The organism is Cytobacillus horneckiae (assembly GCF_002835735.1).
In the GTDB taxonomy this organism is placed as follows: Bacteria; Bacillota; Bacilli; order Bacillales; family Cytobacillaceae; genus Cytobacillus; species Cytobacillus horneckiae.
The window spans coordinates 1-43,857 of the sequence record NZ_PISD01000061.1; the positions used below are offsets into that span (position 1 = coordinate 1).

Here is a 43,857-nt window from a genome sequence, read left to right on the forward strand (position 1 = left end):
AAGATTGAATATCTAAAATTTCATCCCCCTTTTAACAACCAATTAAATTTAGGTGTTACTCATGATATAAAAGGAAAAAGGTGGAACACTGATATTTGGGAAGGTATCTTCAGTAGGTTCCTCCCAAAAATTAAAAAATTTTTTAAACTGTTGAGGGTAAAAAACAATTTATGAATCATTAATTATTGACACAGATAATTTAGTTGAAGAATTTTTAGGTAGAACATTAGAGCTTATAAAAGAAAACCAGTTGGTTTCACTTTCACCATTAATGACCACTTGAAATACTAATTTTATTCAGCAATACATTATACAATATATTGGCTATAAATTTCCTTTTTAAAATTATGAATAAAACTCTTATACTCTACCAATTATCCCATAATTTATCTATTATCCCTATTTCTTTTAAGATACTTACAAACATATTATCTTTTTCCGCTTTTAAAGCTTTTTCGGTACATGCTGAATGTGGTTTATAATTTAATTTTTGTGCAGATTCTAAAGTAGAATCTGCAAGGAAGTTCGTAGGGTTAGATTCTTCAAAGCATGTAGGTGCAATATAAGATTGATAAGTATGTTCTAAAATAATTCTAGTATCGGGAGATGGTAAAGTATCCCTTGGAATATTTAAAGTTATAAAAATTAACAGAATAACTGAAAAGGGAAAGAAAATAAAAAATAAGGTGCGCTTTCTTATCATAGTATCAATCCTCTATACTTAATAATTTTATATCTGATACCATTTCCTCTAAAGGAAATTCAAGCCATTATATTCCTTTACGACATATCCTTCTTTATCTATTAAATAAAAGGATGAACCATGTATAACTTGATTACTAGCATCGTCTTTTTTTACACTAGTCTTAAAATTCTTTAATGCATAATCTTCAATCGTTTGTTGGGATTTATCCAGTTAATAGATTCTAATTGTTTGAATCCAATTTATAATTTCTAGCATATTCCTTTTAAACTTCAGAAGTATCTATATCTGGATTGGCACTGAATGAAACAAATTCTATATCTAGTCCTTCTTCTTTCATTTACGTTGAATTTTTGCCATTTAGTCATCATAAGTAGACAAACACAGTGGTACAGTTTGTAAATACAAAACCTGCTTCCCATATCTCCCCCTTTAGATTCTGTAAACCAAAATCTTTCACATCTTTATTTATAAAATCAATTCATCTAATTTCCATTCTTAAGAATTCTTAATACCCTTGAGTTACAGGGAATACCGTTGGCACAAGGTTTTATTTCTGCTAGTACTGGTATTTTTTGAATCAAGTAATGATAGAATGAATACACGATCCTATTGAAGCCATTGGTAGTAAAAACTTCTTAATAGATGAATCACCTTAAAATGTGACAATTCCGAGGATAATTATCAAAGGATACATGAGAATACGTTTATACGAGCATAGTTCACAAGGTATAAAGCTACGTATTTTGCTAAAGTAAAGACTCTCAAGGGTTTTGTTCCAATTTCATTCATCTAACTAAATATTATTATTTATGGTTGAATTAGTTTCATGTAATTTATTATATCCTCTTCAGACATAGTACCTGTTATTACTTTAACTATTAAACCATCCTTATCAATTAAGAACGTAGTTGGAATAGGGGTAATGTCATAAGCTTCTGTCACTTCTCGGTTTCTATCTTTTAATATACTAAAAGTAAGTTCATGCTTGCTTTTAAAAGTATTGATGGCCAAATCACTTTCCCCAATATTGACTGCAAAAGTTTCTACACCTAATTCTTTAAATACTCTATATTGATTTTCCATATAGGGCATTTCTTTTTCACACGGTTTACACCATGTTCCCCAAAAGTTAAGAAAAACTCCCTTCCCTCTATAATCAGATAGTTGGATTTCATTCCCAACCATATCCTCTAGAATAAAGTCTGGTGCTTGATCTCCTGCCTGAACACGCACATTTTCTGTGAATAAATTTTGATAAAGCGTATAGGCAATTGCTGCAGTCATTATAAGTAATAAGCTAGAACGGATTAACAACCTAGTTTTCTTATTTTTCATAGGAATACCCCCATTTAAAGTTTTTTAGTTAGGCTTAGTATGGATTTTCTTAGAGAAAAGGAAAAATGGTAACATTCAAAAAAATACTCAATCAAAATATAAAATGTTACGAATATTAATTCTGTATAAATCATTATTCCAATAAAAAATGATTTGTTTATAACAAGAGGAGATATATAAGGATTAGTAATTTATAGCATCACCCACAAAATTTTCAATACTAAACATTAGAGCCCAAACATTAACTTGATATTAGTAGCTGCTAATTATTCTGTCAATTATGTTACCAAAAATGTACAAAAATATATCTTTCTACAACACACTTTCTTAATATTTATAATAGAACTATCGTTATAGTTAAGGTACATACATACTACTGAACTATTAATTCTTGCAAGTTCCACTCTTTTTAAATCAACGTTATGTCTCTTCAATATGATTCAGTACGTTTATCTAATATCATAATAGATAGGAAGAAGTATTTTGAGGAAAAAATCTAAAGGGTTTACACTTCATTATTTTGAAGAATATACAAAAGAAGAAAAAGTTTATCATATTTATAAAACAGACTTTAATAAAGCAGAAAGACAAGCTTTACAAAAGTTATCTGAAATCAGAAGAATCGACTTCAAAAAAAGATATAATCACCTTAAAAAGTAATAAATCCGGTACAGTTTATCATGCTAAATGGATTAAACCTAGTCCCATAATGGATAAGAAGAAAAAGTTTCAACTTGAGAAATTTGTTTATAAGACAATGAACAAGAAAAGTAAAAATAAGAAAGTGGACATATTCGGAATAGAGATATATCTTCTCGCTATATTAACTTTTATGGTAGGAGTAATTTTGACAACATTCACTGAGTGTATCCCCCTTGAATTATCACCTTACTTAGATGGTTCATTTTTATTTATGCTATTAATTTTCACACTGATCAAAGATTTTTTATATGAGAAAATTCATATAAATATTAAAAATGAAAGGATAATAGGTGTTCATATATTATTATTTAAAGGTTTCTTAGCCTTTGGTAACTTCACTACAATCTTTTCGTTTTTTTTATTCAGTACAGAATCTATAAGAATAAAAACGAATTGAAAAATAGAGATAAGTTCCATAATAGAATTGATTAATTATTGTCAGATGAAAAATTGAATCATTTTATTAATGTATAATTTATTATATTCATAATTATAAAAATACAAGGAAAATATTCTTGTCTTTTTTTGTTTAAAAATAGTTTATAAAAGTATACTTTAAAAACACTTTAACACTGAGATAGAAATATAGATTTAAAGCACTTTTATTTTTCCTTAAAGGTTATGTTTTTTATTTTTTAAACGTTTAGTCATCATTTATACCTTTACAAACAAAAACACATACATTATAATTAAATTAACGGAATTCAGTTACTTAATAGACTGAAGAAAAATGGGGGAAGTAAAATGGCTTTAGAATTTACAACTGTATCTTGGAGTATAAAACAAATGCTAAGAATGATCGAACGAGAAACAATTACTTTTGATTATCCAATTCAGAGAGCTGAAGGACAATGGAAGGGCAATCAAAGTTCTCTACTCATGGATTCATTATCAAGAAATTATCCAATCCCTGCACTTTACTTCGTGGGAGACAAAGAGGAAATTTTGGTGGAAAAGAAAGGGAAACAAGTTCCGGAAAAAATTGTAATTCGTAGCTGCTTAGATGGAAAGCAGCGGTTGACTAATATACGAAGTTTTATTATTGGGGAATTTTCTTTAGATACCAACTTAAAAGATGTGAAGGTAGATGGTATAGACTATGAACTTGCTGGCAAAACGTTTGATGAACTGGATGAAGTTATACAAGACTTAATCCTCTCAAGAACATTACTTACATACACCATCGATGGAGAATTAGTAACAGATGAAGAAATCGAGGATTTACTATATCGCCTGAACAACGGAACACCTATGACCCTTCAACAAAAATCCAAGGCTTTAATGGGTATTGAATGGGCGAGTACTATAAATAAATTAGGAAATCATCCATTTATTCATGAGCTTGCAGCATTCTCTAAAACCCAATTACGAACTGAAGGACATATTACAGCATTGGTTCAAACTATGATGATGCTAGATAAGGGATTTGAATATAAAAATGTAACTCAATCAGTTATCTCAGAATATATGCAGTCCTTTAGAACTGATTCAGAAAGCAAAATGGAATTATTAGAAAAAGTTAGAGGGGCGATGGATTACTTAACAAATGTGTTAACTAGAAAAGAAAGTACCCTTTTAAGAAAAATTCATTTTCCGATGGTTTTGATGACTGCTATAGATGCTCAGGAACAAAATATTGAGCATGATCAATTTGCAGAATGGATGATGTATTTTAAGGAAGCTATAAAACCTCAACAAGAGCAAACAATTATAGAAGAATACGATGTACCAACCAATTACCGTGAATTTATGGGTTCAGGCTCCACAGATAAATCTAAGGCAATTGGTAGATTAAATGAAATGAAAAGACACATGAAGGAATATGTAAAAATTTACTTCGGAGTCAAACAGAGTTAATTAATTCTATAATAATAGAAGAAAGTAGTACTGATTTACAAAAGGAGTTTTAAAATGAGTAATATTTATGGATATATTAGAGTTTCAACGAAAGATCAAAATGAAGCTAGGCAATTCACGAAAATGATTAATAAGGGTGTAGAAGCAAGGAAGATATTTGTAGATAAACTTTCTGGAAAAGATTTCAACCGTCCTCAGTATCAGTTATTAAAGAAGGTAATTAGTGTAGGAGATTTATTATATATTGATGCCCTTGATAGATTGGGAAGAAATTACGATGCAGTTATTAGTGAATGGAAAACCATCACTAGAGATATAGGAGCTGATATTGTCATCTTAGAAAATGAATCCTTATTTGATAGCAGAAAATTTAAGGAAATGGGTGACATGGGAAAATTAATGGAAGACCAATTCTTATCGCTTTTATCTTATGTAGCAGATCAGGAGCGAAAGAAAATAAAACAACGGCAACGAGAAGGAATAGAAAATGCCAAAAGAGCAGGCAAACACTTAGGCAGACCTTCACAATCATACGACTTATTAAATAATGAACAAAAAAACCTTCTTAATTTAAATTATGCTATTTGGAAAGAACGCAAGTTAAAATCTGTTGAGTTTATGGATTTGTTAAAACTGAAAAAGAACACTTTTTATAAAATTATCAAAGAATATGAAAACATTCATATAAAGAATGACATTAGAAGGGAGTAATCGATGTCAAATAATAATGAAGTAATAATAAAAAAAATAAAAGGTCTTTTAGCAATAGCTAATGATAATAAAAACGATGAAGAATCACAAACAGCTTTTTTAATGGCACAAAAGCTTATGATTAAAAATGATATTTCAATCTCTGAAATTGATACAAATATAGAACATAAAGATATCCAGGACGGACAGATAACTTCATATAAAAAGTTATATTGGTGGGAACATGAATTAGCTAACATAATGTCTAAAAATTTCAAGGTGAAAAGTTATATAAATAGCAAGTATCTACAAAACTCTATTCATAAGAAGAGAGCTATTATGTTCTTGGGTTACGAGAGTGATGTTGTTTTGGCCAAGGAAATGTACTTATTAGCATATGAAGCTTTAACGTTTTATGCTAATGAATTTGTGAATAGTTATTATGAGAATCACGCCTACTTGAGAGAAAGAAGAATAACAGAAAATATCAAAAGCTCATATATGAGAGGTTTCTTGTCTGGTCTTAAACAAAAATTTGTTGAGCAATTAATACAGATGCGTGAAGAGTTTGGATTAATGGTGCTTGTTCCAAAGGAAGTTGAAGAAACTTATGGAAGTATCGTTACAGGAGGAAGTCTTACTTATAAACTGCCACCTATTGAAGAAATAGCAGCCTATGAAAAGGGCTTTTATGACGGAAATAAAATAGATTACACAAAAAAGACAATAGACAATGTAATTTAGCAATATTATTTGAATCGTATTGATAGAAAATTAATAAAAAGATATAAGCGAAAAGTTTAATTAAGGGGGGATAGCCATGTCAGTAAAAGTTACATTTCTTGAAGGTAAGGATTCTAAAACTATGGGCATGGGTTCTTACACAAAAATGTTTGATTCTATTATTAATAATAACAATAAACTCTTAATAGTTGACCCTAAATTAGAATTAGAAGAATCTAAATAAAGCAAAAGATATTCCCTTAGGAGGAAATAAAAATATGGATTTATTAATAATAGGTGCATTACTTTTAGTAATTATGATTGTTTGGGGGATGCTTTATAAGATAATTAAGGAGCAAGATGAACTAGAAGACTATGGAAGCAAAGAGAAAGAGGGTTTTTAAAATAAGGTAGCCATGATTAACTTTACTGAAAAGGAATTACAGCGTTTCACACTAAAATTAAGGGGAGTTTCCCAGAAATTAAACAAGCATTGTGTTAAACACTAAAATACGACTTTTTTCAAAACGGTTCAACTTAATTTCAAATACACAGAAGGAGAACAATATGTTAAAAGATGTAATACAAGTTATTATTAGCTTTTTTAATAATCAAAATACAGTAGAGATACTATGTTTATCAAGTATCTTGTACATTATATATCTACTAATTTTTATTGCTTATTATCGTGATTTAAAAACATATCACCCGTGGCAGATGGGTTATTATGTATTTGAAATCCCGATATCATTACCTATATTTATATTTTCATGGCTAATTTATGATAAATTACCTCAAGGTTATACATTATTTGTTGAAACATATAATTCGATAATCATTTTTTTATCAATTCCATTAATTCTTATAGGTATTTTTAATGTAGTATTTTTGATAGTTGGTTGTTTTTGCATGTTAAGAGAAGAGATTTATTTATATAGAAAATTCAAGCATATAAAAGATTAAAGTGAAAGGGAATAATATAAGTTTCGTTTAAAGAAACACAAGAATAAAAACGTTAATTAAGGAGGAGATAAAGATGAGCTTAATCATTAAGTCCGAAGTGCGCTCCGCCAGAAAAACATATGATTGTGATGATTGCGGAAAACCCATCTTGAATAAGAAAAAATACCGTTATTTCTTTGGTTCTCCAGACAAATTCGATAAACCTTACAGCTTAAGGATTTGTAAAAGTTGCGACCCGTATCAGGAAGACTATTAAACGTTTTAAGCAACAAGTTTCATAGTTGATGAATTTAGTTACATTAGAAAGGGCTATTCGGAATAACGTGTTGAAATAACCTTTTCGAATCTGACAATATAAACTTTATAAATCGGATCTTAGTGTTGTAACTTTAAAATCAGATGCAAAATCCATAAAAAAATGGAGGGGAAAATGAAATGAAATGGTTAGTACAAGAGTTTTTAAACAACTCTTCAAATATCATCCGAATATTAAATGCGTTAGAGAAATGCTCCGTTGACTATTTATTGGTCAGAGTAAATCAAGATAACTCTCTATCTGTTATTGATAAAGAAAATAAAATACCGTTAGATAACTCTGAAGAAGCGATACAAGAATTTATTTTGAATGAACAAATCATGGTCTATGGCTCTAAGGCTTTTGCAAAGATAGCACAAGATATGGAGTTGGAACCTGGTTCATTTATGAATGATAAATTTGAATTTGAAGTCTTTCAAAGAGAGTTAGGAAATGAACTTTTAAATAATGAAATCATTTATGGTGAACTTTCGACTCTTTACCCAATAGGGGAAGAATTTTTTATTCGACCAACCGGAAATACCAAACTTTTTACTGGAATGACTGTAACCAAAGAGGACTTCTTGGATTGGCAAGAACGAGAAAATAGAGAAGATAGTCCTTATATCGGACAATCTTTAATGATTGCTCCGATACAAAGAATTAAAGCTGAATATCGTTTCTTTGTGGTGAATCAAAAAATAATTACAGGTTCAAGTTATAAAGTAGGTGACAAGATAAACAGTTCGTGTAAACCTTCTGTTGAAATCGAGGAATACGTTAAACAAATAGTAGATAGATTTCCATTAGCAAAAGCCTTTGTTATTGATATAGCAGAAACTGAAAAAGGCCTAAAGGTAGTTGAATACAACAATATTAATACTACTGGATTATATGGATGTGATGAAATAGCCTTTGTTCGTGCTATTAACGAATTAGATTTCAACCGAAGAGTAAAGTAATTAAATGTTTTCATTCTATTTTTTTCAATTCAATTAACGAAACTAATTTAAGCAGGGAGTTAACTAAGGAGTGATAAATGATGGAAAAGAATCAGCAAATTGTTATTGATTATTTAATCAATACTGGAAACGATTTTTTATCAGATATAGTGGAGTTGGAGGGGACTTATGAAAGTATACCTACCATTGTTTCAATAGCCTTTGAAGCACTCACAGAAAAAGAAAAAATAGAAGTAATTAAAGAATCAGCCAGTTATTTACTTAAAAATATGAAATAGTTACGAAACTCGATGATAGTTATGTAGATAGTAAACAAAAAGTATATGAGGGCGGTTAAATTGATAAGAGCACCTTTTATTGCTGATAAAATAACATACCTGAATGACGATAAAAAACATACTAGGACTGTATTTCATCCAGCTGTTTATTTCGATGAAGATGAAGCATACTGCTACTTTCCAGATGAAGAAACACAGTCTGGATTAATTGAGTACGATAATAAGGAACATGCCTTAACAAATGCTGAAACTCTCTACAAGTACTATGTATTGAATAAGTAATAAAATTTTTATAAGGAGGAAGAAATGTGCTAGAAATTATTCTAATTAACCTTGGAGTATCAACAGGTTATATTGATTATCTAAAAAACGAACCTTTAAATAGAATAAGTGAAAAGTTAGCTAAAACATATGATTATTCATCTGACATAAATAAAATGGAATATATTCCTGTCAATAAAATTAAAGGATTATGTACATTACGAGGTAAACCAGGAGTATCTCTATATGAGAATTTTAACAACTATAAATGCAGCCAATATAATAGCAAATATAATTTAGAAAAAACAACAGTTGAAACGTTTATAGATAAAATGCAGTCCATGAGCCTTAAAGATATTCATGATACTTTTATATCTGGAGATTACTCCGGTTCTCTTAACTTTACTTACTATAAAGATGTTGATGAATATTATGTTGGAACCGGTGGAAGCCACAGGACATTATTTGCAATAATTACTAGCGCCCCCCTAATATATGGGAAAGTTCACGAAATCTATGAATTAAATACTTTAAAAGAGAGTAATTATATTTACTCACTTTCACAAAAACAGGAATTAAACAAGTTAGTAAGTTCACTTGGTTTAGAACTTAAACAGCATGATAATCAAAATTCTTATGATAAGGAAATATCATACTATTATTCTTTTAAGGAAACTAACTTAAAATCATTCGACATCCCTACGATCTACAATTATGGCGATGATGAACAAGTTATTTACTCAAATAAAAAAATACATAAAGAAATTGAGTATCTACAAAATTTAAGAAATAAGAATTTGGCAATAACCCCCTACCCTACTTTCATTAGACAAAGCCTTTTTTTATTAAATGGGCTTTTCAGAAAAGATCCATTAATTAGCGATTTAAAAAAAATACATGATTTATAAGAGTTATTACTAATTAGTGGTAGGGGCGATGTACAATGTTTAAAGAAGTTATAAAATTTTTTATGGCTATTGTATTAATTAGTTTATTAATAGCTTTATTTTTTTATTACGCAGAAACAATTATTGGCTCTATTGTTTATGTTATTAGTGGATTTATTGAATGGGTGTTATCTCTTCATAAGTTTCTCCAGTATTTTATAGGAGCGTTCACTGTATTATCTTTGATAGTTATTCCACTTTGGTTATTTTTCAAGCAAGATTATCTAATATAAAAAAGCCTTGTTAACAAGGCTTCTTTACTTATTTTATGACTTGAAGAAATCAAGTCCTTTTATTGTTATTCGTATGTTGAATTGAAATTTCTATTTAATCTTGAGATAAATAAATCCAATTTCTTTCATCAAATTCTTCAATAATATAATTTGAATTTATATTTTGCAAAATTTTGTTAAAAGATTTTATATTATCTTCATTATCATACAAATCTTCTTGAATATATTCCTTAATAATATAATTCGTTAAATTTGTATTATTAACAAAATCCGAAAAGAACATTCTTAGGAGCAGTGAATCTTCTTCATTTAATTTTTCATCATTAATTAATGAAATCCTAAATACATTTAATATCTTGTTAATATCTTCTTCATCCAGATTACATAATGGTTCTAGTTTTTTATCTTCTTGTGTAAATGGATTTCTAGTATCTTCAATTACTACATAAGATATAATTATTCCATTTTTTAACGCATGGAAAATTTCTAAATCCCGCAATTTCAAAATTCTATGAAGTGAAATCATAATTTCCTCTTACCCAATTATTAATCCCCTTTTTTAGACAGAATACCTTCTGCTTCCAAAACTTGCCTAATCACATCATTTACTATTTTTGATTTTATACCCTTCTTCTTTTTCTTATTCCTACTTTTATTTATAACTAATTTGTTCAGACCTTTATGGACATCTGCATCAAAATAAATACCAACAAATTCTTTCGATGGTTCTTCATCATCTAATATGCTACTTAAAATACTAGTAGTATTAATAATATTATCTTCATTGTTATTATTTTTTAAATCAATATCAGTTTTGCTATCATTAACAATATCATTATTAATGTTAACATCATTATTAATGTTATTATTATCATTATTCTTTTTAATATCAGTTTTCCTCTCTTCATCTTCTGCTGCAAACTGATTAACAAATTGTCTAGCTGCACTATCTTTCTTTTTTATTTTATCCTTTATTGCGTTAGTGTTTTTTGACACGTTTTTTCATCTCCTCTACAAAAGGAACATAATATTCAATAGCATTATCTAGTTCCTTATTACTCTCAAATCCTTCGATCGACAACCTTCTTGTAGTTGCTTTTCTTTTAATTACACTTTCAAATTTTAATTTCGGATAATCTTCCTCAACGGCAAGTTCCATGGCTTCATTTTCTTTAGCTCTTGAATCTATTAAACTAAATAGAATTCCAAGAGTTTTTAAGTTAGGATTATACGCTTCCTGAGTAGCTTGTATGATTTCCATAAACTTCGGTATTGCATAATAGGCAAACATTGAACCATCAAACATTACAATAGCATAGCTACCTTCATCAGACTTTGTTGCCAAAGGAAGTAGGGTCTGTTCATATAATCCTGGTGGAGTATCTATAATAATCCAATCATATCTATCCATTACAGGCTTTAAAGCCTTTTCTAGAGCATCAAGTCCAAGTTTATTACTGTACATAGTTTTTGCTAGGGTTGCTAAGTAATCATTAGATGGTATAATATCTAAGTTTTCTTTAACGTTAAAAATATATGGCCTAGCATCTCCATTTGTAATAGCTTCTAGAACTGTTTTATTTTCAAATACGTCACATATATCATATTCTCCAGTAAGAAAAGATGTTAAATTCCCTTGACTATCCATATCTATAGCAAGTACCTTTTCTTCTCTACTTAATAAAAATGATGTTATGCCACTTGAAGTTGACTTAGAGCAACCACCTTTACTGATACCGAACGTTATTATTTTTGCCACACTCACACATCACCTTTCTTAAACCTTTGATTGTTAACTGTTTAACCAATTTTAACATAGCAAGTTTTATATTTGGTATATGATTTTCTATGATTAAAATTACTAATAGTATTATTTCTCTTATCAAAAACAATATTAATATCAATATCGATACTATTCTTTAAATGATGTCATTACTATAATATTAATAATTTTAATTTTAATACTATCAATAATATTGATATTGATAGTATTTTTATTATTATTTATAAAAATACCTTCATGCTAATTTTATAGATAATAATAATATTATTATGTAAACAATTAATATTTTTAATAATACAAGCAAAAGCAATTTTGAAAACAATATCATTTATAATATTAATATTGATATAATTATTTATAATGCAATTGTTTTTATATTTAATTATATGATTAAAATAAACATTGTTATGGTAAATAAAAGTGATTTTGAAATTATAATTAATATCTTGAAAAAATTAACTGAATTATGTTATTATGTATCTATACTTTTTTACTTTACTCACTCTTAAGTGGTTGATACGCTCTTTCCTTTATAAGGTTAAGATACGATCAACAAAAACTCTTTGACTTTCAAAACAACATTGTTATTGAAAGAAGTAACTATGTCTGGTTACAAAAATTATTTTATGTGAATAAAAAACTTATACTTGTTATATTAAAAACCAATTTATCTTTAGGGCTATATTCTACCTAAATTTGAATTGGTTTTTTTTATATATAATTTTAAATTTTGAAAGGAGAAAGTCATGCAAATTCAAAAAGAATTAAAAGAAAAATCAATTGTTGCAGCTAAAGAAAATCAAGAAGGAACTATTGGAAATCTTTTTTGGTATTCAATCGGAAATCATTTAATTTCAAGAGAGGAACTAGAAACAAAGTTTGACGATGTTGGTTTAGATCATAACTGGCTACCCAATCCCATCAGAATTTCAGATGCGTTCAGACGGGCTACAAAAGAAATTCAAAAAAGGAATATGCCTACTAATGATCCAAAAACTTTCTTTAACTTCTTAACTAGAGAAGTCTACTCTGATAAAAATATGATTCAACGAAATATTGTTGTTGAAAAAGTTGACCAATCTGGTAAGCGTCTAGAATATAACCCTACAGCATCTATAATTTTGCTAAATAAGAAGGATAGTACGATTAGTATAAGCGTAGAAGACGGAGAACAAGAAACAGCTGCACAAGCTTTAGCAGAAGATGCAGTCAAACGTTATCATAAGTACTCAAAATTTTATGGTTCACAAAATTTAAGAGTAATGGTAGCTAAGATACTAGCTTCTTTAGCTCCAACTCAAGTACGTCCTAATGGTGGGGTTTATTTTGTTCCTAAAACCTTTGAAAATGATTTAGAGCAATTAAGTTGTCTATGCAATTCCTTAGAGCAATCAGAAGCTTTTTCAATACCTCTTTTTGATACTAAAGATAATAGGGGTATGGTAAACAAAAAGTTACATGAAGATATGCTCTCAGTATTACACAATTGTGACTCTTTATTGTTTGACAATAGTAAGATTGATAAGTCAAAAATTAAAGAAGCTATTAGTGATGCAAAAAGGATTGCTGACACATTTAAAACGTATCAAAGTGTAGTTTCTTTGGATGTTGAAGTTTTGAATAAAAACCTTAACGAACTAAGAGAACGAGCAGTATCACTTATGAAAAAAATGGATTAATAGAGATAGAGATAAATTAAAAATCAAATGTGAGAAAAAGGTTCGCAATAATAGCTATTGCATATAAAAAAAAGATGACTAATCATATACATATATGATTAGTCTTTTTATATAGGGAGATATGAAAATGACAAAAATAATTGATATTAAAAATACATTAAACCAAAAGTACTTTGAAAGAGAAAACGAAATAGAAGCAATGCTAACAGCGATTGTTGCAAGGCAACACATATTATTAATTGGTTCGGCTGGTACTGGGAAATCTGCTATTTCATCTGAACTAAAAAATGTTATAAAAGGCAGCAATTACTTTCAATGGCTTCTAACTCAATTTTCAACACCTGAAGAATTGTTTGGTGTAATCTCTATTAAAGAATTAGAGAATGGAATATACAAAAGAAATATCCAAGGGAAATTACCTGAAGCCCATTTTGCCTTCTTAGATGAAATATTTAAGGCTAATAGTGCTATTTTAAATAGTTTATTAACCATTATTAATGAGCGATTATTCTACAATAACGGCAGCCCATTAAAAACTCCATTAATGAGTATAGTTGGTTCATCAAACGAATATCCAGAAGAGGGGGAAGGACTAGAAGCCTTATTTGATAGATTCTTGCTACGGTTTGAAGTTGAATATATCAAAGATGAGAATAATTTTATTCAAATGTTAAAAGGTGATAATCAAAATATCCAAATGCCTTCATTGACCTTAGATGAATTGATACAGGAACAATTCTTAGCTGATACAGTAAACATTCCCGTGGATGTTTATAATGTCTTAGCTGAAATACGAAGATTACTTGCAGATGAAGGTATTAGGCCATCAGATAGAAGATTTAAGCAAAGCTTATCCTTATTAAAAGCAAAAGCTCATATTGAGGGAAGGAATGAAGTGCTGGTTGGAGATATTTTGTTATTGAAAAATGCACTTTGGGAAACAGTAGATCAAAAGACTTTAACCAGTCAAATTGTTACTGAAAATGCTCAGGATAAAGTTACATTATTAATCCAACAACGAGAATCAGAAGTTGATGAGCTGTGTAAACAAGGATATGAGAGCAATGATACTGACACTAAAATAGAAACAAGAAAGAAATTATTAACTATTGAAAAAGAGTTAGAGGAATTAAAATCGAAAAGTAATAATCCAGCTATTCAATCGATGTTGAATAAAATTAAAACTACTACAGTAGCTATCCAAGAATCAGTTTTAGGATTCTAATTAGTTTGACAGTCAAAGTTCTAGTCTTTGACTGTCTTTTTTTTAAATAACCACATAATGAGAGGATGAGAAAAATGTTTTTAAGAAAACATGAAATAGTTTATAAAAATAGTACAGTTAATGCTGACGCTTTTGACAAAAGGAGATTTAATGAGTTATTAAAAATGTCAAAAGGGCTGAAAGAAATAAAATCTAATGGCGATGCAGTATTCCCATTATTTTCTCAGTTAATGGGAGATATTTGGAGTGCATTATATAAAAGCAAGCCTGATTTAATTACAGATGAAATACCAAAAGAATTGCTTCCTAATTACTCATATATGGAAAAAGTGATGGCTGAAGAATTATTTAAAGGTAGTAGAGAACTTACCAAGTTAGATGATTTATCTTCAGCTCTTTCTACTATCTCTTTTTCCAACCAAGTTTTGGACTGGATAAATGAAGAAGCTAAGAATAATGGAGAGTTTAAAAATGCTTTAGAAAAAGCAATGGAATCTTATAATCAGCAAAAGAATGATGAAGGAGAAAACACTACTGAAAATAAAAATCAGCAGCAAGGTTCTAATGAACATGAGAATAACATGCAGCAACTTGCTGATCAGTTGGAAAGTAGTTTAACTGGAACAAATACCATAGGTTCCATGCTCCAAGAATCGATAAAAGAATCTCAACAAAAGAAGGAAAATATGCAGAAGATTTTATCTGGAATCACTTCTGGAAGTAGCTCAGCTGAAATGGAGAAAGTTCCACTTAGAGATAAATTTGAATTAGCACAAGCTTTAGAGAAAAACCCCAACTTTAAAAAAATATCTGATTGGGCGGGTAAGTTTAAACAGTTGGCTCGCTCGAAACAGAAAGTAAAGCATAAGGAAACTGTTAATAGAAGTGGTGTTACCATTGGTAATGAAATAGAACGACTTCTTCCTAGTGAAATGGCTAATATGGCTATTCCTGCCGCGAAAAATGATTTTGTACGTAGATTAAGTGAGTCACAAACAATGGTCTATAATAAAAAAGGGAAAGATAAACTTGGCAAAGGTCCAATTATTCTTTGTTTAGATGAATCAGGTTCAATGAGAAATCTTGAGTCTCAAAGTAAAGGTTTTGCTTTAGCCATTATGTCAATCGCTCAAAAACAAAAACGGGACTTTGCATTAATTAGTTTCTCTAATAATGCAAATGTCACAGTATTCCCAAAGGGTAAAAGTGATGTTAAGGATATTATCAAATTTGCAAAAAGCTTTATGAGTGGTGGAACAAACTTTTTTGCTCCATTAAAGAATGCATTACAATTAATTAATGGAAGTCGTTTTAAAAATGCTGATATAATATTTGTAACTGATGGAGAAGCTAATTTAACAAAAGAATTCATCGAAGAATTTAACAAGATAAAAGTTCAAAAGAAGTTTCAATGCTTATCTATACTTATTGGAAGTAATGTAAACGAAGAAACAGTAAGTAAGTTTTCGGACAATACAGTAAAAGCAAAAGATTTTACACAAGCAGATAAAGCATTTGAAGTATAAACATACTTTTTTAAAGAGCATGGTTGAAACCGTGCTCTTTTTTATTTTAATTACAAACCTCAAAAATAATCAAAATAAGGGAAAATTTGAATAAATCACAGGATTTTCAATAATTTGCTTTTATATACTTTAATTTTTATGTTTGACAAAATAAATATCACACCAACAAAACACAATATATAGTAGTGTCGAATATTATCAATCTACTATATGTTGATTTTCATAAACAATCATTGGTAGAATAATAAGAAGAGAAAGGAGGATTATTCCAACATTAATTCACAACAGAAGGGAGGACATAAAATGAGAAGAATCAGAAGTACAGCTCAGTTAAAAAGCAGCATGAATAAAATAAAAAGAGAATTAAATAAAACAGAACGTGATCTTAACAGGGAAATGAATAAATTAAAGAGAACAATTAAAAAAGGCTTCTAATGTGCTGCAACACAATAAAGCCTCGGAAAAATATTTATATCTATAATAGCTGTTTTGAAGAATAAATAAAAGGGTAATTTACCGTACTCTTTAAAATTAATTTCTTATATAGTAAAATAAGGGAGAAGCAAATTAGCTGGGCTATGTTAGAAAATTAGAAGTCACATATAACGAAGATCGTGATGATTACCATCCACATTTTCATGTGTTGATTGCAGTTAATAAAAGTTATTTTACTGATAAAGATTATTATATTTCTCGGGATCGGTGGCTCGAGCTGTGGCAAGAGGTCACGAAAAACCCACTCATTACACAAGTTGACGTGCGGAAAGTTCGCAACGGTCGAGATGATAAAGTGTACGAGATTGCTAAATACTCGGCGAAAGATAGCGACTATTTAATTAATCAAGAAGTTTTCGAGGTATTTTATAAAGCTTTGAAAGGTAAGAGATTAATTGTTTTTTCTGGGCTATTTAAAGACGCTATGACTAAATTTAAAAACGGTGAGTTAGACGGCTACAAAGAAAAAGATGTGACAAAATATGTCTATGCCATCATGTATAATTGGGGTGGTAAGAAGTATATCGAATTAGAAAAACGATATTTGACCGATGATGAACTGGAAGAAATCAATGGGAAATTGATTGATGAAAAAGAAGTAGATTAAGATACAATAGATTTCAACAAACGGGCCAGATTGTAGCATAAGTAAATTTGGTTATTAGATATAAAATACGAGTCGATTTCTTTTATAAGAAATCGGCTCTTTTGATTTGATGCAATATTTATCTTGCATTAGTACAATATGTAATGTAAGATAAAGTTAACAAAATGTTAGATATATCATTCATTATGTAGGTGAGTATATGGTAAATAAAATGAAATTGACAAGAGTAGAAAGAGGTTTAACCCAGGCACAACTTGCGAAACAAGTAAATGCTACAAGGCAAACTATCGGATTGATTGAAAAAGGGGAGTACAATCCCAGTTTGAATTTGTGTATTGCTATTGCTAAAGCATTAAATAAAACATTAGATGATTTATTTTGGGAAGGTGATTAAATGATTCGCTCATTCTTAAATGCTTTTTTACCAGAAGATGAATATAAACGGTTGCGAATACTTTATTTTATGGCTGAAACTACATTTTTATCGGTAATAATTTTATTTTTACTTGGTTTCTTGAAATACTTTTTAAATTTCAATTTAGATACTGATTTTATATTACTATTAACTCCACCTATTATGTTGGCTTACTCGTATTTCCGATATGTTTTTTCAGGAATAGAACATACCGAGGTGTCGAGTAAGAATGAATATATGAAAAAGCGACGAACAGCTGTCATCCGATCTTTGTCAATGGGTGTTATTTTTTCTATTATATTTTTAATCGTTAAAGGAATACCCAATAACTGGAATGACGGAATAGATTTGATTGCTATGCCGATAATTTTTACGGTGTTGTATTTTCTATTTGAGATGATTTCTTTAAAGAAGTCTTACAAACAGAATAAGAATCTAACAGATGATTAAAAGTTATTACTCAATCGGGCGCGTTTATTGAAGAACGAAGATCGTCATTTGACGGTCTTTTTTTCGTCTAAAAGCTGACTAGCTGCAGAATGAAAAATGTGGCATTCGTCAACGGTAAATGTCTGACCGAAACGAAGTGAAGGGAATTTAAGGAGTTGACGAATTCACTGCACCCGAACCCTCTTGGCTTTTCCAAATGCACATTTGCTTTTCCCTTTACATTAATAAGTACTTTTTTATTAGACAAAAGAAGAATATAAAATTAAAATAGAGATATACTAATAAAAAATTAGTCGTTGAAATGCTGGAACATTTCAACGACTAATGTACAAACGATACCCAAATGGGATCGGCAGGCAGAAAAAATAATCCAACCCTTGGCCGTTATTCAAGTAGGTGGATTATTTTTTTTTGTCTTTATTTGAGACAGTGACCATTAAAGTAGCAAATGCGATAGCCACCATTAAGGATTCAAAAACTGTCATTGGCAACACCTCCCTTCACCATTAAAAGCACTGGTTTATAGGAAATCATTGCCGACCCACCACCTGAACTATCATCGTACCTCTTAATTATAACCTATGAATCTATTAAGAACCACACTTTTTAACCGAATACAGTTAAAACACTTGCTTATGGACAAGTATTTTTCTATACTTTTATTAACTGAATACAGTTAATAAAATGTGAAAGGATATTGAAAAAATGAAACTTCCTAAAAACTTACCAATTAACACAAAATATCTAAACGAGTATATGCAAAATCATAACCTTAACAATCGTGAATTAGCAAACAAAATAGGAATGCATGAAAGTAGTATAAGTAGGATTTTAAAAAGCGAAAAGGGTGTAGGCATAAAATTCATTGTAGGAACGATTAAAAACTTACATGACCTTGAAATCGAAAGGCTTCTAAATATTGAAAAGGAGTGAAGAAAAATGTCTTTTTTTATAGTTCAAGTGCAAACAAACTATGAAATCAAAGTTCAAAAAAGGCTACATCAATTATTTATGCAGAGAAAAGAGAACATTGTTAAATCCATTTATGCATTAGATAGCTACAAAGGTTTTGATAATAATATTCCTGGTGAAAAGGAATTAAATCGATTCTGGTATTTTAATAGGATTCGCGAGCAGTTGAATAATATGAGGTATGCGTATGCAAGGATAAGCCCAGCAGACCAGTCCTTAAGAAAAGAGTACAAAGAACAGATTAAACTTCTTTCCAAAGAAATAAAAAATGCTCCTGCTTTTAAGCAACATAAAAATGTTCTAAAAGGCTACATAATCATTGAACTTCTAGGGGAATTAGGAACACTCCCTGCTTCCATATATTACGACATTAAATCGATACCACACGTAATAGGTATTCCCAATAAATACAATGTCCCAGATAAAGAAATTTATCACTTCTTTGAAAACATGGAACAAACTATTTAAAGGAAGGAGTTATTTATATGCAAAATCACATAGATCAAGTTGAATACAAAGGAATAATAGATAAATTTATTTATCAGAAAGACGAATATAAAATAGGAATTCTTCTTAGTGTTAATGGCAAAGTAACCTTTAAAGGAACGCTTTATGGAGTTACAAAAGGACAAGAAGTCATTTTAAAGGGTAGATGGGTTAATGACCAAAAGTATGGAAAGCAGCTACAAATATCATCTTGGGAAAAACCTATTCCTAAGACTGCTAAAGAATTAATTGCATTCCTTACTTCAAAATATATTAAAGGCTGTGGAGTAAAACAAGCTGAAAGAATCATAGAGAGCTTGGGTAGCAATGCTATTGAAATTATCCTCAAAGAAAAAGAAAGCTCTCTGTTAAAGGTGAAAGGAATACGAAAAAAAAGGGCTAAACAAATATATGAGAGTATTAAGGAATCATTTTCTCTTCAAAGAACAATTGAAGAACTTTCAAAAATCGGACTATCTCCTGAAATCGCAATTAAACTTTTTACAATTTATAGTGATGAAACGGTTAAAGTTATTAAGGGGAATCCATTCTTATTGGTACATCATAAAATTTTAAAATTCCCTGAAGCAGATGATATTTCCAGAAAGTTAGTTATGTATCCATTAACTGGATTAAGAATAGAAGCCGCCATAAATTATCTTCTAGATGAAAACTGTGCTAAATATGGACATTGCTATATTTCTGAAACTGAGTTAGTAAATAAAGCAATATCATTACTTAATAATAAAAAGAATGACTTCATAAATGAACAATCTGTTTTACAGTCAATCTATTCTTTAGAAGATCAATCTATTGTAATTGAGGAAAATCGTGTATACCCTAAAAAATTTTATGATTATGAGGAAAAAGCAGCTGTAAAACTTATATCATTATTAAATTCTAAAAAAAAGGTATTTAATAATGAAGTGAAATTAAATAACCATATTAAAGAATACCAGTTAAAAAACAAAGTGATTTTATCCGAAGAACAAAAACAAGCAATTAAAGCTGTATTAAACAATAAAGTAATGATATTAACTGGCAATGCAGGAACAGGTAAAACCACTGTTTTAAAAGCCATAATACATATTTATCAACAAGTATACCCCAAAGATAAAATCTCATTGTCAGCTCCTACAGGAAGAGCAAGTAGAAGGATGAAGGAGGTCACCCAACATGAAGCTACTACAAACCATCGATTACTTGGATATAATCAAGGGTTAACTAATATAGAATTTGAATATAATTCGTCAAATCAATTAAAATATGATTTTTTAATAATCGACGAAATGAGTATGGTAGATTTACATCTGTTTCACGCCTTATTACAAGCAATAAACCCACATGCAAGAGTATTGTTTACAGGGGATGCTGACCAACTGCCTAGTATTAACCCAGGCAATGTATTATTGGACTTAATAAAATCTAAATTGCCTTGTATTAGGTTAAGGGAAGTATTCAGACAAGCAAAAGAAAGCCAAATTATTACTAATGCTAACAGAGTAAATAAGGGGAAAAGTATAGAAATCGATCAAACAAAAGATGATATGTATTTTATACAAAGAGCAAATGATATGAGCATTGCTAATACATTGATTAAAAGCGCTGTGAGGTTCATAGAGAAAGGTTATTCTATTTCAGACCTTTTAATACTAACCCCTATGAAAAATGGCGAAATAGGGACATACAGAATGAACAGCAGATTACAAGATATCTTAAATCCGTATAGTATAAATAAAAATGAAGTGAAGCAGGGGAACAAGATTTTTAGGGAAGGCGATAAAGTAATACAAACTATAAATAGACCTGAAGATGGGGTATTTAACGGGGACATTGGTATAATCACACATATTGGAAGTAACACCAAAGGAGATAATGGAAATCGGGAAATTGACATTATCTCCTGTGACTATCAAGGAATCCAAGTAACATATAAGAAAGATGAATGGCGGGAAATAGAACTGGGATATTCTATAACCATTCATAAGTCTCAAGGTGGACAAGCACCTATTGTACTTATACCAATGTCTATGGCACATTATAACATGCTAATTAGAAATTTAATATATACAGGAATGACCAGAGCAGAAGAAAAGTTAATATTTATAGGAGATATGAATGCTTTAAATAAAGGAATTAACACTAATAGAATAATTGAAAGAAGAACTACATTAGCCAATAAAATCCAAAAAAATATAGAGAAATTAACTGAATTCCATAAAAAACGCTCGAAAAATATCGAAAATGTGTTATAATGTTCTACAGAATCTATTAAAGTTCGGAAAACAGAGCAACGCTCTAACCTTTCAGAGTTTGGCGACCTTGAAGGTTAGAGCGTCGGGATTTCTTTAGATATAATTTACTTTAATATAAGAATAACATATTTTTTTACTTAAAGTAAAGAGTATTTAAGAGCAATCCTGCCTTTTTCCACTGATTAAAGGAGGATTTTTTTACTTTGAAGCCACATAATTATAAAGATGATGAATTCATTCATTTAGTGTACAAGGGCAGTAAAAAAGATGAAATGATTGAAATTCCATTTAGAGACATTGAGAGCATGGATCTAAACAAACGTGGTACACCAATTCCATATACTATGAGTAATGTCGTAAACTTAGAAAGATATATGTTACTCTATTGGTCGCCGATAATTGGAAGTGATTCTATTATTCTATTCTTACATTTATGGGAATATTGCGATAGGAAATCAGGGGTTGATATATGTTACCCGAAGATTAATGAACTTGCGCTTAGAATGGGGAAAACAGCTCCTACTATAAGGAACATTCTTAAGAAACTAGAAGAAAATAATTTTATTATAACAATTCATAGATTAAATAGACTTCATAATAATAAAGAGACTAGTCCAATCTATAAATTACGTCAAACAATCCCATTAATCTCAAAAGAGCAATATCTAAAATTGCCAGAAAGCCTACAAAAAAGACATGACGATTATATGGAAAGGTTTGCAACTGGAACAGACCTAGAATGGTTTACTTATGATTCTAATGAAACTATAGAATCACTAAAGGCTAATGGAGATAAAATTATTTCTAGTAAGTCACGTGAAGAAATTAAAGCAGTTTTGAAACGAGAACAAGAAGAAGAATTCATTATGGCCAATCTTGGTGATGATATTAAGAACACTCTTATCCCTAACAAGGAGTTTTTAGAACTTCTTATGGATTATAATTTTAGTAAAGCTTCTGCTGAAATATACTTTCAAAACTCTATAGTTCTATATGATTCTTCAATATTTACAGTTCACATTATTACACAAAGCAGCTCACAAAAAGAATTTCTTGAAAATGGGCTGAACGAATATCAGCAAAGTAACCTACGCAAAGCACTTGATAAAATCTATGAAGAATCCATTTACGATATAAAATACTTTACAGCTGAACAATACATAATGAAAATTCTGAAGGGGTAATTCCCCTTCTTTTTTTTGTTCAAATGTTAGACAAAATATTATTTTTAAATAGCAGTAAATTTTTTTCTGCTATATGACATATCAGGCAGAAATATTCTTTCTGCCTAGCAATAAATTTTTTTCTGCCTTTGGAGAAATTTTTTTTCTGCCTTATTTCAACTACTTATGCACAGATTTTAGTGGATAACCTAGCAGAAAATTTTTTTCTGCCTTAAATCTTAGCAATAAATTTTTTTCTGCTATACAGTAAATTTTTTTCTGCCCTAATTCTTTATTATTCCTAAATGTTTTAAAGAAATAATAAATATAAATAATAAATACAATTATTTACTCACTTTTATTTCGTTTTTTTTAGAATTAAAATTTATAAAAATATATATGCTAAAATTATTATCATCATTTCGATTTAGTTAGAACCTTTATTACAAATTTAAATAACACACCCAATTGAAAGGAAAAATACGTTGAAACCCATAAATTTATTATCATTATTAAATGCAAATAAAAACTTAACACAAGAAGTCTTTGATTTATATATTAGCCATTTCGAAATTTCAATTAGAAAGAGTGAATTAGAAGATTTAAGCTCATTAGTGGAAGAACTTCTAAGAGACACAAAAAATGTGAATCTTCTAGAAAGGTTTTTTGTAGGTTATACAATAAATCAGATAGGAAAGGAATTTGACCTCTTAAGATTTGGTGACAATATTATCATTAATATTGAACTTAAAAGAGAGAATACTGGGAACCAGATTATAAAGCAGCTTAAAAGAAATAAATATTACCTTGGATCTTTAGATAAAAAGTTGCTTAATTTAACGTATGTTTCTGAAGATAAGAAGTTATTCAGTTTAGATGAAAATGATAAAATAACTGAATTTGAAATTTCCTCTTTAATATCAGAACTTCAGGGACAAAACTTAGTTGAAATTGATGATATACATAAGCAGTTTGACCCTTCAAACTATCTAGTTTCACCATTTAATTCAACAGAGAAATTTATTAAAGAACAGTATTTCTTAACTTCTCATCAAGAATATATAAAAAACAAAATTTTAGATTCAAAAAAGGAAACTGAGCCAAGTTTTAGTTCGATTGAAGGAAAAGCAGGCACTGGAAAAACACTATTAATATATGATATTGCGATGGAATATATTAATAGGTCAAAAAGGGTTCTTATTTTTCACTGTGGAGTTTTAAATAGGGGGCATAAAAGATTGAAAAATAAGTATTCTTGGGAAGTTACACAAAGCCAGTATCATGAAAATTATAATTTTAAAAATTATGATCTTATAATTTTGGATGAAACTCAACGAATAGATAAAAGTGAAATAGATGAAATTTTAGTAAAAGCTAAAAAAACTAATACTATGTATATATTCTCTTATGATTTTAATCAATGTCTTGCTAGTTGGGAAATCAAGAGAAATATACCGCAACATATTAAGGAACAAGTTTCTCCCCAACATTTTGAACTACAAGATAAAATTAGAACTAATAAAGAAATAGCATCATTTATAAAAAATCTGTTTAATTTACGCAGTCGAAATCCAAATCAAGAGTATCCTAATATTGATGTCTCATACTTTAAGACTGCCGCTGCTGTAAAGAAAGAAATGTATATACTAAAAAACCAGGGATGGAAAATAATAAATTACACACCATCTAAATATAATGTATACCCATACGACAGCTTTTACATTGGTGGAGATGAAAGTTCTCATGAAATAATTGGTCAGGAATTTGATAAAGTTGTTGTTGTTTTAGATAAGCACTTTCTCTATCAAGACAACAAACTAACTACTCATGGATGGGTAACTAATCCTTATTACCACCCTACAAAAATGCTTTTTCAAATGGTAACTAGAGCTAGAAAAAAACTTCATATCATTATTTTAAATAATGAAGCTGTTCTGAAAGAATGCCTAAAAATTTTACAAAATAAGAAGTAAAGTTCCCGATGGTTACTATAATATTATCCATCAATAAGATTATTTTCAAAAAGAGCCTTACTACATTAAAATGTAGCAAGGCTCTTTTTTTATACTAAATAATTCCATTTCATATTTTTTTAAATACCATTGAACCATAAGCCATTCGATGAAACATAAGCTTTATCAGTGTATGCAGATTCAATTCTAATATTCCAAGACTTTGAGTCGAATTCAGAAAATAAATTATAAATATCATTGACCTCTTGGTTAGAAGGTAAATGTTCGTCAGCATTTTCTAACTTAACACCTGAAGAACATAGTAAGGACTTTATAGATGATGTACCAGCATTAAGAGGTATTGTCATTGAAGGACCGTTTGTAGATATTTCGATTAAATCATTTTTAAATTCTAAGTGATAAGGCTTTTTAAATAACTTGGTTATTACTTTCATCATTAATGGAGTAAATTCCAGAGTATTATTACAGAATGGACATTTATAATGATTAAGAAATAAAATTGTTAGATCGCTCTCTGAATATGATGTTTGAATTTGAAAGGGTAATGACATTGTTCCATTTGAATTAAAAGAAACGCCTTTAGTATTTGATAATTCCTCCATGCAGCTGCTGCAACCAATAATGAGTTTTGAACTCAAGTTCCTTCACCTACTTCATTTTTATTTTCTTAAATATACCAAAATAAATCCGATAAAATAATTAACAACTATATTTTATAATATTTTTATAAAAAATAGTTGCAATAATTAACTGAATACAGTATTATAAGGTTAATCAATTAACTGAATGCAGTTAATTGCACACACACACAAGCCTTGTTTAATCAATTCAGTATTAATTCCGATTATATTCGGATGGAAACCCTTTATTATGAGAAGAGCTGTATAGTATGTATAGTTTTTTTCATTCTCCATTTGATGGGGAGAAAAATCTATTTTGCGTACTTTAAAAAGCTCAAAAGCAGAAGCCTTAAATGACTTGTTCTTTTTCTAAGGATAAAGTTATTTTAGGCTTTTTGTTTTACAAAAAAGGGGGCTCAAAATTTATTTAATGGAATGGAGTACACATGCTTTATCTGGTCTGATTGCTGGCTATATGGTGACTAACGATTTAAAGGGAGCAGCTGTGGGAGCAGTAGCAAGTTTAATTCCTGATTTGGATGAACCAAAATCAAAATTCGGAAAGCCTTTCTGCGTTATATCAGTCCCTTTAAAAGCAAAATATGGACATCGAACAATAACTCATTCATTTATTTTTTGTTTATTAGGAGCATTAATTGGTAGCCTTGTTTCAATTGAAGTAGGTATTGCTACAGCTGCTGGTATTTTAGCTCATATTTTGGGTGATTTGATAACAGGAAGGGTTACTCTCTTTTATCCATCTCCCAAAAAAATTGGCTTTTCAGTATCAAGAATTACTTACATTTGTATTGATAGATTAACAAGGCTGCTGTTATTAACCATTATTTTACTGAAGTTATGGATTGAAATTATCAATTGAATTTTAGAAAGGGGAGAAAAAATATGTCTTATCAAGAAATTGTGTCTATTGATATAGGCTATGGATATGTTAAGGCAATATCATCCAGTGGTAAAAGAGCACTTTTTCCTTCTGTTGTTGGTTCAGGGAGGGAAAGGAATCTAGCAAATTTTATGAAGACAAATGATTTAAAAACTGATCTATCTGAAATGCATATAAAAATTAATGATAAACATCATTACATTGGTGAAATGGCGTTGAGAAATTCTATTGACGGGTCAAGAGTTTTTGAAAGAGAGAGATATAACCATGATTATACAACAATCTTATTACACGCTGCTATCCAAACAGTGATTTCAGATGATACACATGAAGTGCTTTTATTTACTGGTTTACCCTTAGATTATTATAAATCGCAAGTAAAACAGTTTAAGCAAAAAATACTTACTGAGTCACCTGTAATTGAATGGGTAAGTGGTCTTTCGAATGGTACTAAACAAGTGAAAATAACTGATACAAGTATTTTCCCACAAGGTATGGCTGCTATATGGGCTGCACTTATAAATCACGAAGGTAGATTCTTAAATAATGAGCTATTAAAAGAGGGTACATTAATTGCTGTTATTGATATAGGATTCAGAACCACTGATATTTGTGTTGTAGAAATGAAAGGTCATGGTGGTTTCATCCCACTCTTACCTTATTCAGATACTATAGATCAGGGTGTAATTAATCTTCATGAGAATATTAAACGGTCTTATCAAGATAAAACTGGTGGAGCAGATATCTCTGAAACAACTATAAATAAGATTATCAAGAATTTATCTATTAATTACAAAGGTAAGAAAATAGATATGACAAATGAAGTTAATGAAGCTCATCAATCTGTAGCTAACAGTATTAATGATCGAATAAATACTTTATGGAAAAATGAATCAGATACATTTGACCAGATATTCACTGTTGGTGGTGGTGGGAAGGCATTAACAGGGTATATGCAAGATAATTTTGACAATCGGTTAGAAACTATTGTTGATGGCCAATTTGCCAATGCTATTGGAAATTATAGAATTGGAAAAATGCTTATGGGTGACTCCATAAAAGAACAGATAGCTAACTAAGGGTATTCTGATGAAAGTGAAAAATGTCTTATCTATAAGGATTACAAAAAGGGATAAGGATATTGAAGATTATTTAGAAGAATTCCCACAAGATAAACAAAATGCTGCCATAAAAGAAATTGCTAAATATGGAATTAAATGCTTGAAGGAAAATTATGAAAGAGAGAATTTAAACAAGAGTATTGAAAGACATTTCCATTCACTAAAGGAAGAACATAATCGAAAATTCGATCAAATTTTTAAACAGATAGATAATATTTCATTAGCAAATAATGGGGAAGTTTATAACAAAAATAATAATATTAATATTGATATTAATAATAATAATGATGTTGATATTGATAAAACTAAGCAGTCATTTCAAGATGCTATGAAAATGTTTATGACTTAATGGAGAGATTATATGGGTTCAATTAAAAAAATACTGCTTTTTTTATTTGGGATATTTCTCTTTTTTTCCTTTTCGAATGTTAAATCATTTGAAGATATTACTGGATTGTTAAATCAACAAGATCGTTTACAAGATCCAAATAGTTCAGATGATGACAATATTGAAAAGGCAATTGTACGTGATGTTGTAGATGGAGATACCATCAAAGTTGAATTTACTGGTGGAAATGTTGAGACTATTAGGCTTCTTCTTATAGATACTCCAGAGAGTGTAAAGCCTAATACACCAGTTCAGCCCTTTTCAGAAGAGGCAGCAGAGTTAATGAGAAAAAAATTGATTAAAGGAAATGTGGTTGAGATTGAAAAAGGAATACTCGAAAGAGATAAATATGACAGGTTGTTAGCATATGTCTGGGTTGATGGAGAAAACGTCAATAAGAAGCTATTAGAAAATGGTTTTGCGCGTGTTGCATATGTTAATCCACCTAATATTAAATATTTAGATGAATTTAAAGAAGCAGAGAAGTTAGCAAAAACAAACAAAAAAGGTGTATGGAGTATAGAAGGATATGTACAAGACTATGGTTTTAATTCTAAATAATTATATTTCAGTAATTCCATGTATTTGAAGGGGGGAGAATATAAAACTATTTTTACTTGAAAGGAGATAAGTATGTTTAGGATATTGTTAAAAGTCATTTTCATGATTTTTATTATTGCTGTTGTAGGTAGCATTCTTTTAGAGCAATTTCCACAATTACAGCCTTTATGGAGTGAGTTTAAAGATATTATTAGTAATTTGTATGAGTCATCAAAAGTTAAATACGGGACAATTGCAACAGTTGTTATAATAATTGGCATTTGTATTTTGGTAGGCACTAGTAATCCCAAGGTATAACAATTTGAGGGTGGGAATATGGAAAAAAAATCAAAATTTAAAACCATAATAAAGATGGTTAAACGGTTTTTACAAACTGAAAAAGAAAGAGCTGAATTTAAAAAGAGGAAAAAGAACAGTTCAATTAAGCCTAAAGGTTTTGTAAGTAGAAAACTAGGTGTTACATCATTTTGGGTAATGTTTGGATTTATGTTTCTTGTTGTATTAGTAACCATGTTTAGTGGTAATTCAAGTGAAGCCAATTCTAATAAAGATGTTTTACCACCAGATAAGAATCAAGCTGCTAGTTTAGAAGCTGTACAATTTGCTGAGAACTTTGCAAAAGATTACTTCACATGGAATCTTACAGATAAAGATAAGGTTAATCGCAAGGAGAAAATGCAAGCTTATCTAGCGCAGGGAATAGATCAAAATGCTGGGTTAGATTATACAGGTTTAGAGTGGGATTCAAATTATAGAAGTTCTGAACTTAAAAAGATTGAGGAGGAAGGAAACGACATTGCTCACATTACTTTACTGGTCAATTTTGAGTTAAGTCAGGGTGATGGAGAAAAGAAGAAGGTAAAACAATCCCAAAAATATTTTGTAGTACCTGTAGCTTTTGATGGTGAGACTTTTGGAGTTTATGAGCTGCCTAAATTCACATACATCTATGAAAATACAACCTTGAAGGAGGTGAAGTCTGAAAGGTTAAAACAAGCAGATGTAAAGGAGTCAGAAAAAATAAAAGCTTTCTTAGATACCTTCTTTCGTAGTTTTGCTGAAGATTCAAAAGATAAACTGAATTACATTCTGACAGATGAAAAAATAGCAGATGGATTAAATCAAACAATGCTATTTGAACAAGTTAATAAGTCAAATGTTTTTAAAGACCCCGTAGAGGATAACTCTTTTGTGGTTTTTACAGAAGTGAGATTAATTGAACCAGAAACCAATATTCCTTTCCTTGTAAACTATCAATTAACTGTATTAAAAAAGGATGGAAAATATATTGTTTCAGGAATAGATGACCAGAAAAATAAGGTGGTGGAAAGTATTGAGGTAGAAGAAGATGAAGAAATTGACGAGGAAGTAGAATAACTAACTAATATTATTTGGAGGAATAAATAATGGGTGTCCAAGGTCTTTTTGAATGGTTACAACAGCAAGCACAATACGTTCTGTTTATTGTATTGATAGTCATAATTCTTGTTACAGGAGCTAAAAGAGCGTGGATTGCAATGATTGCTTCTATCATTGGATTAGCGTTTATCGGCATTTTTATCTTAAATCCAGATATTATATCTTCACTAGCTGAGTGGCTAAATAGCAAATTAAATATTGGAAGATAAATAAATATTAAGAAGGTAATTGTATGGACAAGGATAAGCAAAGAGTTAGCCTTTTGGTATTAAATGATTTTTTAAAGTTTGATAGAAAAATATATCAACTTTTTGGTTTAAACCTTGGTAGACCAATTAAGATAAAAACCCTTTTGTATTTCATACTTTTTATAGTTATCGAATTAATAGTGTATTTCACACCTGTTATTGGGAATTTAATTAATTGGATGCCAGCAGTATTCCTTATACTTATACCTGCTTTTCTTGCATATTTACTTTCAGATATTCGAACGGAAGGGCGTAATTCAGTCGCCTTTTTCCGTTCAGTTTTTCTATATCACATTAGAAAATTTAAGAGGGTAACTTATGTAAGAGGGAGAGAAGTTGCAAAACCATACAGATATAAATTAATAGGTTATTCAACCGTTACTTTTGCTGAGGATAGACCTATAAGTAGATTTAATTCCAGGAAAGTAAAAATTAGAGGTAAAGCTAAGGTTACTAATTATCAAGAAAGCACACTCTTATTTAAGAAAGGAGAATAAATCTTTGAAGACAGCAATTTTGGATTTTCCAATTAAACATATAGATGGGAATTTAGTGTTTGGACATGATGGAACAGTTACAGCTTACTATCAAGTTTCTGGTTTCAATTATGACTTCTTAGATCATGATGATAAATTTATACCATTCCAATCTCAACTAGCATTTCTGTTCAATAACCGATATGACTTACATTATATAGCTGAGCCGTTCCCTACAAATATTGAGGAAATCATAAATAGTTCAATAGAAGAAATGAAATTAAAAACTTATGAGCTTAAACAAAACGGACTTCAATATATGGAGATGTTAAGGAAAGCTTTAGTGGAGCAAAGAAATATGATGGAAACTAGCGAATATAGAGAATATATAGGAGTTCAATTATTACCAGAACTTAATAAATATAAAGATACTAACGCTGGTTTATCGGTATTTAATAGTATGAAGGAATTTGCAAGAGGGCTTAATTCCCAAATACATCGAGCAGTGGGTATAAATGCAAATGATATTTTAGAATCTGAGATAGAAATTTGGAAAGAACAGGCTGATACAATTTTAGAAAGTGTACAATCTGCGTTCAATTGCAACATAAAAACAGCAAGTACTGCTGAAACAGTTTACTTAATTGAAAAAGAATTTTCAGTAACCCAGTCAAACATTGATATTGAACAAAGAAGGGATTTTTCTACTAGTGAGGCTGTTGTAGGGATAGATGAAGAAGGAGAAGCTCAAAAAGCTATTCGTCCAGTTGAGCAGTCATTTATTGAAATACAAAATACCAATATAGATGAAGTCACGCCAACTTCTCTAAAGTTTAGCAAAGTAATAGAAAATGATGAAGTTAAAAATTTACATGTAAAATATTTGGTTGCACATACAATGGATACAGAAAATTACTTTCCAAACTTTGAATGGATTTATTTTATACAATCAAAACTATCGTTTCCTGTAAGTATTTCGGTTAGAGCATATCATCAATCAAATGAGCGTATTACAAAAAAATTATCTAATAAAAGACTGGAATTCAAAGACCAAAGAAAGGAAGCCCTAAAAGCTGGAGTTTCAACTGACTTAAGTCTAGATCAGTCGGAGAGTGGAGCAATACAAGCAGAAAATTACTTTAAGAAGACTGGCCAACCTGCCTATTCATGTTCTTTTGTCTTTAAAGTGACAGGAGAATCCGAAAAAGAATTAAATACTAGAGCAAAACGATTAAAGGACGAAATGATAAAGTATGGTATTAAAATAGTTGCCCCTTATGGAGAGCAGCTAAACCTTCTTATGGAAAAAATCCTTGGTTCAAGACAAATAAATCAGGATTATAAGATTGAAGTTGATTCAGGTGTATTGGCAGGAATGATGTTCGGAGCTACTACAAATATTGGAGATAACCGAGGCTTTTTTGTAGGTTATACAGAGCGTCTAAAAAGACCGGTGTTTATACAGCCAGATTTAGCAGCAAAAGCTTTTGATGGCTTGGGAAATATAGAAGATTCAATATCAGCTCTTGTGGCTGGTGCTACAGGTAAAGGAAAGTCTTTTTTTATGAACTTGTATACCTATTTATCTCTTTTGACAGGTTCTCAGGCTTTAATAATTGACCCAAAGGGAGATAGAAAGGATTGGGATAGCCTACCTCTTATTCCTAAAGACTATATTTCAAAATGGACTCTCGGAATGACTAAGGATGATGCAGGATGCCTAGACCCATTCCGTACCTCTGTAGATGTAGAAGAAGGAAAGTCTGTAACAGTGGATATACTCTCTTATTTAACTGATGTGAAAATTAGTGATGTAGGCTATTCGATAATTAGTGAAGCTGTTGAAGAAACTGGAAGGATGGATGACCCTTGTATAGGGGCTGTAATAAGTTTATTAGAAGCTCAATATGAAAAGGGCTCGGATGTTATGACACCTACAAGATTCGCGGCACTTGAAAGTTTAGTCAATACACTTCGTTCACTTAAAAGACAAAAGCTTTCTGATTTATTATTTGGGGAAGTGGATCAAAATTATAAAGTCTTGAAAGTAGATAAACCACTCCAAATCTTGATGGTAGAAAATTTGAGTTTACCCGATGGGAAATCAGTAACTCTAAGACCATCACAGAAGATTTCAGAAGCTATTTTAATATCAATAACAGCTTTTACAAAGCAATATATGTTCAAACAAGAGAGAACACGTCACAAGATTGTTCTCCAAGATGAAGCAAGTACAATCGATAATTCACCAATAGGAAGAGAATTAATGGACTTTATTGTTCGTAAAGGTAGATTCTATAATACAACTCTTCTAAAAGGTTCTCAAAATGCAACAGATCATGGTGATGATGTGCCTAATATGGGCATGAAATTCTCTTTTGGTCTTAGAACTACAAAAGAAGCAAAAGAGATGCTAGAGTTTTTAAATTTACCACAAACTAGAGGAAATATAGACAGGATACGCTCCATGAGTAAAGGGAAGTGTTTATTTCAAGACATCTACGGTAGAACAGCTGTAATTAATATTGACCCTGTATTCTCAGACCTAGCTAAAGCTTTCGATTCATCAACTTCTACAGAAGAGGAGAGAGAAAGAGAACGTCAAAGACAATTTGGCGGTAACTATGACCCAGAGCCAACAAATCAAACTGCTTAAGCGTGGGAGGATGAAAATGAAACAAATTCTAATAGCTTTTTCAACTTTGGGTTTAATATTAATGTTAATTAGCTGTAATGGCAGTAATTCTCATGCTCCTAGTTATGATGGTTTTGACTCTACAGTGGAGCAATATTTTGTAGCTGCTACCATTAAGGATTTCGATACTATGAAAGAATATCTCCCTGAAGCATTAATAAACGAAGATCAAGAATTATTGGGGGCTGAAAAGGGAGAAATCCTTTTTCCCCAATATAAAGAAAAATTAAAGGATAACTATAGTATTAAAGGGTTTGATTACTATTATAAGGATTTTAATCAAATCCTTTATTTAATTGAATACACTGACCCTGTAACTTCAAACCGATTATTTAGTATTTATGGAGTTGAAAATAAAAAAGATGGTTATCAAATGATGAATAGATATGACTTGAAAATTAGTGGACTACATTTTAAGGAAGAAACATCTCAATCAACAATAACGGTATCTGATTTAAGAGAGCTAATGGAAAAACATAAAAACCACGTATACTCAGTTGATATTTCTTAATGGTAGTTTTCCATCATGGGAGAGATAAAATGAAACGAGTTTTAAAGTATTTGATGTTAATGTTCGTAATCCTTTTATCTTCAATAACCCCTATTAATAACGTAGTACTTGCTGAAGAAAAGGGCGAACTGGAATTTAACAGCCCACAAGACCCTATGTTTAATGGTGGTAAGTACGGAGATTACAAGGATAAAGATGTTTATTACACACTAGATATAGTTACCCCAACTGAAATCGAAGAAAAAGGGTTCTTAGATAAAATGTGGGATACTTTATCTTTAAAATTTATTGGAGATAGCTTTTCAAATGGTTTTCATTATGCAGTGTTTTACGGTTCATTATTTTTCTTTCATTTCAACCTTTTCATGACTAATGTTATGTTAAGTGTTTTGAATTTTGCTTATGACAGTAATATGATAAATTCTTTAATTGGCGAAGTGGAGAATGTTGTAACTTCAATGAGTGGCATATCAGAAAGTGGATTCGGTTCTAGTGGCTTATTTGGAGGGTTTCTGGGTATTGTCTCAGTCCTTATAGGCATATACACTCTTTATCAATTTATAATCAAGAAAGCTACAATTTCAGCATTTTCAGGTTTTTTAAAGTCGATAGTTGCATTAACAGTAGCATTATTATTTTTCGGTAATTACTCGACAATTATTAAGGGTGTAAATGATGTGTCTGTTGAAGCATCTGGAATGATTTTATCTGGCAAGGCTGGGACAGTGGTTGATAAGAATAGTGGAAACATTAATAATAAAACAATTAAAGAAGATATGAACGATAACCTATTTAATACTTTTGTTCACAAACCATATCTAATGCTGCAATATGGAACAACAGAAGAGAGTGATATAGGTAGTAAAAGGGTTTCAGAGCTACTTACTAAAAAAACAGGCTCTGAAAGTAGACAAGAAGTAGCTTTAAAAGAAGTAACAGAAAAAGGGAATGAAACTTTAACATATTCAAGAATCATGGATAGATTAAATTTTACTGGAGTCCTTATGGTTGCCAATGCAATTAATTCTTTACCAGTTTATCTCCTTTCTTTATCACTTGTGATTTTTCAATTCTGGTTTTTAATAATTGCAATGGTTGCTCCTTTTGCATTACTTTGGGCTGCATTACCAAACCAATTCGGAGTACTAAAAAGATATTTCTTTGAGCTTTCTATACCTTTAGTTCTTAAGATGGCAGTATCATTTTTAGCTTTACTTATTTTTGGAATGAGCGAAGTAATTTACTCATTAAGTAGTTTGGCTGGGGGAGCAGAGGGTTATTTAATATCTAGCCTTATACAAGCGATACTATTATTTACACTCTTTCTTTTGAGAAAAAGAATCTTCTCCATTTTCTCAGTAGGTTCAGACTTGATTAGTAATGTTCGTTCTGAAATGAGTGGTACTTTTGTTAGTCCTTTTAAGAAGTTAGTAGGAGGAGCTGCAACGGTTGGCGGAGCAGTTGTTGGTGGAGCAATGGCTGGGCCTCAAGGGGCAGTTGTGGGGGCTAATATGGGAAGTAGCGTTGGTAATCTGGCAACTGGTGATAGTGGAGCAAGTGAAATGGCTCGTACTGCCGCAATGTCCATGTATACTGCACAGAAATTAAATAAGACAAAAGGTGCTAATTTAGAGTTGTCTGATACAAATGGTAATAATATGAACGCTTCTTCACAAGATGTTATTAATAGGCCATCTGAAGATGAGAATATAGTTAATCTAAATAAAAATAATTCAGAAGAAAGTGAACATCCTAATAGTGACGAATCAAATACAAATGAAAATTGGAACTCTTTATTAGAAGCGGTACAAGATCAAGAAAAAGATAATGATAATCAAGTAGATAATGATTTTATGAATCACGGTCAAGAATATAGTTTAGAAGGCAATAATGAAGTAATAGCTTCCAGTATAGAAGATGCACAACAAATGAACGGAAGCGAAGATTCACCTGTGCATGGTCAAGAATATAGTCTAGAAGGCAATAATGAAGTAATAGCTTCCAGTATAGAAGACGCACAACAAATGAACAGAAGTGAAGATTCACTAGCAAGCGCTCAAGGATACAACTTAGAAGGTAATAATGAAGTACTGGCTGCAAGTATGGATAGTGCTCAGTCAAACATAAATAATGATGATATTCCTAAGGGTAATCAAAACCACACTTTAGAAAGTCAAATGCCTTCTAATTCAAATTCATTAAATAATGAGGTTACAAAAGACCAGGCAAATAATGAAACATCTAGTAATCAACATTTAAACGAAGTTAATACCAGTAACAAACCTTCAACTAATGATATTAATAATAATATTGATAATAATAATATTAGAGGTCAATCGAATCAGCAAAATTTCAAACTAGATAATGGTTATTCCCAAAATAATAATCCAACTTTACAAGAAACAAATCAAATGGCTTCTAATAATTCTAATACTACAAGTGAGGGTAAAGAGAATAATACTATTGAACATCGCTCTGAGGTTAACCCTCGAAGTTTTAACAATATCAATAATAATAATAATATCAATAATGATATTAATACGCATCGGGATTATACGTTAGAAAGTACAAATAATCAAATTAATTAAGAAATAAATTCTAATAGTAACTAAGCTAGATAATGAATAGGGTGAAAAAATTGTTGTTTCGAAATTCTAAATTTATTTGGTATGGCATGATAGTATTTACTATCGTGCTATTTATTTTTGGTTTTTACGTAGGAAAAGACATTGAAGAAGAAGAAAAAAAAGCGGCAGCACATACCCAGAGCAATAAAGATGAAGAGTCATTCTCTATAAATCAATTAGAAAGTAATGAAAATGATAATGGTCAACATCAAAATGAAAATGAAGAAGAACATAATCATGATCATTCACATGGAGAATACGAATTAGAGAATCCTATGGCGGATGCTAATGAAGAATTAGAAGGAGAAATAAATCAATTAACTGATTACTTTTCTAAAGAGGATATTAGTCAAGCAAAAGAGGTATCTGTGCAATTTATTAAGGAATACTATCCCTTTGATGGAAATAAACCGTCTCAAAATATTAATGATGCAAAGAAATATATGTCTTCTGCTCTCTATGATGAATTAAAGGAACGTGTTATACGTCCTACACAGACAATTTTTAGAAAAGAGTTAAAAAGTTTTGAAGTATACGAACCATATAATCCTACTGATGAGTATTTGACTATTAATGTTTTGGTAAAAGGTGAAATTTATGATGTAAAAGATAATATCAACAAAAAAGAAGAGAGCCATTACTCTATTAAAATTATAAATGAAGATGGGAAATTCAAGGTTGATAAGTATACCTTGGATACGGCTTATTAGGTTTAAGTCATGAAGAAAACTTTATTGATAATTTCACTTTTATTAAGCCCATTTATATTAATGTTAGTTAGTATAGCAGTAATTATTGGTATCACCCTTTTAATTTTGATGTCTGAAGAAAAGCCTAACTATGAAAATATAACCTTATCAGAATTTGGGGAAAATGAAATCCCTTCAGAATTTATACCTATCTACCAAGAAGCAGGGGAGAAATATGCTGTAAATTGGCTAATTTTAGCAGCGATTCATAGAGTAGAGACTAACTTTAGTACAAATGTTAATACATCGTCAGCTGGTGCTATTGGACATACCCAATTTTTAGTTTGTACGTGGTTATCTTGGAACTATCCTTCATGTTCTACTGCAAGCAGAGCTATATATACTAATCCAGAAATTATTTCTAAATATGGTGGTTATGGAGTTGATGCAAACGGTGATGGAATAGCTGATCCCTATAATATTGAGGATGCAATTCATTCTACAGCGAATCTTATCTCACATAACCTTTCCATGATCAATGATATAAGACAAGCTATCTTTGCTTATAATCATGCAGAATGGTATGTTAATGAAGTTTTAGGTTTTGCTGAGGCGTTTTCAGGTGGCTATATCCCGGTGGATGGGAGAATAATAGAAATAGATGGAGAAACGGCATGGATGGTTCCTCACACTAAGAATATAACTTCTGAGTATGGAGAAAGATGGGGTACACAACATAAGGGTATAGACATTGCTGGCGGTGGAGACTTAGGAAAGCCTATTCTTGCATTTATGGCAGGAGAAGTAATTTATTCACAATGGAATACAGGTGGATATGGATACCTGGTAATTATAGAGCATGAGAACAATTTGAAAACATATTATGCACATTTACAAAAACAAGGGATTAAAAAGGGTACAAAGGTAAAAGCAGGACAAGTTATAGGGTACATGGGTTCTACAGGGAATTCTACAGGTCCTCACTTACATTTTGAAATTAGAAAAGCGGATACACCTGTAAATCCCAGACCATATTTAGCTCATTGGATAGGAACTGAACCGATTAAATAATAGTAAACACCATAAATCTGCATAAATCATGCGTTTTATGGTGTTTATTTAATATTTGTGTATACAAAATGGTTTTAGTTTGTAAACACCTATAAATCTTGGTGTTTAAGTGATTTTTGCTAAAAACCTAATTTGAATGTATACATGAAATAGCATATGGTTGTCTCTTCTATAATACTGTATACAAAATAATATTTTATACTCGATAAAAAGTGATTATTACTAGTTTAAGGTATGTTTACAGGCGGTGAAGTTACATGAAAAGCATTAGCTTTAACAATATTAAAATGCCATATTACGAATTTAACTTTATTGGTGATTACTACAAGAGCCTTAGGAGGTTAAGGAAAGAGCCAACTAAAACAATTTATTTAGATAATGGAGAAAGGATCGATGAACATTTTTTAGCAAATGCTGTTAGGCAAATAAAAGATTATAAAAATCAGCAGCGTTATGAAAAATCAACATTAATTATTGTTCATAATTTTGATAGTTATGATAGAAAAGACTTTGATAATGCATATTATAAGCCAATTATAGATGCTATTAAAAAAGTAAGAATTATTTATGATGATTCTTGGTTAGATATTTCATTAATGTTTTTGGGAAGTTATAGTCCAGAGGAAAAGATAACTGTTTTTGTAGTAGAGCATTTCTATACAATTCCGTTTTTGAATGCTAAATTTAACGATTATTTTAATAAGCATAAACCAAGAAATACAGGTATTGAAGATAGAATTAGAACTTTGAAAAACTATGATAATACAGACGATTTTTTTTAATAAGTGTGTAAAAATTCATGGTTTTTTTTTCTTTTAATTTTTACATTAATTTTTACACCTTTTAGGTATGTAAAGATTAGTTTATTAAAAGTACGGTGAATCATTGATATAGCTAAATTGTAAAGTGTTTAATTATAAACAAATTAAGATGTATATATTTAATAGGAAAACAGTAACTAATTTAGTGTAAGGTATTCGATAGTCAGGGAGATTAGCGCACACTAAATAGTCTTTGGAGAACTAAGTAATGAGGTGGAAATGACATGAGAAGGCATTCTTATGGTGGGAACGTTGCAGAAGTAGATTTAATGATATTGAATGATTTATATAATTACCGTGCGTTAAAAACTGATCAGATATCACGAAAATTCTTCCCCCACAGCAAATATTATGTGAATCGTGTTCTGAATAGGTTGAGAACTAGAAAGTTAATAAAATCGAGTATTTTATCGGGGAGTAGAAATCATGGAAAAAAAGGCTTCAGCTATCATAGATTAACCGAAACGGGATTGGAATGTCTGATAAGACATGGAGTGAGTGTTGAGGGGCAAGTCCAACAACATTATGTACACCCTGCCTTATTGCATTATTTACTCCTAGTAAATGATATTATGATAGATTTATCAATTGGTGGCTGGGAGACATGGGATAGCCGCAAAGTAAAAAAAGAATATAATTTGGATAGAAATATGTTGCTTCATGGATTAGTTATCAATCCGAATGGTAAAAGGTTTGGACTTTATATTATGGAGGAAGGGGTCACTAAGAATACATTAGGAAAAATACAAGCGGAAATTAGAGTGCATCACCATGTATTAGAAAATTATATCGTATTCGCAAAAGGTTCAAACTCTTACAATAGCTTCATCCAATTTGCTATTAATCCACCTAAGAAAAGAATAAATAATCAGTATATAGAGCAAAAGCAATTATACACTGGTGAAGCTTTAAAAGTGATTCCATTTGATTTAGGGAGGCAGCTATATCAAGCATACCCAACTGAGAATGAATGGTTCATGGCTTTGGCCAAGCATTTTAATTTTGAAATACTGAATACACAATTGGATGAACGGCAATCTTTTAATATCCTAGTTAAATATAAAGGTGAAGAAATGTACTTTGTAGACTTAACGGATACTGATCTTACAAAGGCAAGAGCAATTAATTCATATTCCGAACATCGGTTTAATTTGGAGAATAGAAGAAAGATATTAGTCGCAACATTTTTAAAGACACAATATGATTTAATCCAATCAAGGTATTCTTATATAGAAGAGTTATTAATTACTAAGAAAGATTTTAATGCTTTGTTAAATAAGAACCAAAAGTAATTGATAGCTACTAAAGACAAAAGCACTTTTATTTAAAGGAGAGAACTGTAATATGGATGATAAAAATAAATTTGAAATAATTTTAAAATTAATTGATAGAGAAGATATTCTTGAACAATTTGAACAGTTTACAAGAGAAGAACAAGATGAAATGTGGGAACTAATGAAGCAAATTATGCAAGATGAAATTACTTTTGTTTTAGATTTATATCAAGATAAAAAGGTGAGTAAAAATGAATTGGAATGAAAAGGTTCAATTTTATCTATCTGCAATCCTAACATTAACCGCAATAACACTTCTTGTAACAACCTTCAATGGATTATTCGTACCAAGTCCCTTTATGGGATTTATTTTGACAATTTTAAGCTTAGGGTTATATACAGTCCATGTCCTCCAGAAACAAACGAATAAGTTTAAAGAGGTTTTATTAGTAGCATTAAGTCTATTATTTCCAGTATTAATTATTTCTAGTTTGATCTATAAGGTTTGGGTATGGGAAGCATTTTTTACTAAGCATGGAATAACCCAATTAACACTATCTAGTTTTATCGTATTAGCAGCATATCTATGTATGGCGTATGTTAGAGCTAAAGTGTCCTATAAGAGAGTTAAAGGTAATCAAAAACATAATACGAAGTGGCGTCTAAATAAAAAGAAAGTTAAAGAAATCGAGGATTCAGAGCAAATATATTTAAAATTAGGAACTGTCTACGAAAATCCTGATAAATAAAAGCACTTTTATTTTCATTAAATATATTTACCATAATTACTAAATAATGAGGATTACTGGTTGACTGGTAAACTCATAAATATTAGTATAAATGTAATGGATAAAAATACTCATCATTTTTACATAAAAAGGAGGTATGCTGATTTGATATGAAATGCGAAGACAAAGAACAAGATAAGCAGGTGAAACTATCAGCTGCTAGACATCACCAATTAAAAATAATTGCTGCAAAGGAAAAAAGAGAAATGCGAGAAATTGTCTCTACCGCATTAGATTTCTATTTTCGAAATAGAAATAAGGAAAACAGCAGTTAAATTTTTTTGGGCTCTTTAACTGTATTAAGTTAATGTTTGAATTCAAAACAAAAAGACCATCAACAATGTGATGATCTATATTTGTTAAGCAAACAAAAGAAAGTATTTTAGAAATATTTATTGTCAAAAAATATATGATTTTCCATTTACCCACAAAAAAATAAGACAGGCTGGAAAATCACATTAATTTGTCTCTTTGTCTTTATTAGTTTCCTTTTTGTTTTTATTTGTTGCTTTGTCTTCTAAATTACTAATTTGATCAAATATCTCATCATCAAAAAACTCAGAGAGAGTCATTCCCAGTCCATTAGCAACTTTTTTCAATGTGATTATCCTAGGGTGTTTGCTTCTCCCATGCATAATCTCATTAAGAGTAGACTGACTGACATCTGACATTAATGCCAAATTATAAATGTTGATATTCTTTTGTTTACATAGGTCGTTAATTCTTTTAATTGTTGCTTCTGCCATTGTGACCAAGGATAATACCTCCTATTATAAAGTTCTAAAAAATAGGTCAAATTTATTTTTAATTTTAACAGAATACAGTTGACAAATAAACAGGTAAAAATTATAATCTGATTAACAGTATTCAGTTAATCGTATTTCACGATTAATAAATATAACTTAATAAGTTTTTCAAATGAGGTGAGGCTTCTTGCAATTTGGTGACTGGATACGAGAAATGCGAGAAAAAAGGCAATGGACTCAAAGCGAGATGCATAAAGAAAGTGGTATTCCTCAAACAACTATTAGTGGTTGGGAAACGGGGAAAATCTTAGAACCTTCTTTAAAGCACATAGTAAAAGTGTCCAGGGCATTTTCCGTTAGAATTTGTGACATTCCAATCTTTAGTGAAGATAAGTTAGAGGATGTGAGAAGTAATGGAAGAATTTGCAGTTAAAAATTCAAAAAGAGTTCCATTCTTTGAAATCCCTACAATTGCTGAACATGGCAGCCTGAGAACTTTTACTAAAAAGATTTACTTTATTAGAGGAGTGTTCGCTAAAGAAAAAGTATCAGGAGATGTTACGAAATTATCTGATATTTATTATGAAATAAGAACAGTTAAGGATAGTAAAGGGACAGTAATTGCAAAAAGAAAAAATCCAACCGATGAATTAATTAGAGTGAGTGTTTAGATTAAACAAGTGTGTGTGCAATGTGTGTGTGTGTGTGAAAACTTAATAATTTGCATTTCCTTTTGAAAGGTTGCTAGGAAGGATATGCGAGAAGAATAGTTTGATGGATATGATTGCTAAAAATCCATATTGCAGCCTTTTTAAAAACAGGTTGTTCGAATTAGCCAAAAACGAACAAAATTTGGAGGGATAAAAAAGATGAAAAGAGCTTTGTTTTCACTCATTATTACACTTGGTTTTACGTTTCATTTCTTCACTTACTCAGCATTAGCTAATGGAGTTGGTAAATGTTCTATTTCAATAACCAGCGATCACAGTTTCAATAGCAGGGCACAGGCAAGTGGACCTTGTAGCGGATTCGTGGAAGGTTATTATGTAGGTGGTAGTGCAGGTGGGCAGTTTGCTTTAATTGGTTCCTATACAGGAGATGTACATAATGGCCAAAAAGTAACACTTAGCTTACCGCCAACAGCAGGTAATTACTCAAGCTATGAATTAACTGTTTCAGCAGTCGTCAAAGAGCAGCCGAAGCCAGAACCGAAACCTGAGCCTAAACCAGAACCAAAACCAAAACCAAAGCCAGAGCCGAAACCGGAACCGAAACCTGATCCAAAACCAGTTCCGAAACCAGAACCGAAACCTGAGCCTAAACCTCAACCAAAACCTGATCCAAAACCTGAATCGAAGCCAAAACCTGATAATTCCAATAGTACGGGTTCGAATCAAGGAAACCAGAACAATTCAAATTCATCTTCAAATAATGAATCATCTAAGAATGTTGTAAAGGGAAATGAGAAGGTGAATGAATCAACCGAGGTAAGCAGTTGGACAACTAATGATCTTAAATCAAAAGGCGCGACTGTAGAAGTTAAAGATGGTAAGCACTTTGCTAAGGTTGATGGGGTTTATAAAGAAATTACTGAAGAACAGGCAGAGGAATTAGAAGAGGAAGTAAAAGAAGAAAAGGATAAAGACGAGAATGAAGAAGAAAAAGAGGAAAATGAGCAGCTTGAAGATAAAAGTTCAACAAGTGTTTTAGAGGATAAAGGTGATAAGGAAAAAGAAAATGATTCCAAAGAAGAAAAGAGCAATAAAGCAGTACCAATTGCAGTTGGAGCTGTAGCAGCTGTAGGTGCAACTACTGGAGCATTGTATTTTTTCCATCCTGGAAGTAAGGAAGCAATTACTAAATTTATAGAAATGATTTTAAATTTCTTCAAAAGATAAATTATCTTCATATAAAAAAGTG

General features: G+C 30.4%; 53 protein-coding genes and 1 pseudogene. 46 read left to right on the plus strand and 8 right to left on the minus strand.

What is annotated here, in order from left to right; all coding sequences use genetic code 11:
* Positions 1–367: 367 nt before the first annotated feature.
* From CWS20_RS22680 to resA, 3 genes and pseudogenes are all read right to left on the minus strand, one after another.
* On the minus strand, positions 368–703 hold the full coding sequence (locus CWS20_RS22680) for a hypothetical protein (protein ID WP_083957290.1): 336 nt from the start codon (positions 701–703) through the stop codon (positions 368–370).
* A 509-nt stretch (positions 704–1,212) separates the two neighbouring features.
* Positions 1,213–1,472: pseudogene (locus tag CWS20_RS27790) on the minus strand (disulfide bond formation protein B); the annotation flags it as partial.
* Positions 1,473–1,513: 41 nt separating this feature from the next.
* Complete coding sequence (gene resA / locus CWS20_RS22690; RefSeq protein WP_066194453.1) at positions 1,514–2,041, minus strand: thiol-disulfide oxidoreductase ResA; 528 nt, start codon at positions 2,039–2,041, stop codon at positions 1,514–1,516.
* A 483-nt stretch (positions 2,042–2,524) separates the two neighbouring features.
* Between resA and CWS20_RS28180 the strand changes: the two genes are divergently transcribed.
* The 13 genes from CWS20_RS28180 (at position 2,525) to CWS20_RS22745 (ending at position 9,952) form a co-directional block, all read left to right on the plus strand.
* Positions 2,525–2,701: a hypothetical protein gene (locus CWS20_RS28180; RefSeq protein ID WP_157090510.1), complete on the plus strand. Its 177-nt coding sequence runs from the start codon at positions 2,525–2,527 to the stop codon at positions 2,699–2,701.
* A gap of 786 nt (positions 2,702–3,487) precedes the next feature.
* Positions 3,488–4,600: a DUF262 domain-containing protein gene (locus CWS20_RS22700; protein ID WP_066194459.1), complete on the plus strand. Its 1,113-nt coding sequence runs from the start codon at positions 3,488–3,490 to the stop codon at positions 4,598–4,600.
* A gap of 54 nt (positions 4,601–4,654) precedes the next feature.
* The gene (locus CWS20_RS22705; protein WP_066194464.1) at positions 4,655–5,311 is read left to right on the plus strand and encodes a recombinase family protein; all 657 of its coding nucleotides are present in this window, start codon (positions 4,655–4,657) and stop codon (positions 5,309–5,311) included.
* Between the two features lie 3 nt (positions 5,312–5,314).
* Complete coding sequence (locus CWS20_RS22710) at positions 5,315–6,034, plus strand: DUF2786 domain-containing protein (RefSeq protein WP_066194467.1); 720 nt, start codon at positions 5,315–5,317, stop codon at positions 6,032–6,034.
* Between the two features lie 76 nt (positions 6,035–6,110).
* The gene (locus CWS20_RS28185) at positions 6,111–6,257 is read left to right on the plus strand and encodes a hypothetical protein (protein WP_157090511.1); all 147 of its coding nucleotides are present in this window, start codon (positions 6,111–6,113) and stop codon (positions 6,255–6,257) included.
* Positions 6,258–6,291: 34 nt separating this feature from the next.
* Entirely contained in the window at positions 6,292–6,417 is a 126-nt protein-coding gene (locus CWS20_RS29105) for a hypothetical protein (protein ID WP_276328335.1), read from the plus strand.
* Positions 6,418–6,580: 163 nt separating this feature from the next.
* Positions 6,581–6,976, plus strand: a complete 396-nt coding sequence (locus CWS20_RS22715) for a hypothetical protein (protein WP_066194471.1) — start codon at positions 6,581–6,583, stop codon at positions 6,974–6,976.
* A gap of 73 nt (positions 6,977–7,049) precedes the next feature.
* A complete protein-coding gene (locus CWS20_RS22720) occupies positions 7,050–7,232 on the plus strand; it encodes a hypothetical protein (protein ID WP_066194474.1) in 183 nt (60 codons plus the stop codon).
* Positions 7,233–7,411: 179 nt separating this feature from the next.
* Positions 7,412–8,233 carry an ATP-grasp domain-containing protein gene (locus tag CWS20_RS22725; protein WP_066194477.1) on the plus strand — a complete coding sequence of 274 codons (822 nt, stop codon included), beginning with the start codon at positions 7,412–7,414 and terminating at the stop codon, positions 8,231–8,233.
* Between the two features lie 77 nt (positions 8,234–8,310).
* Positions 8,311–8,511 (plus strand): hypothetical protein, encoded by a 201-nt coding sequence (locus CWS20_RS22730; RefSeq protein WP_142385412.1) that lies wholly within the window; start codon positions 8,311–8,313, stop codon positions 8,509–8,511.
* 60 nt (positions 8,512–8,571) lie between these two features.
* Positions 8,572–8,793, plus strand: a complete 222-nt coding sequence (locus CWS20_RS22735) for a hypothetical protein (RefSeq protein WP_066194484.1) — start codon at positions 8,572–8,574, stop codon at positions 8,791–8,793.
* Between the two features lie 26 nt (positions 8,794–8,819).
* Positions 8,820–9,680 carry a hypothetical protein gene (locus CWS20_RS22740; protein WP_066194486.1) on the plus strand — a complete coding sequence of 287 codons (861 nt, stop codon included), beginning with the start codon at positions 8,820–8,822 and terminating at the stop codon, positions 9,678–9,680.
* 35 nt (positions 9,681–9,715) lie between these two features.
* Positions 9,716–9,952, plus strand: a complete 237-nt coding sequence (locus tag CWS20_RS22745) for a hypothetical protein (protein WP_066194490.1) — start codon at positions 9,716–9,718, stop codon at positions 9,950–9,952.
* A 94-nt stretch (positions 9,953–10,046) separates the two neighbouring features.
* Here the strand turns inward: CWS20_RS22745 and CWS20_RS22750 are convergent, their stop codons facing one another.
* From CWS20_RS22750 to CWS20_RS22760, 3 genes are read right to left on the minus strand one after another with little or no spacing between them, the layout of a single operon-like run.
* The gene (locus CWS20_RS22750; protein WP_066194493.1) at positions 10,047–10,478 is read right to left on the minus strand and encodes a terpene synthase; all 432 of its coding nucleotides are present in this window, start codon (positions 10,476–10,478) and stop codon (positions 10,047–10,049) included.
* Positions 10,479–10,498: 20 nt separating this feature from the next.
* Positions 10,499–10,948, minus strand: a complete 450-nt coding sequence (locus tag CWS20_RS22755; RefSeq protein WP_066194495.1) for a hypothetical protein — start codon at positions 10,946–10,948, stop codon at positions 10,499–10,501.
* Positions 10,932–11,711 (minus strand): ParA family protein, encoded by a 780-nt coding sequence (locus tag CWS20_RS22760; protein WP_066194498.1) that lies wholly within the window; start codon positions 11,709–11,711, stop codon positions 10,932–10,934. Before CWS20_RS22760 ends, CWS20_RS22755 begins: the two co-directional genes overlap by 17 nt.
* A 770-nt stretch (positions 11,712–12,481) precedes the next feature.
* On the opposite strand from CWS20_RS22760, the gene CWS20_RS22765 reads away from it, so the two are divergent.
* The 12 genes from CWS20_RS22765 to CWS20_RS22815 all read left to right on the plus strand — a co-directional run bounded on the left by CWS20_RS22765 (position 12,482) and on the right by CWS20_RS22815 (position 24,981).
* Positions 12,482–13,414, plus strand: coding sequence for a DUF6744 family protein (locus tag CWS20_RS22765; RefSeq protein WP_066194501.1), 933 nt, complete (start codon positions 12,482–12,484; stop codon positions 13,412–13,414).
* Positions 13,415–13,541: 127 nt separating this feature from the next.
* Positions 13,542–14,639, plus strand: a complete 1,098-nt coding sequence (locus CWS20_RS22770) for an AAA family ATPase (protein WP_066194504.1) — start codon at positions 13,542–13,544, stop codon at positions 14,637–14,639.
* Between the two features lie 74 nt (positions 14,640–14,713).
* Positions 14,714–16,165: a vWA domain-containing protein gene (locus CWS20_RS22775; protein WP_066194507.1), complete on the plus strand. Its 1,452-nt coding sequence runs from the start codon at positions 14,714–14,716 to the stop codon at positions 16,163–16,165.
* 303 nt (positions 16,166–16,468) lie between these two features.
* Positions 16,469–16,600 carry a hypothetical protein gene (locus tag CWS20_RS29110; protein ID WP_276328336.1) on the plus strand — a complete coding sequence of 44 codons (132 nt, stop codon included), beginning with the start codon at positions 16,469–16,471 and terminating at the stop codon, positions 16,598–16,600.
* A 136-nt stretch (positions 16,601–16,736) separates the two neighbouring features.
* Entirely contained in the window at positions 16,737–17,267 is a 531-nt protein-coding gene (locus CWS20_RS22780; RefSeq protein ID WP_083957293.1) for a protein rep, read from the plus strand.
* 199 nt (positions 17,268–17,466) lie between these two features.
* A complete protein-coding gene (locus tag CWS20_RS22785) occupies positions 17,467–17,661 on the plus strand; it encodes a helix-turn-helix transcriptional regulator (protein WP_066194514.1) in 195 nt (64 codons plus the stop codon).
* Positions 17,662–18,132, plus strand: coding sequence for a hypothetical protein (locus CWS20_RS22790; RefSeq protein WP_066194517.1), 471 nt, complete (start codon positions 17,662–17,664; stop codon positions 18,130–18,132). It abuts the gene before it with no gap.
* 705 nt (positions 18,133–18,837) lie between these two features.
* Entirely contained in the window at positions 18,838–19,065 is a 228-nt protein-coding gene (locus tag CWS20_RS22795) for a hypothetical protein (RefSeq protein ID WP_066194520.1), read from the plus strand.
* Positions 19,066–19,071: 6 nt separating this feature from the next.
* Positions 19,072–19,572 (plus strand): hypothetical protein, encoded by a 501-nt coding sequence (locus tag CWS20_RS22800; RefSeq protein WP_066194523.1) that lies wholly within the window; start codon positions 19,072–19,074, stop codon positions 19,570–19,572.
* 17 nt (positions 19,573–19,589) lie between these two features.
* Positions 19,590–21,845, plus strand: a complete 2,256-nt coding sequence (gene recD2, locus CWS20_RS22805; protein ID WP_066194527.1) for an SF1B family DNA helicase RecD2 — start codon at positions 19,590–19,592, stop codon at positions 21,843–21,845.
* A gap of 203 nt (positions 21,846–22,048) precedes the next feature.
* A complete protein-coding gene (locus tag CWS20_RS22810) occupies positions 22,049–23,029 on the plus strand; it encodes a helix-turn-helix domain-containing protein (RefSeq protein WP_066194530.1) in 981 nt (326 codons plus the stop codon).
* Positions 23,030–23,493: 464 nt separating this feature from the next.
* Positions 23,494–24,981: a DNA/RNA helicase domain-containing protein gene (locus tag CWS20_RS22815; RefSeq protein ID WP_066194533.1), complete on the plus strand. Its 1,488-nt coding sequence runs from the start codon at positions 23,494–23,496 to the stop codon at positions 24,979–24,981.
* 119 nt (positions 24,982–25,100) lie between these two features.
* On the opposite strand, the gene CWS20_RS22820 is transcribed toward CWS20_RS22815, so the two are convergent.
* The gene (locus CWS20_RS22820; RefSeq protein ID WP_066194535.1) at positions 25,101–25,619 is read right to left on the minus strand and encodes a hypothetical protein; all 519 of its coding nucleotides are present in this window, start codon (positions 25,617–25,619) and stop codon (positions 25,101–25,103) included.
* Between the two features lie 412 nt (positions 25,620–26,031).
* On the opposite strand from CWS20_RS22820, the gene CWS20_RS22825 reads away from it, so the two are divergent.
* The 18 genes from CWS20_RS22825 to CWS20_RS28190 all read left to right on the plus strand — a co-directional run bounded on the left by CWS20_RS22825 (position 26,032) and on the right by CWS20_RS28190 (position 41,466).
* The gene (locus CWS20_RS22825) at positions 26,032–26,481 is read left to right on the plus strand and encodes a metal-dependent hydrolase (RefSeq protein WP_066194537.1); all 450 of its coding nucleotides are present in this window, start codon (positions 26,032–26,034) and stop codon (positions 26,479–26,481) included.
* Between the two features lie 23 nt (positions 26,482–26,504).
* The gene (locus CWS20_RS22830; RefSeq protein WP_066194540.1) at positions 26,505–27,581 is read left to right on the plus strand and encodes a ParM/StbA family protein; all 1,077 of its coding nucleotides are present in this window, start codon (positions 26,505–26,507) and stop codon (positions 27,579–27,581) included.
* Positions 27,582–27,591: 10 nt separating this feature from the next.
* Positions 27,592–27,972, plus strand: coding sequence for a hypothetical protein (locus CWS20_RS22835; protein WP_066194543.1), 381 nt, complete (start codon positions 27,592–27,594; stop codon positions 27,970–27,972).
* Between the two features lie 12 nt (positions 27,973–27,984).
* Positions 27,985–28,572 (plus strand): thermonuclease family protein, encoded by a 588-nt coding sequence (locus tag CWS20_RS22840; RefSeq protein WP_066194545.1) that lies wholly within the window; start codon positions 27,985–27,987, stop codon positions 28,570–28,572.
* 72 nt (positions 28,573–28,644) lie between these two features.
* Positions 28,645–28,869 (plus strand): hypothetical protein, encoded by a 225-nt coding sequence (locus tag CWS20_RS22845; protein WP_066194547.1) that lies wholly within the window; start codon positions 28,645–28,647, stop codon positions 28,867–28,869.
* Between the two features lie 18 nt (positions 28,870–28,887).
* Complete coding sequence (locus CWS20_RS22850) at positions 28,888–29,949, plus strand: conjugal transfer protein (RefSeq protein ID WP_066194550.1); 1,062 nt, start codon at positions 28,888–28,890, stop codon at positions 29,947–29,949.
* 29 nt (positions 29,950–29,978) lie between these two features.
* Positions 29,979–30,200 (plus strand): TcpD family membrane protein, encoded by a 222-nt coding sequence (locus CWS20_RS22855; protein ID WP_066194553.1) that lies wholly within the window; start codon positions 29,979–29,981, stop codon positions 30,198–30,200.
* A 23-nt stretch (positions 30,201–30,223) separates the two neighbouring features.
* On the plus strand, positions 30,224–30,736 hold the full coding sequence (locus tag CWS20_RS22860; protein ID WP_066194556.1) for a TcpE family conjugal transfer membrane protein: 513 nt from the start codon (positions 30,224–30,226) through the stop codon (positions 30,734–30,736).
* A 4-nt stretch (positions 30,737–30,740) separates the two neighbouring features.
* Positions 30,741–33,371, plus strand: a complete 2,631-nt coding sequence (locus CWS20_RS22865; protein WP_217282603.1) for an ATP-binding protein — start codon at positions 30,741–30,743, stop codon at positions 33,369–33,371.
* 16 nt (positions 33,372–33,387) lie between these two features.
* Positions 33,388–33,921: a hypothetical protein gene (locus CWS20_RS22870; protein WP_066194559.1), complete on the plus strand. Its 534-nt coding sequence runs from the start codon at positions 33,388–33,390 to the stop codon at positions 33,919–33,921.
* Between the two features lie 29 nt (positions 33,922–33,950).
* Positions 33,951–36,509, plus strand: a complete 2,559-nt coding sequence (locus CWS20_RS22875) for a CD3337/EF1877 family mobilome membrane protein (RefSeq protein WP_101226397.1) — start codon at positions 33,951–33,953, stop codon at positions 36,507–36,509.
* 50 nt (positions 36,510–36,559) lie between these two features.
* On the plus strand, positions 36,560–37,258 hold the full coding sequence (locus CWS20_RS22880) for a hypothetical protein (RefSeq protein ID WP_142385413.1): 699 nt from the start codon (positions 36,560–36,562) through the stop codon (positions 37,256–37,258).
* Positions 37,259–37,267: 9 nt separating this feature from the next.
* Entirely contained in the window at positions 37,268–38,308 is a 1,041-nt protein-coding gene (locus tag CWS20_RS22885; protein WP_066194568.1) for a peptidoglycan DD-metalloendopeptidase family protein, read from the plus strand.
* A 257-nt stretch (positions 38,309–38,565) separates the two neighbouring features.
* Positions 38,566–39,090, plus strand: coding sequence for a hypothetical protein (locus CWS20_RS22890; RefSeq protein WP_066194570.1), 525 nt, complete (start codon positions 38,566–38,568; stop codon positions 39,088–39,090).
* 263 nt (positions 39,091–39,353) lie between these two features.
* Positions 39,354–40,421, plus strand: coding sequence for a replication-relaxation family protein (locus tag CWS20_RS22895; RefSeq protein ID WP_066194573.1), 1,068 nt, complete (start codon positions 39,354–39,356; stop codon positions 40,419–40,421).
* Positions 40,422–40,473: 52 nt separating this feature from the next.
* Positions 40,474–40,668: a hypothetical protein gene (locus CWS20_RS22900; RefSeq protein ID WP_066194575.1), complete on the plus strand. Its 195-nt coding sequence runs from the start codon at positions 40,474–40,476 to the stop codon at positions 40,666–40,668.
* Complete coding sequence (locus tag CWS20_RS22905) at positions 40,655–41,152, plus strand: hypothetical protein (RefSeq protein ID WP_066194577.1); 498 nt, start codon at positions 40,655–40,657, stop codon at positions 41,150–41,152. The genes CWS20_RS22900 and CWS20_RS22905 overlap by 14 nt, the downstream gene beginning before the upstream one ends.
* 149 nt (positions 41,153–41,301) lie before the next feature.
* Positions 41,302–41,466: a hypothetical protein gene (locus CWS20_RS28190; RefSeq protein WP_157090512.1), complete on the plus strand. Its 165-nt coding sequence runs from the start codon at positions 41,302–41,304 to the stop codon at positions 41,464–41,466.
* A 183-nt stretch (positions 41,467–41,649) separates the two neighbouring features.
* Here the strand turns inward: CWS20_RS28190 and CWS20_RS22910 are convergent, their stop codons facing one another.
* Entirely contained in the window at positions 41,650–41,937 is a 288-nt protein-coding gene (locus tag CWS20_RS22910) for a helix-turn-helix domain-containing protein (protein ID WP_066194724.1), read from the minus strand.
* 187 nt (positions 41,938–42,124) lie between these two features.
* Here CWS20_RS22910 and CWS20_RS22915 point away from each other — a divergent pair, with 187 nt between their 5' ends.
* From CWS20_RS22915 to CWS20_RS28480, 3 genes are all read left to right on the plus strand, one after another.
* Positions 42,125–42,370 carry a helix-turn-helix transcriptional regulator gene (locus tag CWS20_RS22915; protein ID WP_083957294.1) on the plus strand — a complete coding sequence of 82 codons (246 nt, stop codon included), beginning with the start codon at positions 42,125–42,127 and terminating at the stop codon, positions 42,368–42,370.
* On the plus strand, positions 42,351–42,608 hold the full coding sequence (locus CWS20_RS22920) for a hypothetical protein (RefSeq protein WP_066194579.1): 258 nt from the start codon (positions 42,351–42,353) through the stop codon (positions 42,606–42,608). Before CWS20_RS22915 ends, CWS20_RS22920 begins: the two co-directional genes overlap by 20 nt.
* 198 nt (positions 42,609–42,806) lie before the next feature.
* Entirely contained in the window at positions 42,807–43,835 is a 1,029-nt protein-coding gene (locus tag CWS20_RS28480; RefSeq protein ID WP_066194582.1) for a hypothetical protein, read from the plus strand.
* Positions 43,836–43,857: the final 22 nt, after the last annotated feature.

Bases quoted from the DNA above. Each gene is read 5' to 3' on its own strand.
- CWS20_RS22730 (WP_142385412.1), top strand. From the start codon at position 8,311: ATGATGGAAAAGAATCAGCAAATTGTTATTGATTATTTAATCAATACT.
- CWS20_RS22765 (WP_066194501.1), top strand. From the start codon at position 12,482: ATGCAAATTCAAAAAGAATTAAAAGAAAAATCAATTGTTGCAGCTAAA.
- CWS20_RS22860 (WP_066194556.1), top strand. From the start codon at position 30,224: ATGGACAAGGATAAGCAAAGAGTTAGCCTTTTGGTATTAAATGATTTT.
- CWS20_RS22830 (WP_066194540.1), top strand. From the start codon at position 26,505: ATGTCTTATCAAGAAATTGTGTCTATTGATATAGGCTATGGATATGTT.
- CWS20_RS28185 (WP_157090511.1), top strand. From the start codon at position 6,111: ATGTCAGTAAAAGTTACATTTCTTGAAGGTAAGGATTCTAAAACTATG.
- CWS20_RS29110 (WP_276328336.1), top strand. From the start codon at position 16,469: ATGAGAAGAATCAGAAGTACAGCTCAGTTAAAAAGCAGCATGAATAAA.
- CWS20_RS28480 (WP_066194582.1), top strand. From the start codon at position 42,807: ATGAAAAGAGCTTTGTTTTCACTCATTATTACACTTGGTTTTACGTTT.
- CWS20_RS22775 (WP_066194507.1), top strand. From the start codon at position 14,714: ATGTTTTTAAGAAAACATGAAATAGTTTATAAAAATAGTACAGTTAAT.
- CWS20_RS22800 (WP_066194523.1), top strand. From the start codon at position 19,072: ATGTCTTTTTTTATAGTTCAAGTGCAAACAAACTATGAAATCAAAGTT.
- recD2 (WP_066194527.1), top strand. From the start codon at position 19,590: ATGCAAAATCACATAGATCAAGTTGAATACAAAGGAATAATAGATAAA.
- CWS20_RS22745 (WP_066194490.1), top strand. From the start codon at position 9,716: ATGTTTAAAGAAGTTATAAAATTTTTTATGGCTATTGTATTAATTAGT.
- CWS20_RS22680 (WP_083957290.1), bottom strand. From the start codon at position 703: ATGATAAGAAAGCGCACCTTATTTTTTATTTTCTTTCCCTTTTCAGTT.
- CWS20_RS22770 (WP_066194504.1), top strand. From the start codon at position 13,542: ATGACAAAAATAATTGATATTAAAAATACATTAAACCAAAAGTACTTT.
- CWS20_RS22890 (WP_066194570.1), top strand. From the start codon at position 38,566: ATGAAAAGCATTAGCTTTAACAATATTAAAATGCCATATTACGAATTT.
- CWS20_RS22705 (WP_066194464.1), top strand. From the start codon at position 4,655: ATGAGTAATATTTATGGATATATTAGAGTTTCAACGAAAGATCAAAAT.
- CWS20_RS22710 (WP_066194467.1), top strand. From the start codon at position 5,315: ATGTCAAATAATAATGAAGTAATAATAAAAAAAATAAAAGGTCTTTTA.
- CWS20_RS22910 (WP_066194724.1), bottom strand. From the start codon at position 41,937: ATGGCAGAAGCAACAATTAAAAGAATTAACGACCTATGTAAACAAAAG.
- CWS20_RS22850 (WP_066194550.1), top strand. From the start codon at position 28,888: ATGGAAAAAAAATCAAAATTTAAAACCATAATAAAGATGGTTAAACGG.
- CWS20_RS22855 (WP_066194553.1), top strand. From the start codon at position 29,979: ATGGGTGTCCAAGGTCTTTTTGAATGGTTACAACAGCAAGCACAATAC.
- CWS20_RS22845 (WP_066194547.1), top strand. From the start codon at position 28,645: ATGTTTAGGATATTGTTAAAAGTCATTTTCATGATTTTTATTATTGCT.
- resA (WP_066194453.1), bottom strand. From the start codon at position 2,041: ATGAAAAATAAGAAAACTAGGTTGTTAATCCGTTCTAGCTTATTACTT.
- CWS20_RS22835 (WP_066194543.1), top strand. From the start codon at position 27,592: ATGAAAGTGAAAAATGTCTTATCTATAAGGATTACAAAAAGGGATAAG.
- CWS20_RS22715 (WP_066194471.1), top strand. From the start codon at position 6,581: ATGTTAAAAGATGTAATACAAGTTATTATTAGCTTTTTTAATAATCAA.
- CWS20_RS22895 (WP_066194573.1), top strand. From the start codon at position 39,354: ATGAGAAGGCATTCTTATGGTGGGAACGTTGCAGAAGTAGATTTAATG.
- CWS20_RS22920 (WP_066194579.1), top strand. From the start codon at position 42,351: ATGGAAGAATTTGCAGTTAAAAATTCAAAAAGAGTTCCATTCTTTGAA.
- CWS20_RS22700 (WP_066194459.1), top strand. From the start codon at position 3,488: ATGGCTTTAGAATTTACAACTGTATCTTGGAGTATAAAACAAATGCTA.
- CWS20_RS22825 (WP_066194537.1), top strand. From the start codon at position 26,032: ATGGAATGGAGTACACATGCTTTATCTGGTCTGATTGCTGGCTATATG.
- CWS20_RS28190 (WP_157090512.1), top strand. From the start codon at position 41,302: ATGAAATGCGAAGACAAAGAACAAGATAAGCAGGTGAAACTATCAGCT.
- CWS20_RS22795 (WP_066194520.1), top strand. From the start codon at position 18,838: ATGAAACTTCCTAAAAACTTACCAATTAACACAAAATATCTAAACGAG.
- CWS20_RS22750 (WP_066194493.1), bottom strand. From the start codon at position 10,478: ATGATTTCACTTCATAGAATTTTGAAATTGCGGGATTTAGAAATTTTC.
- CWS20_RS22905 (WP_066194577.1), top strand. From the start codon at position 40,655: ATGAATTGGAATGAAAAGGTTCAATTTTATCTATCTGCAATCCTAACA.
- CWS20_RS22900 (WP_066194575.1), top strand. From the start codon at position 40,474: ATGGATGATAAAAATAAATTTGAAATAATTTTAAAATTAATTGATAGA.
- CWS20_RS22790 (WP_066194517.1), top strand. From the start codon at position 17,662: ATGATTCGCTCATTCTTAAATGCTTTTTTACCAGAAGATGAATATAAA.
- CWS20_RS29105 (WP_276328335.1), top strand. From the start codon at position 6,292: ATGGATTTATTAATAATAGGTGCATTACTTTTAGTAATTATGATTGTT.
- CWS20_RS22725 (WP_066194477.1), top strand. From the start codon at position 7,412: ATGAAATGGTTAGTACAAGAGTTTTTAAACAACTCTTCAAATATCATC.
- CWS20_RS22785 (WP_066194514.1), top strand. From the start codon at position 17,467: ATGGTAAATAAAATGAAATTGACAAGAGTAGAAAGAGGTTTAACCCAG.
- CWS20_RS22840 (WP_066194545.1), top strand. From the start codon at position 27,985: ATGGGTTCAATTAAAAAAATACTGCTTTTTTTATTTGGGATATTTCTC.
- CWS20_RS22875 (WP_101226397.1), top strand. From the start codon at position 33,951: ATGAAACGAGTTTTAAAGTATTTGATGTTAATGTTCGTAATCCTTTTA.
- CWS20_RS22720 (WP_066194474.1), top strand. From the start codon at position 7,050: ATGAGCTTAATCATTAAGTCCGAAGTGCGCTCCGCCAGAAAAACATAT.
- CWS20_RS22885 (WP_066194568.1), top strand. From the start codon at position 37,268: ATGAAGAAAACTTTATTGATAATTTCACTTTTATTAAGCCCATTTATA.
- CWS20_RS22870 (WP_066194559.1), top strand. From the start codon at position 33,388: ATGAAACAAATTCTAATAGCTTTTTCAACTTTGGGTTTAATATTAATG.